Origin of the sequence: Streptomyces sp. NPDC059994, from assembly GCF_042737755.1 — a bacterium.
Classification (GTDB): domain Bacteria; phylum Actinomycetota; class Actinomycetes; order Streptomycetales; family Streptomycetaceae; genus Streptomyces.
Genome location: NZ_JBHWUR010000029.1, coordinates 6,160 through 63,109 on the forward strand (window position 1 = coordinate 6,160; position 56,950 = coordinate 63,109).

A 56,950-nucleotide genomic window follows, 5' to 3' on the forward strand; every position below is an offset into this window, starting at 1 on the left:
GTGGGACGTCAGCACCGGCCGCCCCCTGCACACCCTCACCGGCCACACCGCCAACGTCTCCTCGGTCTCGTTCAGCCCCGACGGCACCACCCTGGCCACCGGGAGCAGGGACGGCACCGCCCGCCTGTGGGACGTCAGCACCGGCCGCCCCCTGCACACCCTCACCGGCCACACCGCCAACGTCTCCTCGGTCTCGTTCAGCCCCGACGGCACCACCCTGGTGACCATCGGCGAGGACAACACGGCGCGACTCTGGGACACCATCCTGCCCGGCCCGGCAGAGGCCACCGCCAGGATCTGCAAGGTTGTGGGTCGGGACCTCACCACGAGCGAGCGGAACGCCTATCTCCCCACAAGAGCGACCGACCGTGTATGTCAAATCTGACCTGCACCGGTGTGTTCTTCCTTGAGTGTGCGCTGATGTCGAACGGATGCTGCGCCGGCGAAAGCAGGAGGCTCAAAACTGGCGAATCAACGCGGCGGCTGCGGCCCTTGGTACGGCTGGCCACGAGGTCCCGATCAAGATCAACGACGACACCCGCCAGGCCTTCACAGTAGATGCTCCTCCTGCCTTCGCACCCCAGCTGGACCCAGGGCAGGGAGCGGGAGCGCAGTCGCCCGGTTCCGGGATGGCGTCCCGCCGGGTGGTGCAGCCGATCAACAGACCGGAACCCACAGGGCACGCCGGGCACTTCGACCGGCTGGGGCACTCCCGGCGTCTGACCGGGCCACCTCGCGTGAGGCGCCGACGGGAAGATCGTCGCGAGCCAGGCACCGGAGGGCGGAACGCATGACACCTTGAACCACCTCGCGGGACGCGACCGCTCCGGCCCGGATCAACGAGGAGGCCAGGTCTGTGCGCTCCGACTCGTTCACTGCCCAGGTGCTCGGCAACCTCGCCCGCACAGCGCCTCCGTTCTCGGCGGGAGAAATGCCCGCTCCTGCACGCTCGTCCAGGTCAGTCGCCCACCCCTTCCGATCCGGGCTGCTGCCCCTCTGCACGAGCAATGCTCAGGACTTGTGGATCAGCCCTGAGGGAAAGGAGGCGTGGATTCCCCTACCACCGGTCAACGGGTCGATCCCCGGCGCCGGGATGGAGTCTTGCGGCACCACGTCCGGCACAGCCCGAGGGCCAAACCGAGACGGGCGACATCCGAACTCCGGGCTGGTGATCACCGCAGCGACCTACAGCATGCTGACACCGGCCACAAGACGCTCGGCGACACCGGTGGTGAAGGCGGTCCCGGCTGCAGGATCGCAGGTTTCGAGTCGGCACAGGGAATGAGTGGGGTGATTCCGCCGGACTACCGGCGGATCAGAGGCGCTGGAGTCCGACTGGATGGGGCCCGAACGGAGAGCTTGTCCGCACAGGAGTTGAGACTCCGGCTGCGGCTCGAACTGGGCCCAACTACGTCGAGTGCCGACGCTCCGCTCCCACGCTCCAGAAGGCAAGACTGTCTTCTGTAGCCCGGGTCTCGGGGTGCTGCGGACCGAGCACACTCAACTGATCGGCGAGCAACTGGGCAAGAGCTGCCGCTGCGCGGGCGGGGTCGCCAGCCCGGCCGGTCCAATGGGCGAGGTGGTGGCGTGCGGAGAAAGTGTGGGGATGCTTGGGCCCCAGCACGCGCAGCCGATCAGCCAGCAGTTCCGACTCGGCGACGACAGCGCCTGCCGCATCCCCTGTCTCAGCCCTCCATTGCGCAAGGTTGTGGCGAGTGGTCAGCGTGTCGAGGTGGTCCGGGCCGAGGACACGGAGCCTGTCGGCCAACAGTTCCGTCGTGGCGACAACAGCACCTGCCGGATCTTCGCCCTTTCCCCGCCAGTACGCAAGATTCGCGCGAGTGGTGAGTGAGTCCGGGTGGTCAGACCCCAGCACGCGCAGACGATCGGCCAACAACTGCTGGGGCCTCCCCCTGAGTGGTGGACACGCTGATACTGGATCTGCTTGATCCGGAGGAAGCGAGAAGACCGCCGATGGCGATGAAGGACTACTCGGACGAGTTCAAGGCCGATGCCGCGGCCCTGTACGAGTCCACACCCGGGGCGACCTACAAGAGCATCGCCGCTGACCTGGGCGTCAACGAGGCGACCCTGCGCGAGTGGGTGCTGCGGGACCGCGAACGCCGTGGCGTCAGCGCCGCGGCGGCGAAGCCGGCCGCCCAACGTCGGGAGGCGGTACCGTCCGCTGATCCGGACGAGCGGGTCCAACAGCTGGAGGCGAGGGTGGCAGAGCTGGAGGCAAGTGAGCGCAAGCTCGCCACCGAGCGGGACATCCTCCGCAAGGCGGCCAAGTATTTCGCCGGGGAGACGAACTGGTGAGGAGCCGCTTCCAGTTCGTTGGCGACCACCGGGACACCTACGAGGTGAAGCGGCTCTGCCACGTCCTGGACGTGAACCGGTCCAGCTACTACAAGTGGCTCGCCGGCGCCGAGGCCCGGGCCGCCCGCCAGCACAAGGACCGGGTCCTGGCCGAGGAGATCCGCGAGGTCCACGGCGAGTCCGGCGGCGCCTACGGCTCCCCGCGAGTGACCGCCGAGCTCCGCGCGAAAGGGCGGCGGATCAACGAAAAGCGGGTCGCCCGGATCATGCGGACGTTCGGGCCCTGACCCCGGGTTTTGGACACCGGAGACACTTGGATCTTGATGGTCCAGGAGGACGGAGTCCCCGTGGGCATGAAGCATTACCCCGCCGAGTTCAAGGCGGACGCGGTCGCGTTGTACCGCTCGAGGCCGGGAGCGACGATCAAGTCGGTCGCTGGTGATCTCGGGGTGAACACCGAGACGCTGCGGAACTGGATCCGGGCCGCCGACGGCCGCCGGCCTGGCGCCCACTCCGAGCCGTTGGCCGCGTCGCGGACCGGCGGTGACGGCGTTCAGGCGGAGCTGGCTGCAGCCCGCAAAAGGATCCGTGAGCTGGAGGAAGAGCGGGACATACTCCGCAAGGCGGCCCGGTATTTCGCGACGGAGACGCGCTGGTGAACCGCTGCCAGTTCGTTGACGATCACCAGCGCCGTCACGGCGTGAAGCGGCTCTGCGACATCCTCGGGCTCTCGCGCTCGAGCTTCTACTACTGGCGTCGCACCGCGGCAGCACGGGCGGCCCGGCAGACCGTCGAAGCCGGCATCGCGGCCAGGATACGCAAGGTCCACCAGGACTCCGACGGCACCTACGGAGCCCCCAGGATCACCGCCGAACTCCGCGACGGGGGCGGCCCGGTGGTCAACCACAAGCGCGTCGCGAGGATCATGCGGACCATCGGGCTCCAGGGAGTCCGTCTGCGCCGCAGGCACCGCACCACGCTCGCGGATCAGGCCGCGACGAAGGCACCGGATCTGATCGGCCGTGACTTCACCGCGGCCGCAGTCAACAGAAAGTACGTCGGCGACATCACCTACCTGCCGGTCAGCGGCGCGAAGCCGCTCTATCTCGCGACCGTCATCGACCTCGCCTCGCGCCGGCTGGCCGGGTGGGCGATCGCCGATCACATGCGCACGGAACTCGTCATCGACGCCCTGGCAGCTGCCGAGCGAACCCGCGGAAACTTGACCGGAGCGATCATGCACACCGACCACGGAGCGCAATACACGAGCAGAGCATTCGCGGAAATCTGCAGGTCAGCAGGGGTCCGGCAGAGCATGGGTGCGGTCGGCTCCAGCGCCGACAACGCCACCGCGGAAAGCTTCAATGCTGCCTTCAAGAGGGAGACGCTCAAAGGCCGGAAGGCCTGGCCGAGCGAGCGCGAGGCCAGACTCGACGCCTTCCGCTGGCTGACCCGGTACAACACCCGCCGCCGGCACTCCCGCCTCGGCCAGCGAACTCCGATCGCCTACGAGAACGACCTCGAACCAGTAGCAACTACCCTGACCCAAGCCGCATAGACGTGTTCAACATCCGGGGTCAAGGCCCACCCGCACATACCCCAAGACCTTGTACGGCTTCGACGCCGAACGCACCTGGCAGCTCGGCCGGAAATACAACACCCTCGTCACCGCCATCGGCGTCTCGGACAGCACGCCCAGCGGCTACAGCGTCGTCTTCACCGTGCAAGTCGACGGCAACACCGTCAAGGAATTCACGATGGGGCCGGGAGACAGGGTGAAGAAGCTCTCGGTCGACGTCCGCGGGGCCTTTCGTATCACGCTCGCCGCACACGAGTCCTACACCAGGCTGGACGGCTACGGAGTGTGGATCGACCCCGCCGTCACGAAATAAAACCCCCACTGGGACAGACGGGCGATCAGCACATGGGACTTCAGTCCCTTCCCCGAGTAAGACGGTGTCCTACATGGTGAGGTTGCAAAAACGTTTGTAGCAGCAGATGGCGGCGGCCAGTCCGAGAAGGGCCAGGTAGTTGGAGGGTTGGCGTTCGTAGCGGGGACTGAGTCTGCGGTAGCCGGTCAGCCAGGACATGGTCCGCTCGATCACCCACCTGCGGCGGCCGAGCCGTTCGCTGGACTCGATGCCCTTACGGGCGATGCGGACGCCGATGCGTTTGCCCCAGAGCCATTTCCGCAGGTGGGGGTGTCGTAGGCTGAGGCGCCGCCCGGTGGTGTGGACGCTCTGACAATGGATCTTGTGGATCCGATGAAGGGTGTCCTGGTGGGACGAAGGTCTCCGTATCCGGCGGAGTTCAGGAATGACGCGGTCGCGCTGTACCGGGCCGCGGGCGGGAAGCGCACGTATGCCGCGGTCGCGGCGGACGTCGGGGTGACCGGCGAGACCCTGCGCAGTTGGGTGCGCCAGGCCGACGAGCAGGCCGGCCGAGCCGACAGCCGCAGCGGGGAGCCGGCGGCGGAGGGCCGGGATGAGGAGCTGGCGAGGCTGCGGGCGGAGAACAGTCGGCTGCGCAAGGCCGAGAAGGAGTGGGAACTCGAGCGGGAGATCCTGCGCCGGGCAGCCCAGTATTTCGCGAAGGAGATGAGGGCATGACCGGCCGCTGGGACTTCATCTGCGCCCACCGCGCCGACTTCGGCGTGCAGCGGATATGCCGGGTCCTTGGAGTCTCGCGCTCGGGCTACTACCGGTGGCTCACCGGAGCGAAGGCCCGCAGCGAGAGGCAGGCCGCGGACGGTGCCCTGGTCGCGGAGATCCGTGAGATCCACACCGAGCACAAGGGCATATACGGAGTTCGCCGCGTCCACGCCGAGCTACGGGGCTTCGGACACACCGTCAACCGCAAGCGCGTCGAACGCCTGATGCGCAAGCACGGGATCGAGGGCCGCCACCTGCGCCGCAAGCGCACCACGGCTCCCGGCCGGCTCGCGCCACCGGCCCCAGACCTCGTCCGCCGTGACTTCTCCGCCCGGCAGTTGAACGAGAAGTGGTGCGGCGACATCACATACGTGCAGGTGGGAGGCACGTGGCTGTATCTGGCCTGTGTCCTGGACATCTGCTCGCGCCGGGTGCTCGGCTACTCGATGGCCACCCACATGCGTGCCGAGCTGGTCATCGACGCCCTGAAGATGGCCGTGGCGAGCCGCGGCGGCAACGTCGACGGGGTGATCTTCCACGCGGACAGGGGCACGCAATACACCTCGGACGCTTTCGCGCAGGTCTGCGACAGTTTCGGGATCCGCAGGAGCATGGGCCGGGTCGGCTCGAGCTACGACAACGCCCTCGCCGAGAGTTTCTGGCAGGGCCTCAAGAGGGAGACGATGCACCAGAGGCTGTTCTCAACGGTGCGTCAGGCGAGGCTGGAGATCTTCCAGTGGCTCACCTACTACAACGCCCGCAGGCGCCACAGTGCCCTCAACTACCTCTCACCAGCCGAGTTCGAACAACAGCACCTACGAGCAGATACACTCACAATCGCAGCATGAGCCCCCGTGTCCACACTCCGGGGGACACCTCAGTCAGCAGAGCTGCGCACCAGCCAACCAAACTGCACAGTCAGCAGATCCACCGGAAAAAACCCTGGCAGAAGGCCCCTGCACGCCGTCGAACTGCGCAGAATCACTGAGCCACCAAGCGGTCACCCCGACCCAACCAACCTGCACAGCCCCAATTCACAGACACAACAACTATGCAGGTCCACTGAACGCCGACAACAGCGCACCGCCCCTGTCCAGGGGCGGTGCGCTGTCCGGCTCGTAGCGCTGTTCAGCCGGGCAGGACCAGGACCGTGTCGGGGCGGCGGATCTGGCACGGCTCGGCGCCCCCCTCGCTCAGCGCGGCCCGCGCCTGCTCCCTGGTGGTCGGCGCGCACCGCTCCGCTCCGACCCGGGCCCAGCACTGCGCCGCGCCCTCGCCGAGGGTGGTGTGGATCATGGGCGGGCCGATACCGATTCCGTGCTGGACGATCCACTCCGCAGGCGGCGGCCGCCGCTCCCGGCCCCGGCGGGCCTCCGCCGCCCGCTGGCGTACTTCGACGAGCCGCCACCCTTCGTGTCGAACGCGCGTTCCGGCGTGGGAGGCTTCAGGGAGTACAAGTCACGGGGGTGCACAAGTGCGCAGAAAGCGCGTGCGGGAACTGATGCGGTCGATGGCGTCCGGGGGGCCGGTCACACTCCGCCTCTCCTCGATCACGTTCAAAGGCATGACCCAACTGGCCCTTGTAGCCGAGCAGTTCGGGTACGTGTACATGGACCTGCACATGAACAGCGAGGAACAGTACTTCACCATGCTGCTCCTGCCGGACCACAGCGAGCGCGCCCGGGCCCGCGCGGCGGCGAACTGGGCCCGCTATCCCCACGCGGCCGACGGGCGCTCACTGCCGCCCGACGAGCCCGAGGTGCGCGAACTCCTCAAGGCCCGGATGCTCACCGACCTCGGCCGCCAGCATTCGACCAGGCACCGGGCGGTGATCGCACTCGTCCCCGCCTTGTTGACCACCTTGGAGCTCTGGAACGAGTTCGGGCCGGAGAACAGGACCGGCGGCATCGTCCTCGCGGGCAGCTCCCTTGTCCTCTTCTCGGCTCTCATTCTCCTGGGGATCGCGTACGCCCGACGCGACTCCACCAAGTACACGAGGAAGCTGGAGGCCGCCGGGTTCACCGCCGTGACCGACCGGAACGGGCGCCGACGCTACTACCCGCCCGGCCGGCACCTCCCTGGACCCGACAGCCTCGCAATCCCCGGAAACGAGCTAAGGGACTAGTAGGGTCGGGGACTGGCGCGGTGGCTGACGCTCCGTTTCCAGTCCCCGCCGCTTCAAACCGTGCATGCAGTTCTCCCGCACACGGCTTTCCGACATCGTTCACCGGCTGGCATGCGCCGTCGCCCTGTGCACATTTCCGGTAAGACGGTAGACCCCGAGCCGAGTGATCCACCCGTATGTAAACCGGGTGGTCCAGTTCCTACCCGCGAGTCTGTGTTTCGTGCTGGCGAAAATGGCCAGCCGCTCGTGGACGTAGCCATCGACCACGTTGAACTTCCTCCCGGAGTTCCCGTTGCGGAAGTACGCTGCCCAGCCCCGCAGTACGGGGTTGAGGTCGGCCACCACGGCGGATACTGGCCGCGCAGTCTTCGAGCGAGCGGTCGCCACGCGGACTTTGTCCCGCAGCACCCGCATCGCCCTGGATGAAGGCCAGCGTTGCAAGTAGTACTTGCCCCGCCATTTCCACGATTCCATCTTCCGGTGGTGGAAGCCGAGGAAATCGAATCCCTGCCCGCCTCGGGTGAGGCAGACGATGCCGGTCTTCTCAGGATGCAATCGCATCCCGAGCTGTTCCAACACCTGCGCCGCCAGCTCGCGGGCCTGTTCGGCCCGCTGTTCGGTCGGCGACAGGACCACGAAATCATCGCAGTACCTCACCAACGTCCCCAGCCGGCGCCCTTCGCTCTGCCACGCCTCATCGAGAACGTCCAGCGCGATATTCGCCAACAACGGGGAAATCGGTGAGCCCTGGGGAGTTCCCGCCCCGGTCGGGGAGGTAACTCCGCCCTCCAGTACGCCCATCCGCAGCCAGGCCCGGATCAGTTTCAGCATCGACCGGTCCACTACGCGCCGTGCCACCTGGGCCATCAGCGCTTCATGGTCGATCGTGCCGAAGCAGTCCCGGATATCGGCCTCGAATACCCACTCCCTCTGCTGGTTCGCTGCGACGCGCACGGCTTCGCACGCATCGATCGCGGACCGCTTCGGCCGAAATCCGTAGCTCGCCTCGGTGAACTGGGCTTCGAATGCTGGTTCCATGACCAGTTTCGCGGCCGTCATCACTACTCGGTCTGCCACGGTGGGGATCGAAAGCGGCCGGAGCTCTCCCGGCCGCCCCGGTTTGGGAATCTGGACCCGCCGCAGCACCGACGGACGATACGTATACGTCCGCAGTCCCTGCGAAAGGTCCTGGAGGAATGCATCCACCCCCGAGGCTTCCACCGCGTCGACGGTAGTTCCGTCCACGCCGGGGGCTCCTCGGTTTGCGCACACACCGGCCCACGCCCGCCGAAGAACGTCCATGCGGTGGACATGGCCATACAGGGCATGGAACCGGCGTTCGGGTTCTTGCTTGGCACAGCGGTAAAGCGTCCGCTGCAAGGCTCGGACCTTGTCCAGAGAACGGCGGCCCCGTCCTGTGGCGCCTTCCTCCCGGCGGATGGAACTAGCCGAAACGGCACTCATCCGGGCCCCTCCTTGTTCGCGAATCGCATCGATGAAGCAGGGGCCCTTCGCTCCCAACGGGTTGTGTTGTCCCGCCGATCGTCACTACTACGGCCCCCTCCGACTGCCTCTCGGCAGCCCGCCATTTCCCGGTTCTTCCGGTTATAGGCAGGCCACGCTTCCCGGGCCGCAAACCCGGGGCCGAGGAGGCTCTCTCCAGTTCCCAGGACAACCGTCCGACCATTCCACGCCCCTTACGCCGGGAGGTTCTTCGGCGACCGCTCCAGGTCCGAGATCGCCTTCCGTGGCCTTCGCCAATCAAGCACAGGCTCGGCTCCTCCTTGGCCCGCCCGCGGGCGGGGGTTAAATAACGACGCTGCAGGCTTCACTTCATGTTGCGGACTGGTCGGTCGCACGCCCCCGGAGGGCGCTTGTCACTCCACTTCGACGCCACCATTTCGAGTGACGCCGGGAGTCAGCTACCGGGGACCCTGGCGTCTCCCCGGACCGGACTTCCACCGGCTGGCTATCCTGAGCTTGACGTCCGGTTACATCACTCCCATCCCTTCTGAGCTGCGATGATGCCCGGACTGCTGGACGTACGCTTGATCTTTAACGTCGGTCATCGAATGGCACGTCGAACTGGGTCACTCGGTTCGGTATCCGGCAGACGCGGAAGCGGCCTTCGGCTGAACATGTGCTCCGACCAAGGAACACACACGTTCAGCACGAAGGCCATGAGAATGAGTCTGCTGCATCGCGATGCCCGGCTGGAGGCATTGACGGAACTGTCATGCTTCCGGGGCGAGTTCTACTCCTGCCTGACAGCTCGTCCGGACGCTTTGTTCGAACTGACAGACGCGGTTCTGTGCGGTGACGGGCCGGTGAGATCACTGCCCGAGCTGTCGCTGGTGGGCGAACACCGCCGCGGCCACGGAGGGCTCTACGCCGCTCTGGCCCGTGGACGCATCGATACCGGCCGACTGCGGCGGGCACTGGCCGAAGTACCACTGCCACGATCCGAACGACGGCCGGCTGGTCCTGGCCATCGATATCACCTGCTGGCTGCGGCCCGACGCACACACCTCACCGGAACGGATCCTGTGCCATACCTACGGCCGGGGCAAAGACCAGCACATCCCGGTCCCCGGCTGGCCCTACTCGATCATCTGCGCGCTCGAACCCGGCCGCAGCTCATGGACCGCACCGCTCGACGCGACCCGCCTGGCGCCCGGCGATGACACTGCCACCGTCACCGCCCTGCAGCTACGCAGTCTGCTCCAGCAGCTGATCGACTCCGGGCAGTGGCAAGAAAACGACCCCGACATTCTCGTCGTCGCGGACGCCGGATACGACGCACCCCGCCTCGCGTCTCTCCTGAAGGATCTACCCGTGCAGGTGCTGGCGCGGATGCGCTCAGACCGCGTCGCGCGCAGGACAGCCCCACGCCGCCAGCCACACACCATGGGCCGGCCACCCCGGCACGGAGGCGAGTTCGTCTTCGGACAGCCCGACACCTGGGGCACCCCGGACACCCAAACGATCACCGACACCCGCCTCTACGGCACGGCCACCGCACGCTCCTGGGACCGGCTCCACCCCCGGCTCACCCACCGCTCCACCTGGGCCGCAGCCGACGGCACCCTCCCCGTCATCGAGGGAACGGTGATCCGCCAGGACATCGACCACCTGCCCAGCGGAGCAACCCCCAAGCCGGTCTGGCTGTGGTGGTCCGCCACCGACGCCACCCCAGCAGACACCGACCGTCTCTGGCAAGCCTACCTACGACGCTTCGACATCGAACACACCTTCCGCCTGTTCAAACAGACCCTCGGCTGGACCACCCCGAAGATCGGACCTACGAGGCCCCCGTCGCCGGCCTCGGTATCTTCTGCCTCGTGGCTGAAGGCAACGCCCCCCTGATCACCCTGGGCGGCATGGTCACCCGGCCGGTGCGCGGAATAGGCCCGGGCAGATACGTCCTGGCCTGGCGCGAGGAGGACGGGGGGCTGCCGCTGGTGCAGGGGGGGCGCGGAGGCCTGCCGGTCGGGCGCGGGGGTTTGACAGGGCATCGGCTCCTGATCCCGGGCGCCGCCGTGCGGGACGGCGCCGTTCACCGACCGGCCCGCCGCGCCCAGTGGGCGGCGGTGAGCGCGACGAACCGGGCGTTGCCCACGGCGTAGCGCAGGAACATCCGGCGCGGCTCCTGGACCATCCGGTGGAACCATTCCAGACCGGCCCTTCGCATCCACCGCGGTGCCCTGCTGCGCAGCCCCGCCACCACGTCGAAGGAGCCGCCGACGCCGACCACCAGGGCGCAGCCCAGCTCCTTCTGCCGACGTGCGAGGAAGTACTCCTTGCGCGGACTCGGCACGGCGAGGAACAGGATGTCCGGGCTGGTCGCACGGACGGCCGCGACCACCTCCTTCTCCGCCGTCTCGTCCCAGTAGCCGTCCCGGTGCCCGACGACCTCGACCCCCCGCGCGGCGGCGATGCGCGCGGTCTGCGCGACCACCTCCGGCTCGGCGCCCAGCAGGTAGACGCGGTACCCGTGGCGCGCGGCGCTGCGCCACAGCGCCAGCATGAAGTCGATGCCCGCCACCCGCTCCGGCAGCGGACTTCCGAGAAGGCGCCCGGCCCACACGACCGACTGCCCGTCCGCGTTGACCAGCGAGCACGACCGGATGATCCGTGCCAGCTCCGGGTCGTCGTGCGCCTTGACGACCTTGGCCGCGTTCAGCACGACGTGCTGGTGGGGGCCGCCGGTCGTGATCAGCGCCTCGGCCGCCGCCACCGACGCCTGAAGGGTGAGCGGGTGGACGGGCAGCCCGCACACCGTGACCGGCCGGCCCGGGCCCTCAGCCATGCCGTCCCAGACCCAGGTTCTGCCAGAACCGCACGAACTCCTCCTCGATGCGCCCGGACTCGTACCTCGGCCGCAGCTCATGCCATGCCTTCTGCTGGCGCCGCCGGATCCCCTGCAGGTCGTCCCCGCATGCCGTGAGGAACCGGGTCACGGACTCCACCGATGCCTCGACGGGCTCCACGCATCCCCGGTCGAAGAGCTCGGCGCTTCCCGGCGACGGGGTCGCGGCCACGGCGCAGCCCGCCTGGAGTCCTTCGAGCAGGACGAAGGGAAGGCCCTCGACCCAGCGGGCCGGAAGGACGAACGCGTCGACCTCGGTCCAGAACGACAGGGCGTCCGACAGATCCAGGACCCCCAGGTCCTCGTCGACGCAGGCCATTTCCGCGACGGGTACGTCACGGCGCATACCGGCGATGCGGAACTCGACCTCCAGCCCCTGCGCTCGCGCTTTCTCCACCGCACGGCAGACCAGGTCGAAACCCTTGGAGCGGGTCATCGTGCCGAGCCAGCCGACGCGCAGTACGCGGGACGGACGGCCTTCCCCCCTCGGCGGCGCCGGTGCCGGGGCGGGATTGCGCAGCACCGTGACGGACGCCACGGGGCAGCCGCTCGCCAGCAGTCGGGCCGCGACCGCCTCACTCAGGACGAGCCAGTGGGACCCGCCCAGTAGCGCCCGCAGCGGCTGGTTCGCGGCGAGCCGCGCGGGCAGTTGCGCGCCGTGCAGATGCAGCACCACGGTGCAGCGGGCCGCCCTGGCCAGACCGACCAGGAAGGCGTCACGGAGCAGGGGCGGGCCCCACTGCGAGACAGGCAGGTAGACGGCTGTCGGGGTGCGCCGGATCAGCAGGTACGCGCCCTTTCCGACGGCCGCCGCGGTGGCGCGGGCCTGGGCGGGCCAGGAAGCCGCGAACCTCGGCGATCCGTCCCGATGTGCCGAGAGCGAGATGACCGCCGACACGTGGCACCGGCTCGTCAGCAGGGGCGTGAAGAACTCGGCTGCCCGGCCCATGCCGCCCAGGCGTGCACTGTGCCGGAAGGCCAGGACGGCCGGCCGGGCGGGTCGCCGCAGGAATCTTGGGCGGATGAGAAACATTTCCCATTCCTCGGAGTATGTGGTGCGGGATTCTGGAGTCCGGGTGGAATTATGGGAAGGCAACCGAATCACTCGGGCGGTATGGAAGGCCACTGCAACACGTCTCAGCCTGTGCTATTCATACGATATTTACGGCCACGTCACAGGGTATTTCCGGGCTCAGAATCCGTCACGAAAGGAAGCGCCGTCGGCGTGACTGCTGATATTCCACTGCTCGTTTCCGTCTGTGCGGCGGTATGTGTCGCTTCAGGCGTCCTGCTCGCCCTTTGTATTCGCGGAGCGGGCTGGCTGCTCTGGGCGTCCTGCCTCGCGCCGCTCTTTCTACTGGGCAGGGAATACGCGACGGTGGGCGTTTCCTCGGTCTATCTCATGGACGTCCTCGCCGTCTTCGCGCTGCTCGTGACCGTCCACATGTGGGGGCCCCGGGCGTTCTCCGAGCCCCGGCTGCGCTGGTTCCGAGCGGTCGCCGTGGCCCTCGCGGCGACGTCTGCCCAGGCGGTGTACCGCGGGATCGAAGCGGGGTATCCCGATCCCCTCAAGGGCGCGATCCTGGGCCTCTACCCGCTGTTCGGGTGGTTCGCCGCCACCTGGTTCCTCACCCGGCCCGTCCACGAACCCCTCCGCTGGCGGTGGGTGCTGTACGTGCCGACCTGCGGTGTCCTTGTGGGGTGGGCCCTGCACACGCCGGTGGTCGCCGCGGCCTCGGGCCTCTACCTGGCGATCGCCGCCGCGTTCGGCGTTCAGTTGCGGTACAGGGGAAACAGCCGACTGCTCCTGTGGACACTGACCGGGGCCGCCCTGCTGACCGCCCTCACGAGCAAGCGGGGCCCCCTCCTGGCCGTTGTCGCGGCCCTTTCCGCGACCGCCCTCGCCGGCAGACCCAGCGGTCGACGTGTCATCCGCTGGCCGGTCATCTCGTGGACTGTCGCGACTGTCGGGGTGATGGCCCTGCTGGCTTTCTCCCTCTCCGGCCGGCACCTGTCCGACATGCCCGTGGCCGGGGGCCTCATGACGCGGCTGTCGAGTTCGGCGGATGTGCACACCGAAGCCGGCGCGAATGTGGGACTGCGTCTGGAGATGTGGCGGGAGGCCCTTCGCATGGCGGGGCACGAGCCGCTTCTCGGTGCCGGGGCGGGGCACCCCATCGAGTTGACCGCATTCCGCCCGCGTGCGAACTCCGGGAGTTCTGGGCCGCACAACTCCTTCGTCGGATACATCTACTATCTCGGCTGGCCGGCCGGACTCGGCTTCATCCTGCTCGTTGCCGCGACCCTGCGCCGGACCTGGCGGGCCCGGCACCATCCGGGCGCCGCCTCCTGGTTCGGGGCGACCGTCGGAGTCTGCGTCACCGCCCTCACCAATGTCGCGTTCGAGACCACGTTCATCGGGCTTCCGTCCTGGCTGGTCCTCGCCTGTGCGTACGCCCTCGTGGGAGTGGACCGGGACGACGGGGGCGAGAACCGCACCGACACCGAGGCCACCGGGAGGCGTAAGCGCCTCATCGCCCAGAGGGCTGCCGTTCGCGTCGGCACGACCGGCCGGAGCGTGGCCCGCAGCCCCGGTGCGCCGGCACCCGGCCCTTACGTGTGACCTCCTGCCCTGCCCGCCCCTTTGCGAGGACCTGGAGAATCCGTTGCAGCAGTCAGAGATCGAGGAGTTCTGGTCCGCGCACCCGTGCGGCGACAACGTCTTCGGCGCGCCGGACGGCGACCGGCGAGAGGACCACGAGAGGTTCTACACGCGGTACGACACGGCCAAATACCGCCTGGAATCCCATATTCCGCAGTGTCTCGACCGGCTGGACGTCGACGGCAAGCGGGTGTTGGAGATCGGTCTCGGCCAGGGCTCCGAGGCCGAGCGACTGATCCGCAAGGGCGCCCTGTGGACAGGGGTCGACCTCACCGAGACCGCCGTCCGGCGCACGAAGACCCGACTCGCACTGCGCGGGCTGCCCCACGACGGCCCGCATCGGGCGAGCGTGCTGGACCTGCCGTTCCCGGAGGATTCCTTCGACCTGGTCTTCAGCCACGGCGTACTGCACCACGTACCGGACGTCCTGCGGGCTCAGCGGGAGATCCACCGTGTTCTCAGGCCGGGCGGGAGGCTGGTGGTGATGCTCTACGCACGCTGGTCACTGAACTACCTGGTGTCGATCGCCCTGCTGCGGCGTGCGGCCCTGCTGGCCGCCTACCCACTGGTCCGGGCCGGGCTGCTCGGCGGGTCCCACCCGCTTCTCGACGCCCACGTGGCCGGCGCCCGTCGGGGCGGTCTCCTGCGGTACCTGAGGCTGGCCGACTTCACCCACCGCAACACCGACGGGCCCGACAACCCGTACTCCCAGGTCTACGACGTCCGCCGGGTCCGCCGGGACTTCCCCCACTTCGAGGTGGACCACACGGAGAAGCGGTTCATGCACGCGCCCCCGCTGCCCGTGCACGGCATGATCGGTGAACGGCTCCTGGGCTGGCACCTGTGGGTGCATCTGAGCCCGAGGGGCGATCAGCCGAAGGTCCGGCCCGGCACATGACGTCACGTCAGGACCTGCGGCCCGGTCAACCGTCGCAGCAGGCCCCTGAGGTGAGGAGCCGGTGGTCCGTCATGACACGCGAGCGCAACCGGTGCCTGAGCAACGGGTAGGACAGACGGTGCAGTCGTACGGAACGCGCGAAGGCCCCGGGGCGGAAGTCCCGCTTCGTCAGCAGATGCAGCGTGCCGGCCGCGTGGTAGGTCATGCCCAGGCGCTCGGCGAGGACGCGCATCGTGCGCGGGGCGTAGAAGGAGATGTGCTGGCCGGCTTCGGGTGCCAGGTACCACCATGACGGGTCGGCGCTGAGATCGTGCAGGTGCTGCGTGAAGACGAACGAGTGCGCGCCGGTCTCCCGCAGGCAGCTGTCGACGAAGGCGAGCGGATCGGTCACGTGCTCCATCACCTCCACGGCGGTGACCGCGGCGGCTGCTCCCCGCAGGCTGCCGTCCCACTCGAACCCCCGGGCGAACAGGTTCTCGCAGTGGGCGTCCTGCCAGTAGACGTCCAGACCGACGTCGCGCAGCAACCGGACGAGGAGTCCGTATCCGGCGCCGTAGTCGACGTACACACCGCCGGCGCCGAACATGCGGACCAGCACCGAGGCCAGCCGCGGGTACAGGTACAGGTTCCGCTGTACGACGCCGGTGTCGATGGCCGCCACGGCCTGCGAGTAGGCCTCGTCCAGCCAGTGCGGCTCGTCGACGAACCAGTGGGCGCATGCGTCGCACATGCGGTACGTGGCCTCGTGCCGTCCGAGCACCGTGCCACGGTGGGTGACCCGCGTGGTGCCGCGGCAGATCCCGCACGAGGCGGTCATGTGGTCACCTTGCCGCCGACGGCCACCGATGTCCGGTGCTGCGTCCCGGGGATGGAGGGACGCAGGATCGCGTCGAGTTCGGCGTCGACCATGAGGCGGGCCAGTTCGGGAACGTGGGTGGCGGGTTTCCAGCCCAGGACCTGCTCGGCCTTGGAGGCGTCTCCGACTAGGTCGTCGACCTCGGAGGGGCGCAGGTAGCGTTCGTCGAAGCGGATGTGGTCTTGGTAGTCGAGGCCGAGGTGGGCGAAGCAGTGTTCAACGAAGTCGCGGACGCTGTGGCTGGTGCCGGTGGCGATGACGTAGTCGTCGGGTTGGTCCTGTTGGAGCATGAGCCACATGGCGTGGACGTATTCGGCGGCGTAGCCCCAGTCGCGGCGGGCGTCGAGGTTGCCGAGGTGGACGGTGTCCTGGAGGCCGGCTTTGATGCGGGCGGCTGCGGTGGCGATCTTGCGGGTGACGAAGGTGGGACCGCGGCGTGGGGATTCGTGGTTGAAGAGGATGCCGTTGACGGCGTACATGCCGTAGGCCTCGCGGTAGTTACGGGTGGCCCAGTAGGCGTAGACCTTGGCGACGCCGTAGGGGGAGCGGGGGTGGAAGGGGGTGTTCTCGTGCTGGGGCGGGGGCGCGGCGCCGAACATCTCGGAGCTGGAGGCCTGGTAGAAGCGGCAGGTCAGGCCAATGTTGCGGATGGCTTCGAGGAGGCGGATGGTGCCCAGTCCGGTGGTGTTGCCGGTGAACTCCGGCTCATCGAAGGAGACCCGTACATGCGACTGCGCCGCCAGGTGGTAGATCTCGTCGGGCCGCACCTGCTCCAGCAGACCCACCAAACGCGTGCCGTCGGTGAGATCGCCGTAATGCAGGAACAATCGCACCCCATCTGCATGCGGGTCCTGGTAGAGGTGGTCGATCCGGCGGGTGTTGAAAGTCGACGCCCGCCGGACCAGACCGTGGACCTCATACCCCTTCTCCAGCAGCAACTCAGCGAGATAGGAGCCGTCCTGGCCGGTGATACCGGTGATGAACGCCTTCTTGACTGTCACCAGACACTCCCTACTGGGCGTAGACCTCGAAGTCGGTGCCGCCGAGGGCTCGTCTTGTGAGACGGTGCGGTTCTCAGGGGCATCGCCAGCGTAGGGAAGTAAACTCGAATTTCCCGGTATTGTGGCGATGTGTCCGTTTAGCTGTCGGATGCTTCGCGGAACTGCGGCCTGTTCACCGGCGGTTCCGCGCGAGGAGCCCGAACGTGGTGGGAGGAGCGAAGCGTTCCCCCAGGGCCTGCAGCACTCCCGACTGCGTCGACCAGTAGCGCTGCGTATGCACTTTCTGGAAGGCCGGCACCAGGATCTCCTGAAGGGCCGCCTCGTCCACTCCCTGACGCACGACGTGGTACTCCGACATGTCCGCCTCGTTCGACTCGTCGTAGCGACCGCGCAGCCGGCGCACCCTGGTGGCCAGCCCGCGGCGCAGCTCTCCCTGACCGAGCCGCCACAGGAGATAGGCTCCGCGGTCCGCGTTCATGGACAGGTGCGACCGGCGCGGATACCACAGGGGATCCTGCATGCTGAGGAAGGCGCCACCGGGAGCGGTGCGTTTGACGAGATGGTCCACGGCACCCAGGTAGTCCGGGATGTGGTGCAGTACGGAGATGCACACGACGGCGTCGACCGGCTCCGAGCGGAAGATCTCCTTGCCCTCGGGGTCATGGGTGACGGTGACATGCGGGGAGCCGCGGAAACGGCGCCGGAGGACGGCCACGCTGGGGGCGCTCATCTCCGTCACCTCGACCCGCGCCCCGGCCGCCACCAGATGGTCGGTAAAGGTTCCGTGCCCGGCGCCGATCTCCAGCACCCGGCACTGACCGGTGCGTTCGACGATCTCGCCCACCAGCGTGTGCACAGCGGAGATCACCCGCTCGCGGAGGCTGTAGTGCCGGATGTGCGGAGAGCCTTTCGCGTAATCGTGCCCATCGTCGTGTGCGCGTTCCTGCAGTTCCCCGATGGTCGGCCGGCTCAGCGTTTGTGTCATGCGGGGATGCTATTGCGGTGGTCGTCCGCACGGCCCCGGCTCCGGTGTGCGGGTGTGTGATTCACGCATCCGGCCGTAGAAAGCGTGGCAGTTCATCACAGAAGCGAGCGGTAGACGTCAGCCGTCTGCCGTGCGGTGCTTTCCCAGGAGAACATGCGCGCCCGTTCCGGCCCGCGTCGTTCCAACTGTTCCCGGACGGAGGCGTCGAGCAGCCGGCACAGTGCGTGAACGAGGTCGTCGACTTCGTGCGGGTCGAAAAGCAGGGCGGCATCACCCACGACCTCCGGAATGGAGGCGGCCCGCGCGGCCACCACCGGAACCCCTTCGGCCATCGCCTCCAGCGGCGGAAGTCCGAAACCCTCGTAGAGCGACGGATAGACGAGGCCCAGGGCGCCCCGGTAATAGCGGGAGAGGGTGACGTCGTCCGCAGCGACGAACGTGACGCGGCTCGCCATACGACGGCTTTCCAGAAGGTCCTGTTCCTCGCGGGTCACGGGTCCTCCTCCGGAGCACACCAGTCGCAGGTCTTTCAGCCGCGGATCCCGGAGGGCCTCCACGACGATCCGCCAGTTCTTGTAGCCGCCTCGGTTGCCGACGTACAACACGTAGGCACCCGCCTGCCGTTGCGTCCGGGGCCGGGGAACGCGCACGCCGAGGTGGATGACCGAGATCTTCTCCTCCGGCACACCGAGCATGCCCACCAGATCCTGTGCCGTCGCGTGGGAGATCGCGATGATCCGGTCGGCTCGCCGGGCCCACAGGCGCTGGCGCTCGGCCGTCGTGTCGTTCGGGAACTGGCCGGGGTACTTGTGATGGATCAGGTCGTAGAACGTGCAGACGTGGGGCCGCCGGCCGAATGCCTCGGCCGAATAGTACGTGGGGTGCACGATGTGCGCGGCGCGCTGGGCCGCCGCGTAGAGCCGGAACGTCCGCCCGCTCAGGAACAGCCGCGGCCTCAGCGGCAGATTACCCAGTGCCGGGTGCCCGCCGCGGATGTGGCCATTGTCGTGCAGGCCGGAGAACAGGCGTGCGTCGACGCCCAGTTTGACGAGTTCGGTGTGGAGTTCCGCGAAATACCGGCTGACGCCGCCGAACCGCTGGGTGACGAATACATCCGGAGAGAACAGGACGCGCATCTGACGTGATTCCTCCCGGGCTGCTGCGGCCTCCGACGTCCGGTCACTGTATGCGCGACACGACGGGAGAACAGCGGCGACACAGCGCTCGGATGCCGACACTGAAGTGAATGGCCGCCGGCACCGTGGCTGCCGTGTCCTGACCGTCCTACCTCGGGATGTGCCGTGAACCAGTTTTCCGGTCGCTGGCGGGGAATTCTCGCTGTCGGCGCCACGACGGTGGGCGCTCGGGGTATTTCCCTCCTCGCCAACCTGCTGGTGCTGCCGGTTGTCGGCCGTTGCCTCGAAAAGGAGGAGTTCGGGCTCTGGCTGAACCTCACCAGCACCTTCGCCATACTCTCCGTACTCGACTTCGGAGTCGGACTGGCGGTGATGGGACAGGTGTCCGACGCCCGTGGATCCGATGACGCGGCCTCGACCCGCCGAGTGGTGACCACGGCCCTCGTCCTGCTGACCGGTGCGGCGGGGCTGCTGCTCGCGCTCTGCGGCCTGTTCGCGTTCACCCTCGACTGGAACGGCCTCCTGGGAGCGGGCCAGGTGTCCCCCGCTATCGTCGACCAGCTGGTCTTCGCGGTAGGTGTCACGGCCGCACTCAGCCTGCCCCTGACGGTGGCGGGCCGGGTGTACTACGCCCTTGGGCGGGGCCATGTGACGGCACTGTCCACGTCCGTCGGTGTCCTGGCACAGACCGGGGGTCTCCTGGCCGTGGCGGCCCTTGCGCCGGACCTCCGCTGGTTCACGGCCGTGTATCTCGCCACGTCCCTGCTCGCCGGTCTCGTCCCGACCCTCCTGCTGGCCGGGCGGGTCCGCGATGCCCGGCCCCGGCGGCGTCACGTGGACCGGGGCACCTGCGGCCGGCTGGGCCGCGAGGGCGCGCAGCTCTTCTCGCTGACGCTGATGGGGGTCGTGTCCTTCAGGTCGGACTCCTTTGTCATCGGGCACTACCTCGGCGCGGACCAGGTCGCCGCGTACGTGCTCCCGTTCACCGTGTACGCCACGGTGCCCACGGTCGTCGGAGCGTTTCTCACCCCCTTGTGGGCGAGCTATCGGGAGGCCTGGGCCCGCGGCGACCTGGCCTGGGTGCGCGGCGCGTACCTGCGGTCGGTGGGGCTGTCGACGGCCGCCGGTGCCGTGGCGGCGAGTGTCCTCGTCCCGGCCACCCCGTGGCTGCTGCGTCTGTGGGTCGGTGACGAGGCGGCCGTTGCGCCCACTGGGCTGCCGGCGGCGCTGGGCGGTTACGTCGTCATCATGTGCGCCACCACCGCGGTCGCCGTGTTCCTCAACGGCGCCGGGGAGTTGAGGCCGCAGATCGTCGTCGGGGCCGTCATGACCGTGGCGAACGTGGTGGCGTCGGTCTGGTCCGTGCAGCGGTTCGGCCTGTCCGGGCCGCTGTGGTCCACGGTCGTCACGCAGACGCTGATCGTCCTCGTGCCGTCCATGCTGGTCGCGCACCGACGGCTGGCGCGTCCTCGTGCCGTGGTCCCCGATGTGCTGCGGACCGCCGGCTGAGCTGCCGCCGTCCGCACAGGTCAGCTCGGGACGGGAGAACCCGCCCCCGTCCGCAGGGCGGCGCCCGGCACGGCGTTCAGCGCCGCGAGTTCGGCGTCGACCATGAGGCGGGCCAGTTCGGGGGCGTGGGTGGCGGGTTTCCAGCCCAGGACGCGGTACGCCTTGGAGGCGTCCCCAACGACATGTTCGACGTCTGACGGGCGGAGCTGACGTTCGTCGAAGCGGATGTGGTCTTGGTAGTCGAGGCCGAGGTGGGCGAAGCAGTGTTCGGCGAAGTCGCGGACGCTGTGGCTGGTGCCGGTGGCGATGACGTAGTCGTCGGGTTGGTCCTGTTGGAGCATGAGCCACATGGCGTGGACGTATTCGGCGGCGTAGCCCCAGTCGCGGCGGGCGTCGAGGTTGCCGAGGTGGACGGTGTCCTGGAGGCCGGCTTTGATGCGGGCGGCTGCGGTGGCGATCTTGCGGGTGACGAAGGTGGGACCGCGGCGTGGGGATTCGTGGTTGAAGAGGATGCCGTTGACGGCGTACATGCCGTAGGCCTCGCGGTAGTTGCGGGTGGCCCAGTAGGCGTAGACCTTGGCGACGCCGTAGGGGGAGCGGGGGTGGAAGGGGGTGTTCTCGTGCTGGGGCGGGGGCGCGGCGCCGAACATCTCGGAGCTGGAGGCCTGGTAGAAGCGGCAGGTCAGGCCAATGTTGCGGATGGCTTCGAGGAGGCGGATGGTGCCCAGTCCGGTGGTGTTGCCGGTGAACTCCGGCTCATCGAAGGAGACCCGTACGTGCGACTGCGCCGCCAGGTGGTAGATCTCGTCGGGCCGCACCTGCTCCAGCAGACCCACCAAACGCGTGCCGTTGGTGAGATCGCCGTAATGCACGAACAATCGGTCCGTCCCCTGCCGGCTGTTCCGTCGGTGCACGAAGTCCGGTACCCGACGGGCGGTGCCGTGGACCTCGTATCCCTTCTCCATCAGCAGTTCGGCGAGATAGAACCCGTCCTGGCCGCCGATGCCGGTGATGAGCGCCTTCTTGACTGTCACCACGCACTCCCTACTGGGCGTAGACCTCGAAATCCGGTGCCGCCGAGTGCGCCTTCCGGCGAAGGGCCCCTGACGGCATGCCAGATTAGGGTAGATCAACGGTCGTTCAGGGGGAATGTTGCATTGTGTCCCCTTCGTGGAAATGTGTACTGGGTTGAGGGGACGTGACCCGCCACCCGACACGACCCTTGGACCCGCCCGAACGGTTACCAGGAGCGCCTGTTCATGAACACGACCATCACCGGGGCACCGACCGCCGCACCCCACCGTCCGCTGGAGCGCTCGGACCGGATCTTCGTCGCCGGACGCCGCGGGCTCGTGGGCTCCGCGGTCTGGAGACGACTGAGCGCAGCGGGATTCGGCGCGCTCCTCGGACCCGACTCGACGGAGCTGGACCTGAGGGACCGCCCGGCGGTCTTCGACTGGTTCTCGCGGCACCGGCCGCACGCGGTCGTCCTGGCCGCCGCACGGGTCGGAGGGATCAGAGCCAACGCGACCCGGCCCACCGAGTTCGTATCGGACAACCTGCGGATCCAGGTCAACGTCATGGACGCGGCGTTGCGGCACGGCGTCGAGCGGTTGCTCTTCCTGGGCTCAAGTTGCATCTACCCGAGACAGGCCGCCCAGCCCATCCGGGAGGAGGCCCTGCTGACCGGGCCCCTGGAAGAGACCAACGAGGCCTACGCGATCGCCAAGATCGCGGGCATCATGCAGGTGAGGGCCGTGCGCAGGCAGCACGGCCTGCCGTGGATCTGCGCCATGCCGACGAACCTGTACGGCCCCGGTGACAATTTCCACCCCGAGCGTTCGCACGTACTGCCGTCACTGATCAGGCGGTTCCACGAGGCGTACGTCGACGGAGCGCCGAAGGTCGTCAACTGGGGCACCGGCGCCCCGCGCCGGGAATTCCTCCACGTCGACGACCTGGCCCGGGCCTGCCTGATCCTCCTCGAACGGTACGACGGGGACGCGCCCGTGAACGTGGGCACCGGAGAGGACCTCACCATCCGGGAACTCGCCGAGATGGTGGCGTCCGTCGTCGGTTACGAAGGCGCCGTCGAATGGGATCCGCTTCAGCCCGACGGGACGCCGCGCAAGGTCCTGGACATCTCCCGGATCACCGCGCTGGGGTGGAAGCCCGAGATCCGTCTGCGGGACGGGATCGGCAGCACCTACGAGTGGTACGTCCGACTGCTTCAAACGGGCGAAGCTCGGGTGCGGTGAAATGCCGCGGTACGCACTGAAGCGTGCATCGCCCATTCTCCTTGATACGGTCCCCGGGTGCTGAAAAAGGCTGTCATGAGTCTGGCTCAAAGGGCCGTCGACCGAGGAGTTCAGGCCAGGATCGACGAACTGCGCTTCTCGGTGGGAGCAATGGAGAGCCGGCTGGCGAGCCTGCTGCCAAAACCGCGGCGTCTTCGGGACACGGAGTTCAAGGTGTTCTCCCAGTGGGGCGAGGACGGCATTCTGCAGTTCCTCGTGTCCCGGCTCTCCCCGCCCGATGTCTTCGTCGAGATCGGAGTCGGTGACTACTCCGAGGCGAACACCCGCTTCCTGGCCATGAAGGACAACTGGCGCGGTGCGATCTTCAACGGCGGATCCGCGCACGTCGACTTCCTGAGACACAGCGGAATGGCATGGCGGTGGAGCATCGAACCGGTCTCGGCGTTCGTCACGGCGGAAAACGTCGACGAGCTGATCCTGGGAACCGGGATCAAGGGTGACGTCGGTGTTCTCTCGATCGACATCGACGGGGTCGACTACTGGGTGTGGCGGGAGATCTCCGCGGTGTCCCCGTGGATCGTCGTCGTCGAGTACAACAGTGTCTTCGGCGCCGAAAAAGCGGCAACCGTTCCCTATCGCCGCGATTTTCTCGCGTCAGCGGCGCACCGCACCGGCTCGTACTTCGGTGCGTCTCTGGCGGCCTTTCATCATCTCGGAACCGAACTGGGCTACCGCCTCGTGGGTGTCGGCAGCAATGGCGTCAACGCGTTCTTCGTGCGCGAGGACGTCGCCGGGGACCTGTGGAACCTGACCCCCCGAGCCGCCTTCGTACGGTCTCGTGTCCGGACCGCTCGCGGTCCGGACGGTGAGCTGACGTACACGGGCGATGACCACGAGCGGTTGCTGCGATCGATGCGTGATCTCACGGTGCATCTGGTGGACGAGCGGGCAGATGTGTCGATCGCCGAGGCTTTCGGGGTCTGACAGTCGGGGCACAGGCCGTCCTGGTGGCGCCCGTGCCGGCGGACCTGCGGCGCTCGCCCTGTGACGCGGCTCAGGCGGATGCGGCGGCCACGCCTTCGAAGAACGTCCGCTCTGCCGCACCGGCCTGCTCGAAGAGGTCCGCGTGGTCGGCGTGGAAGGCCGCGATGTCGTAGTAGGAACCGTTCCCGTGGGCCAGTGTGTAGCGACCGAGGTCGTTCCACACCTGCGGCTCGGTGACCCGGGTGACGAGCAGGAGTTCACCGGTGTTGGCGTAGACGAGTGCTCCCCGGTACCCGGCCTCGGCGAGCGCCGTGACGGCCCGGTAGGGGTTCTCGTCCCCCGTTCGGGCGGCCCACAGGGGAGCGAACTCGAAGAAGACGACAGGACGCGCCCGAGCGAGGAGTTCCCTGTTCGCCGCGATGATGCGCGGATCCGCCCCGTCCGTGTCGATCTTCACCAGCCCCGGCGACGCAAAGCGCGTGTGTGAACCGAGGATGTCCGGCAGAGACCGGAAGGGGCGTGCGGGCTTCGGACCCGACGTCGGAGGCACCAGCGCGGCGGTACCCGCCTGCCGTACGACGGTGTGAGCGCGGTCGGCGTCGTCGGCGGTGGCCACGTACGCCTCCTCGATCTCGACGTCACGCAGACCCTGTACGTTCCGGCGAAGGAGGTCCAGATACAGCTCGTCGCCCTCGACGCACAGGATCGGCGCCGTCGCCGCTGCCCGCATGAGAACAGCGGTGTCGCCGATGTTCGCACCGATGTCCACAATCGTGAAATCCGGCCGGGCCGCCGCCGACATGGCTGTCAGGCGGGCCAGGTTCTGCGAATAGTGCGGCGATGCGGAGAGAATGACCGGCAGGTCGTGCGACAGCGGCATCACGATGTCCCGTCCCGCGAATCGACAGGTCACGAGCGGGTCGCCGTGCTCCGACCAGAAGCGGCGAGTCAACCGGGCCGAGGATCTGATAATTCGACGACCAATGGAGCCGTTGTGTGCCACGGTCGCGTACTTCAGCAACGCCTGGGCAACGCTGTTCGGCGCCGTTTTTCCGGGCATTGTTGCAGAATTGGTCATGCGGGAAACGTAGCAGAGACCATAGACCATATTCCGGTGACTTTTACTGCCGGCTTCCGATTTTCGTGAAAGTGGCCCATCCCCGGCTGACGCAGCGTGCGACCGGCCACCAACAGTCCTCCGAGCGGCGGGCCTTCGGGCCGAGGTAACGGCGCATGACACGCCGTCCCTCGTCCTGCGGGTCCGGATTGCTCGCCGTCAGCGACGTGGGGTGCACGCGGAAGCACCCGAGCTGCCGCGGCAGGTAGGCCATCCGTCCGCTGCGCCGCAGACGCAGATGGAGGTCGAAGTCCATCGCGTACCTGAGGGTGGGATCGAGCGGGCCGACCTGCCGCACCGCCTCGCGGCGGTAGAGGGCTCCTGGCTGGCCCACCCAGTTCTGGCCGTACTGGAAGAACCAGGAGGCGAACGTGCCCGGACGCACCGTGTAGAGGGCGCGGCCTGTCGAGTCGATCACTCTGACCTGGCCGTACACCATGCTGGCGGCAGGGGTTCGGTCGAGTTCCCGCAGGGCCGCGGCCAGACTCCCCTCGATGAGCAGGTCGTCGTCGCCGAGCCAGGCAAGGAACTCCGTGGTGGCCCCTTGCCACCCCTGGTTGATCGCGTTGCTGAGCCCCCGCCGCTCCTCGACGAGGAAGCGGCAGCCGTGCCGATCGGCCGCCGGACGCAGGAGGGGAGCGGCTTCCGCGGGCCCGACGATCACCACGTCGACGGATTCTTCCTGCTGCCTGATCGAGGCCAGGCATTCTTCGAGATAACCGGGGCGTTCACCGTTGGTCGGCACCACCATCCGCACACGCGGAAAGGCAGGGAAGCCCACTGCACCGCCTCCGATTTCGTCATCGAGGTGTGTGTCCCTGCCGTAGTGCTACACCGAGCACGGCCATGCGCCGACGGCGACACGGCACGTGGCCGGGAAATTCCCCCACCGTGCACCGGAGGGGATGCCGGCCGCCGTGCAGAGGAGTCGGCGAGTTTTCCGTCCGCGCGGCGCGCTTGTCGGGCGTTGCGTTCCCCACCGGTCCAATCTGTGCATGCCGTCTGCTTTCCGTCACGCCATCGGCCGGTTCATCATCGGTACCCCGGAAAGGAATTCGCCCGGTGTTCTCCACCGTCTGCGTCATCGGCCTCGGCTACATCGGCTTGCCCACCGCCGCCGCCCTCGCCACCAACGGGATCGACGTCATCGGTGTCGACGTCAACCCCGTCACCGTCGACCTCATCAACGCCGGCCGTGCTCCCTTCGTCGAGCCCGACCTGGCCGTGGCGGTGAGCGGAGCCGTCGCCATGGGGCGGTTGCGGGCGACCACGGCACCCGAGCCCGCCGACGCCTTCGTCATCGCCGTGCCCACCCCGCTCCAGGACGACCGCACGGCGGACCTGTCGTACGTGCGCGCCGCCGCCGCCTCGGTGGGCCAGGTGCTCAAGGCGGGTGACCTCGTCATCCTGGAATCCACCTCGCCGCCCGGGACCACCGTCGAGCTGTCCCGGTGGCTCGGCAAGCACCGGCCCGACCTCACGTTTCCGCACGAGAGCGCGGACGCGCCCGACGTGCGGATCGCGCACTGTCCCGAACGCGTACTGCCGGGCCGGACGATGATCGAGATCGTGACGAACGACCGCGTCGTCGGCGGGGTCGGCGAGGGCTGCGCCGACCGGGCACGCGCCCTGTACCAGCTGTTCACCAAGGGGGAGTGCCTGCTCACCGACGCCACGACCGCGGAGATGGCCAAGCTCGGCGAGAACGCCTTCCGGGACGTCAACATCGCCTTCGCCAACGAGCTCTCGATGGTCTGCGACCAGCTCGGCATCGACGCGGGGGACGTCATCGACCTGGCCAACCGGCACCCCCGCGTCGACATCCTGCGCCCCGGGCCGGGCGTCGGCGGGCACTGCATCGCCGTGGACCCCTGGTTCATCGTCTCCGCCGCGCCCCGGCAGGCGCGGCTCGTCCGGCTCGCCCGCGAAGTCAACGACGGGCGGCCCGACTACGTGCTCGGCGAGGTGACCGACACGGCCGGACGGTTCAAGGACCCGGTGATCGCCTGCCTCGGCCTGGCCTTCAAGGCGAACATCGACGACCTGCGGGAAAGCCCCGCCCTGCAGATCGTCACCCGACTCGCCGAGCGGCAGATCGGCCGGCTGCTGGTGGCGGAGCCCCACATCCGGGAACTGCCTCAGTCACTGGTGGATACGGGCGTGGCCGAACTCGTCGACGTCGCCACCGCCGTGCGTGACGCGGACGTCGTCGTCCTGCTCGTGGACCACGACGCCTTCCGCGGCGTGAAACGCACCGCGCTGCGGGGCAAGGCCGTGTTCGACACCCGCGGGTTCTGGCACTGACCCGGCCCCGCCGAACTCCGCGGGGCGCTCGCACAGTCCCAGCCAGTGGCCGATCGCGCGCACGGTACGGTCCGCCGCGCGCCCGTCGCCGAACGGGTTGACAGCCGTGGCCATCGCGGCGTACGCCGTCCGGTCGTGCAGCAGCCGCCGCACCTCCTTCACGACGCGCTCCCGGTCGGTGCCCACCAGCCGGGAGGTGCCCGCCCGCAGCCCCTCGGGCCGTTCCGTGGTGTCCCGCATGACCAGCACCGGCTTGCCCAGGCCCGGCGCCTCCTCCTGGACGCCGCCGCTGTCGGTGAGGATCAGGTGCGCACGGTCCATCAGCCGGGCGAAGACACCGTAGCCGAGCGGCTGGGTCAGCCGTACGTTCTCCAGGTGCTCCACATGCGGTGTGATCGCCGCGCGCACCACGGGGTTGGGGTGCAGCGGCAGCACGATGAGCAGGTCGGGCTCGCTGCGGGCCAGGTCGGCGAGGGCGCCGCCGATGGCCTCCATCCCGCGCCCCCACGACTCCCGGCGGTGGGCCGTCACCAGCAGGACCCGGCGGGCGGTGTCCTCAAGGTCGGCCAGCGCCGGGTCGCCGAAAGGTGTCCCGCGCCCGACGGCCCCGCGCAGGGCGTCGATGACCGTGTTCCCGGTGACCACGACGGACGACGGGGCGACGCCCTCCCGCAGCAGGTTGCTCCGCGCGTGCGGAGTGGGTGCGAGGTGCAGGGACGCCAACTGGGTGGTGATCCTGCGGTTGATCTCCTCGGGGAAGGGCGCGTACCGGTCGTCGGTCCTCAGCCCCGCCTCCAGATGGGCCACCGGGACGCGGTTGTAGAAGGCGGCGAGGGCCCCGGCGAACGCGGTCGTGGTGTCGCCCTGGACCAGCACCGCGTCCGGGCGCTCCTCCCGCAGCAGCGGACACAGCCCGTCCAGGACGCGGTGGGTGATGTCGGCCAGGGACTGGCCCGGGGCGAGGATGTCCAGGTCGTGATCGGCGTGGATGCCGAACAACGCGTGCACCTGGTCGAGCAGTCCGCGGTGCTGGGCGGTCACCGTCACCGTCGGCCGGAACATCGCGGAGCGCTCCAGCGCCTCGATGACGGGAGCCATCTTGATGGCCTCCGGTCTCGTTCCGTAGACGACCATCAGTCGTTTCACCCGAGTCTCCTTAACCGAGGGCACCGGACGTCGGCCGCTCCAGCGAATCGGTAGAGCGGGACCCCGCCCGCAAATCCGGAGGCGTGTTCATCCGGCTGTATGGGGATATTGCTCCAATTGGCCTGTTTCGCTGATGAATTCATGACCTTGCGCCTTATGTTCCGCCATGGCCGAAACTCCCTCCCCGTAAAGGCAGGAAAGTGAAGACAGTGCTCCTGTCCCCGCGCACCGGTTCCATCACGGTGGCGGATGTTCCCGCCCCCGAGGCGGTCGCCGGGACGGTGGTCATCCGCAATGACTGGTCGCTCATCAGCGCGGGTACGGAGCGGGCGACCGTCTCCACCGGCGCCAAGGGTCTGATCGGCAAGGCGCGGCAGCGGCCCGACCAGGTCGCCCAGGTGATCGACAGCGTGAAACGGACCGGACTCGCGGACACCTACCGGACCGTCAGGGACCGTCTGGACCAGCCGGTGCAGCTCGGCTACTCCTGCGCGGGGACGGTGCTGCGGACGGGGGAGGGCGTCGACGATCTCCGTCCGGGCATGCGGGTGGCCGCCGCCGGGGCCCGTTACGCGTCGCACGCGGAGATCGTCGCGGTCCCCCGCAACCTCGTGGTGCCGGTGCCGGACGGGGTGGACACCCGGTGGGCCGCCTTCGCCACGGTCGGCGCCATCGCGCTCCAGGGCATCCACCAGGCCGAGGTGGCGCCCGGTTCCCGGATCGCCGTCATCGGGCTCGGCCTGCTCGGCCAGATCACCCTCCGGCTGCTGCGGGCCTACGGCTACGACGCGGTGGGCATCGACCCCGACCCGGCCATGGTGGCGCTCGCCGAATCCGCCGGGCTGCCCGCCTTCCCACGGGACGCCGACGGCCTGCCGCGCCTCCTGCGGCGCTGGGCGGGCGCCGGCGCGGACGCCGTGCTCATCACCGCGTCCACGGCCAGCCCCGACCCCGTCGAGTTCGCGGGCCGGCTCGCCCGTGACCGGGCCACCGTGGTGGTCGTCGGCGACGTGGGCGTCGTGCCGCCCCGGTCGTCGTACTACCACAAGGAACTGACGATCCGCTACTCACGGTCCTACGGCCCCGGCCGCTACGACCCCCGCTTCGAAGAGGGCGGCCATCCCTACCCCGAGGGCTATGTGCCGTGGACCGAACGGCGCAACCTCGCCGAGGTGCTGCGGCTCCTCCGGACGGGCGCCATGGACTTCGCCGACCTGAAGCCGCGGGTCTTCGCCGTGGAGGACGCGGCCGAGGCGTACGCTGCGCTCAAGCCGTCTCCCGGTGAACGCAGCGTCGCCCTGCTGCTGCGCTACCCCGGCACCGCGCAGCTGCCGTCGCCGCCGGCCCCGCGGACCGCGCCCCGCACCTGGACCGCCCCGCGCGGCACGCTGCGGATCGCGGCCATCGGCTCGGGCAACTTCGCGACCAGGACGCTCTTTCCCGAGCTGAAGCGCGAAGCAGGCGTCGCCTTCTCCTGGGTCGCCGGCGGACGCGGGCTGTCCGCCGCGCACCAGGGGCGGCGGTGGGGGTTCGAGCAGGTCGCTCAGAGCGTCGACGCCGGCCTGGCGTCGGGCGAGGCGGACTGCGTGATGGTGCTCAGCCGCCACGACAGCCACGGCCGGTACGCGGCCCGGGTGCTGCGCGGCGGCAGGGCCTTGTACTGCGAGAAGCCGGTGGCCCTCACGGAGACGGAACTGGAGGACGTCGCCCAGGCGTGGTCGGCCTCCGGCGCCCCGGCGATGGCCGGGTTCAACCGGCGGTTCGCGCCCGCGGTCGCGGACCTGCGGGCCGTGCTGCCCGCGGGAGCGCCGCTCCAGGTCGTCTACCGGGTGTTCGCGGGCCGGCTCCCGGCCGACCACTGGTACTTCCAGCCCGAACAGGGCGGCCGGCTGCTCGGCGAGGTCTGCCACTTCATCGACACCGCCGGCTTCCTGGTGTCCGGGCGGCCGGTCCGGGTGCGGGCCGTCGGCGTGGACGCCGCGGACCCCGCCACCGCGCAGAGCGTCACCCTCCAGATCGCGTACGACGACGGCTCGTCCGCGTCCGTCGTGTACGGAGGGCGCACACCGCCCGGCGCTCCCAAGGAACTCCTGGAGGTGGCCGGCGACGGGGTGGCGGCCAGGATCGACGACTTCCGCACGCTCACCGTGTGGAGGGGAGGCCGGGCGGAGACGACCACGTACCGGGGCGCACCCAAGGGGCATGCGGCGGAGATGCGCACGCTCGTCCGCCTCGTCGGCGGCCAGTCGCTCGACACCGGGGCCGCTGCCGCCGCCGGTTTCGCCTCGGCGCTGGAGAGTTCCCTCGTCACCTGCCGGGCGGCCCGCTCGCTCACGGAGGACCGGCCGGTCGACTGCGCCCCCGCCACACCGGCCCTGGCCAAGGCCCTTGGGCGTCCGCAGCTCCCTGCCGCCGCCGACACCGTGCCCGACCCGGGCGGGCCGGCGGACGGCTTCCCGTCGACCACGGAGGTGCTGTGATGTGCGGCTTCCTCGTCCTGTTGAACGGCGCCGCGCGCAACCGGCCGCAGTCGCCGGCGGACCCGTGCACGGCGCTCGCCCACCGCGGCCCCGACGCGAACGGTCACCTCACCGTCGTCGGCCCCGGCTGGCGGGCGGCGCTGCACTTCCGCCGACTGGCCGTCATGGACCTCGACCCAAGGAGCGGCCAGCCCTTCGGCTCGCCCGAGCGGGGCGTGCTGGTCTACAACGGCGAGGTGTACAACGCGCCGTACCTGCGCGAGCTGCTGCGCGCGCGGCATGTGAGGTTCACGACCGAGGGCGACACCGAGGTCCTCTACGAACTGCTGCTGCAACCGGACGCGCCGCGGCTGCTCGACCAGGTGGACGGCATGTTCGCCTTCGCCCTCGTCCTGCCCGACGGCGAGGTGCGCTACGGACGTGACCGGCTGGGCGTCAAGCCGCTGTACGCGGCGGCGGACGCGGCGGGGCACATGGTCGCCCTCGCCAGCGAGATCGAACCGTTGCGAGTCGCGGGGCTGACCGGAGACGCCGACCCGGTCGCGGTGGCGCAGGGCGCCATGTTCCTGTGGACGCCGCCGCCGCGGACCGGCTGGCAGCGCGTGCGTGCCGTACCGGCCGGGACGGTGCTGTCCCGGCGCGGGCCCGCGTACGACGAGGCGTCGACGTGGTGGCACGCTCCCGCCCTCACGCCCGCCGCGGACATCGCCGCCGCCGTCCGTGAGTCGGTCGCCCGTCAGGTGCGGGCCGATGTGAAGGTGGGGCTGCTGCTCAGCGGGGGCCTGGACAGCACCTGGCTGGGCGTGGAACTCCTCGGGGAGGGCTTCACCGGGCCCGTCCTCACCGCGAGGTCGCGCACCGCGGTGGCCGGCACGGAGCCGTTCGAGGAGGACGCCCCCTACGCCGCCCGGGTCGCCGACCAGTTGGGCCTGCCGCTGACCTGGGTCGACCTCGACGTCGACGTGCTGCGCCGGATCCCCGAGCTGGTGACCACCATGGAGCTGCCGTTCGGGGATCCCGCCGCGGTCGCCCTCATGCAGTTGTCCCGCGCCGCCCGCGGCGAGGCGACCGTGCTGTTGTCGGGGCTGGGCGTCGAGGAGCTGTTCCTGGGCTACGAGCGCTACCAGGCCGTACTGCTGCTGCAACAGCTCCCCGCCTGGACGCGCCCGACCCTCGGCGCGGCCACGCTGGTTCCCGCGCCCCGGCGCTACCGGGGCCGCGCGGACAAGTTCGGGCGGCTGCTCCAGCTCGGTGCCCGCGACTGGTCGTGGGCAACGCAGTCGTACTACTCCGGGAGGGAGTGGGCGGCGCTGTCACCCCTCGTGGGGCTGGACGCGGTCACCGAGCGGCACCGTGAGGTGGCGGGCGCCGTGCTGGACGCGGGCGGGACGCCCCTCGCGGCACTCGCGGAGTGCGACCGGCGGCTGTTCCTGCCGGGACTGAACCTGCTGTACGGCGACCGCGCGTCGATGCGCGCGAGCGTCGAACTGCGGGTCCCGTTCCTGGCGGAGCCGGTGGTGGCCGCCGCTCTCGGCGCCCCCGCGGAGGAGCAGCTGCGGATGGGGGACGGCAAGGCGCGCTTCCGCGCAGCCGCGGTGGCCTCCGGCGTGCCGGAGTTCGTCGCCCGGCGCCCCAAGACGGGATTCGGGGCGCCGGTACGGTCGTTGCTGCGCGAGCACGGCGACCGGCTGTGGACCGAGGTACGGCGCTCCCCGGTGTTCGACGACCTCTTCGACCGGCGCACGGCGGACCGATTCGTCGCCGAGCACGTACACGGCCGGCGCGACCGGGGGCTCGCCGTGTTCGGGTTGCTGTGTGCGGCCGTGTGGTGGGAGCGGTACGCGGCGGGCGGCGCGGGACGGACGGCGGATGTCCTGGCGGGTTACGAGAGTGCCGGGGCCGGCTGACGGGTCCGGGGCCGGGGCCGGGGGGTGTCCGTTCGGCGGGCGGCGTACCGGGGTGTCGGAGCGGGTTCGGCTGGGGCGGGCGGCGGGGGGTCTGGCGGGTTGTGAGACGGCCGGGGTCGGCTGAAAGCCGGAGTCGGGACCGGGCCAGGGCCAGGGCCAGGGCCAGGGGAAGTCGACTCGCCCTGCGGGACGGCGAGCGAGGCGTCAAAGTGGGATCGCGGGAGCGGTCGTCCGGACCTCGTCGGCCGGAACGGCAGGGGGCCGCACATGCGCCGTCCGGTCGTCGTGCGCGGAGCGCGGTGGCGGCCCGCGGACGTCTCTGCGCGCTGTGAGGGCCGCCGTCGACCGGCCGGGCAAGGGGTGACGCGGTCACCCCGGCAGCACGGCGTGCAGGGCGGTCAGTGCATCCAGGAAGGGGGCGGCGCTCCAGCGGGGTGACTCCCACAGAGCCCTGTTCCTCCCGGAGGTCCCGGTCCGGGTGCCGTTGCCGGTGCCTGTGCCTGTGCCTGTGCCTGTGCCGAGGCCGGGATAGCGGTCCGCGACCGCCGCCAGCACGTCGCGGGCGAAGTCGGTGCCGGTGAAGCCGCGTTCGGCCGCCCACGCCGCCATCCGTACCGCCGTGGCGTCGTTGTTCGGGTCGCGTCGGGTCCGGGCGTCCGCGAAGTAGCGGGGCAGCGGGCCGTCGAAGAGGTGCCGCAGATAGTGGTCCACCCCGCGTTCGAGCCGGGCCAGCACGTCCATGCCGAGCAGCGTCGCGGCCTGGTCGAGGCGCAGCAGCACGTACCCGGTGTGGAAGCCGTCCACCCAGTCCAGGCGCGGCCCTGAGCCGTACGGCCAGGAACCGTCGGGGCGCTGGCCCGCCAGGCTCACCTCGACCGCTCGACGGGCCGCGTCGGCCAGCCGGCCCGCAAGGGCGGCGGGCAGGGGCGTGGTGCGGGCCAGACGGGCGGCGAGTGCGGCACCCATGAGGTTGGCGTTGTGGACCAGGACGCCACTGGTCGGGGTGTAGGTGAAGAACTCGCCGTTGTGCAGGTGTGCCAGCAGGCCGCGGGCGAGCGTCCGCGCGGCCTCGTCGCCGAGGGTCCCGGCGTCCAGGCAGCCGTCCGCGCAGAAGGTGGTGGCCACCAGGTTGGGGACCGAGGCCGGGTAGTGCGACCAGCGGGTCTGCACGTCGAACTCGTAGCGCCACAGCCCGGCGTAGCGCCCGGACAACTGCTCGGCCGCCGTCCACCGGCCCAGGCGCAGGGCACGTTCGCGCCACACCGGGGACGCGGAGAGCCGGGCGCAGGCACCGGCGGCGCAGCCGGTGGCCGTGGCGGTGCGCAGTGGGCGGATGCCGAGGGCCGGTCGCAGGTCGGCCGGGCTGCGTTTGACGGCTTGCAGGAGCGCCTGGCGCAGCACACGGTGCACGGCCAGCCGCCCCAGCGGTCCGGTGAGCCCGTCGTACGGATCGGGCCCCGCCCAGGTGCGGGCGTCGGCCCACTGGAAGAGCCGGTCGGCCAGGACGAGCACATCGGCAGCCGACCGGACGGGCTGGTCCGGCGCTACAGGGGCGGCGGGGGCGGTTCTCGACAGCATCGGCTCTCTTCCTCAGTACGCTCCGGTGCCCGCGATGACGGCCCGCACCGTCCGCAGCAGCACTCCGAGGTCCACCGACGGCGACCAGTTGTCCACGTATCCGAGGTCCAGGGCGATCGTCTCGTCCCACGACAGGTTCGAACGCCCACTGACCTGCCACAGGCCGGTGAGGCCCGGCTTGACGGCGAGCCTGCGCAGTTCGACCTCGTTGTAGCGGGCGACCTCGTCGGGCAGCGGCGGACGCGGGCCGACCAGGGACATGTCCCCGCGCACCACGTTGAACAGCTGCGGCAGTTCGTCCAGGGAGCAGCGGCGCAGCAGGCGGCCGACGCGGGTGATGCGCGGATCACGGCGGATCTTGAACATCCGGCCGTCCTGCTCGTTGGTGCCGGCCAACTGCTGCCGCAGCCGTTCGGCGTCGGCGACCATGGTGCGGAACTTCATCATGGTGAACGGCGCCCCGCCGCGTCCGACCCGGGTCTGCCGGTGCACGACGGGTCCCGGGGAGTCCAGGCGCACGACCAGGGCGACCGTCGCGAACACCGGGGCGAGCAGCACGATGAGCAGCGCAGCGCCCAGCCGGTCGGTCACCGACTTCACCACCGCGGCGAGCCCCCGCCGCAGCGGCGGGGTGACGTTCAGCATGGTGAGTCCGGCCACCGAGAAGACACCCACCCGGCGCCCGGACACCTCGGTCAGGCCCGGTACGACCACGAGCCGGCGGCCTGCGCCGTGCAGGGCCCAGGACAGCCGGCGCAGGCGCGTTCCGCTCAGGTGCGGTCCCGGTACGACGAGGACCGCGTCCACGCCCAGCTGCCGGGCCGCCTCCAGCACCGCGGCCGAGTCGGCCGTCATGCGCGGGGGTTCGCATCTGTCCAGGCGGGCGGCGACGGGGGCCAGCGACTGCGGGTCCTGCTCGCCGATCGGACACACGCCGACGACGACGAACTCGTGCTCGGTCCGCCGCGCGAGGTGGCCGACCAGGCCGTCGACGGCGTCCGCCTCACCGATCACCAGGGCCCGGCGCACGGCCCGGCCGTCGCGACGCCGGGCGACCAGATGCCGGCAGATCAGCGTGTGCACGACCACGCTCGTCGGCGCGCAGGGCATCAGGGCGGTGAGCGCGAGGAGAAACGGGGAGTCCTCGCCCGTCGCCGCCCGTACCACCGCGAGCATGCCGACCATGACCAGCCAGTCGTGCAGCGCGGGGCCCAGGACGGCGCCCTCACCGAGACGGCCCTCGGCGTAACGGTCCCGCGCGGCGCGCACGAACAGCCAGGCCACCGCCGCCACCACCGCGAGGGTCACGGCCTTCGCACTGTCGGTCGGCGCGAAGGCCAGGTACGCCGGCACGAGGGCGCCGACCGCGTCACCGAGGACGGCGGCCGGCGCGTACCAGAGGGGTTTGCAGGTGCGGCGGCCGGCGGCCGGTGGCTGTTTGTCGACGCCCCGGGTCCACGGCTGCCGTGGACCCGGTAGCTGGGGCAGGGTGTCCCCGAACAGCCACATGCGCCCTCCAAGTGCGATTAAAGGGTCTGATCGAGTCTGTACGGCGTTCCGGGCCGAGCCGGGTGTGACGCTGCGCCGGGGGGGACTGTCACCCGATAGGACGCTGTGCGGTGCCGCTCGTTCGGGTGCCGCATGCGCTGCCCGGTTTCAGCGTGGCCCGCAGAGGTGTCACCAGGGGCTGGCGCAGCAGGACCGGCCTGCCGTCCGCGTGCGGTTCCCACAGGTGCAGGACCAGCGTGCGGCGGGCGCCCGCGGGCAGTTCCAGATCGAGCGTGTACACGGAGTGGCCGCGTTCGGTGCCGGATGCCACGAGAGCGGTGCGGTCGTCCACGGTGGCGCCGACGAGGTCGGCGCCGACCCCGGCGTAGTACGACACCAGCAGCCGGTTGTCGCCCGGCCGGGTGCGGTAGGGCGGGTGGTCCTCACGCAGGGTGACGTAGCCGGGCAGGCCGGCGGACAGGGCCCGGTTAGTGAGGGTCGCCGTCACGGTGACCGCGCGCCCGCCGCCGGCGCAGCCGTTCGCCTCCCAGACCAGGCTCCGGTCCAGGTAGTAGTCCAGCTTCGAGCCCGCCGCGTTGTTCACCACCAGTCCCGCGAAGGGTCCGGGGGCGCTGGGGAGTGTGCCCGAGTATGGGCGCGTCTCCAGGAGCCGCTGTTCTGGCGGGTGGGCGCTCCACAGCTTCAGCCGGCCGTCGCGCTGGGCCTCGTGGACGGCGGCGAACAGGGCGGGCAGTCGGCGGGTGTCGGCGTACGCGGCGAGCAGGGGCGCGGCGACGGCGCGTGCCGTGTCGACGAAGAAGGCCTTGCGCCGGGTGACGTCGTCGTAGCGTGCGTAGCTGGCCCGCTCGGTGAGGTCCAGGATGTTGTCGGCGGTGAGTTCGGTGCCGTCGGCCATGCGGGCGGGGCCGGTGACCCGCAGGAAACGGGCCAGTGCGGTCGGGTCGAGGGCGATCGCTCCGTCCACGCGGTCGCCGGTGTGGTTGCGCCACGCCGCAGCCCAGATACGGGCCGCGTCGGGGAAGTGCGGGCTGAGGTTGGAATTGGCCCACACGCGGGTGGGAGCGCTGCCGGCGTAGCGGTCCGCGAACTCGGCGCCCAGATCGATGTCCGCCTGGGCCGCCGCCATCTCGGTGTTGTTGCCGAACCGCTCGAACGACATATGGCCCCGGTCGGTCCGCAGCACCGCGAAGGCCCCGGCGACCCCTCCGGTGCCGCGCGCCTCGGCGGTGTTCTGGAACGCGAGGAAGTAGCGGCGTTCCCCCTGGTCGCCCAGCAGGGACGGCAGGACCCGGGCCGCCACGGAGGCGTCGGCCATCGCCGGGGTGAGACGGTCGAGCTGCCGCACGAGGTCGGCCCGGGCCCGGTCGGCCGCCGGCAGCCAGGTGGACGGGGGCAGCCCGTGCACGTCGGCCTGTACCCGGGTGGCGACGGCTGCCGCCCGGACGACGTCCGGCGCGTGTTTGCGCAAGGACAGCAGCGCCCTCGACATCCCGTCGCCGCCGCCCGGTGCCGGCAGGGCGCGCATCAGGGGGGACAGGACGCCGGCGGACAGGCGGTCCGCCGCGGACGCGGCGCCGCGCACGGTCCGCAGCGGGCCGCCGACGAAGGGCAGCCGGGCGGCGCAGTACCAGGCCGGGCCCGTGGTGAGCCGGTGGGCCCGCGCGGCGTGGGCCGCCGCGGACCCCACCGCACGCTGCTGTTCCCCGGCCGTGCCGGGTGCCGGCGCGGTGGTCACGGTCCGCCGCAGCGCATCGAGGTCCCGCTGGGCAGCGAGCAGTTCCGTGCGGGCGAACAGTCCGGTGACCGCGATCCAGGCGGCGCCGGCCAGTGCGAGCGCCGCGACGGCGGGCAGGGCGTACCTGAGCGCACGGCGAAGGACGGGCGCCCGGTCGAGGCGGCGGCCCGTCCCCGGCAAGCGGGCGGCGCCCCGGCCGAAGCCGGGACGCCCGGGTGCCGTACCGGTGTCCCGGTCCGTCATGAACTGCGGCGGCGGCGCACGGCGAGCAGCGTGCCACCGCCCGCCGCGATCAGCCCCGCCGGAGCCCCGCCCAGTGCCAGAGCCTTCCCACCGCCCGTGTTCGTGAGGCCCGCATGCTCGGGCTGCTTGTTGACGGACGACGTGTTGACGGGTCCGGCCAGGGCTGCCCGGCTGTTCGCGGGCAGCACCTTGATGCCGACGGCCAACTTCCGATGGGGATACCGGGCGATCAGTTCGAAGGTGTGGGACCCCGGTTGGGTGCGCCGCGGGATGGTCACCGTGCCGGTGACGTCTCCGCGGTTGTCCGCTCTGAAGGTGCCCAGCACGACGGCGAACGACTTCAGGTCCGCCTCGACACGCTGCCGGGGAGTGAAGCCCGTGCCGCGGAAACGCAGTCGGTCTCCGGCGTGCACGGTGGTGGCGCTGAGCGTCAGGCAATGGGGCGGCGGCGGGTACGGCGGCGGGTACGGCCCCCCGGACTGCGCGTGGGCGGTCTGCGCCCCTGCCAGTGAGGCGGCGACGAGCACGGCAGCCGATGCCAGCGCGCCTCGCCATCCGGGCGATCTCGTCATGTTCACTCTCCTCCACTCGGTTCGGGCCAGGCGGTCGGCCGTCATCGAGATCTGGATACAAGGAAAAAGTTGGATATACGCATTCCCTCACCGCGACGCGGCCAGGAAGTCCCCGGATGGGGTAGCGGTTGTCCTCAACGATGGCCCCGCATGAGGGTGGCTCCCCCGCTCGGTGCGCGCGAGTCCCTATGGTCGGCTGCGTCCACAGGGAACAGAACATCCCAATCCGGGCGGTTCCCTCGGTTCGATGAGGGGTGCAGCTTGGATCTCCACAGCTTCCTGAAGGCTCTCGCGCGTCGCTGGCCGACCGTCGCCGTCTGCCTGGCTCTCGCGGTCGGGACGGCGCTCGCCGTGACGAGTTTGAGTACCTCCGTCTACGAGGCCAGAACCCAGCTCTTCGTCGCGACCCGTACCGGGCAGGACACCGCCCAGCTGAGCCTGGGTCAGAGCTTTTCGCAGGCGCGGGTGCATTCGTACGCCGAGATCGTGACGACCCGGCAGGTGACCGTGCCCGTGGTGAAGGAGCTGGGACTGCGCACCACGCCGGAGGAGCTGGCATCCCGGATCACCGCCCAGGCCCCCCTCAACACTGTGCTCATCGACATCACCGTCCGGGACACCTCGTCCCGGCGTGCGGCGCGGATCGCCAATGTCGTGGCGGAGCGGTTCAGTGCGGTCGTCGAGCGGCTGGAGACGCCCAAGCACGTGCCCGGCTCCGAAGGCAAGAGCGGGACCGACGAGCAGACCTCCCCCGTCTCCCTGCGTGTCACGCAGGAAGCCGTCGCCCCCGTCGGGCCGGTCTCGCCCCGGCCGCTGCTGAACCTGGCCGCGGGTGTGCTCGCCGGCCTGCTGCTCGGCGCCGGCGTCGTCGCGTTGCGCGAGACGCTGGACACCACGCTCAAGACGGTGGAGGCGCTGAGCGAGTTCACCGAACTGCCGGGGCTGGCCGCCATCCCGTACGACAAGAACGCCCCCAAGCAGCCGCTCGTCGCCGCCAACGGGCACTCCCGGCGTGCCGAGGCCTTCCGCAAGCTGCGCACCAACCTGCAGTTCTCGCAGGTCGACGACCCGCCGCGGATCATCGTGGTGACGAGTTCGGTGCCGGGTGAGGGCAAGACCAACACCGCGGTGAACCTCGCCCTCTCGCTGGCCGAGGCGGGTGTCTCCACCTGCCTGGTGGACGCCGACCTGCGCCGGCCGTGCGTGGCCCCGGCCTTCGGTCTGGTCCGGGACGCCGGCCTGACCACCGTGCTCATCGGGCAGGCCCGGATCGCCGACGTGATGCAGGAGGTCGCGGGCGGGCTGTCGGTGCTGGCCAGCGGCGCGGTACCGCCGAACCCCACCGAGCTGCTCGCCTCGGCGCGCATGGCCGAGGTGCTGAAGGAGCTGGCGGACCTGCACGAGGTGGTGATCGTGGACACCGCGCCGCTGCTGCCGGTCGCCGACACCGTGGGACTCGCCTCGCTCGCCCAGGGCGCGCTGCTCGTCGTCCGTGCCGCCAGGACCAGGCGGGACCAGGTGCGCGCCGCCACGGAGTCGCTGGAGCGGGTGGGCGTGCGCGTCCTCGGCACCGTCTTCAACATGGCGCCGGTCTCCAAGGGCGGCCGGTACGGCTACCGGAGCTACGGTGAGCTGCCCGCTCCCCGGACATCGGTTCCCCGTGGCGAGGCGGCCTCGCCAGCCGGGACGGGTGGAGTCGGCGGGGTCCACGAGGGGTGATCCGGGTCCTGTTCGTCTGCACCGGCAACGTGCACCGTTCGGCGCTCGCCGAGCGGCTGCTGGCCGCCCGGTTGCCGCGTGGCTCGGCCGTACAGCCGGAGAGCGCCGGTACGCAGGCGTGGCCCCGTCCGGGCATGGAGCACTCCACCCGGGCGGTGTTGGAGCGGCTGGGGGGCGACGGCTCCGGCTTCGTCTCGCGCCCGCTCACCGCCGAGCTCGTCCTGGGATCGGCGCTGGTGCTCGGGCTCGCCGGTGAGCACCGCGAGGCTGCCGTACGGCTCGCGCCGTCGGCGATGCGACGCTGCTTCACCCTGAAGGAGTTCGTGCGGCTCGCCGGCGGGGACGGGCGGCGGCCGGACAGCGTCGGCGACTTCGCCGCCGTGGTCGCATCCGCCGCCGCCCGCCGGGGGCACGCGGTGCCGGTCCCGCCGGAGGCGGATGACGTCGCGGACCCCTTGGGGAGGCCCTCCGCAGCGCTGGACGGGTGCGGTCGCGAGATCGACGAGGCCGTACGAAGTCTCGTACGATTGCACGAAGCCTCAGTAACGACGCAGGCCAGAGCACCCCTACGCTTAAAGATGGATAGGACTTGAGCCGGTTGCCCACTGAGCTGCTCGTCCGTCCAGAACGAGTCCCATATGGCCCCTGCGCGTTCCGTTCGAAGCCCCTGACGAGCCAAGACGCAGACAAACCGATCCGTACTGCAGCGGCAGCGCAGGGCGTTTCGAACGCCGTGTCGGGCCGAGCCGACCGGGTCAGGCTCGCTCGGTGATCAACAGCGGCGTCCACGTCGTCAGCGCACGGCCGGACTGCGTGAAGGTCGCTCCGCTGTCGTCTATGCAGAGTCGGATCACCCACGCACTGCTCGCGGGTATCCGCACCAACGGCCGCAAGCGAGGCTCTCCTCTCGCCGGAAGCCGCCCATCGGCGAGATCGCCGAAGAACTCGTCCTCAGCGTCCTAACCGTACGCACCCGCAACCAGCGCGCAATAGCCGAACTCGGCGCCCGCGACCGCGCCCAACTCGTCGTCATCGCCTGCCAGAACGGCCTGGTAGGGCTTGAATGACGGTGCGCCAGACGTCTGGGGCAAGACCGGCCCAAGAACCCCCTGGACCACTCCCGACCGCAGAAATCAGACCGCCACGAGCCGGACCCGATCGCCGCAGAGCTTGACCATGTCGTCGATATCGGAGGTCAACATGACCACCGGGCGGTGCTGTCGCAGCGCGGCCTCGGCGACCGCCGCATCGAGCACGGTGAGGGCATCCCCGCAGCCCGGGCCGCGGGGCGCCTGCTGCCCGGCCTGGTCCTGGACCTCGACGCCACGCTGATCACATGCCACTCCGAGAAAGCGCAGGCCGCACCCACCTATAAGGGCGGTTTCGGCTTCCACCCGCTGCTGTGCTTCCTGGCCAACACCGGCGAGGCACTGTCCGGCCGGCTGCGGCCCGGCAACGCCGGCGCCAACACCGCCATCGACCACATCACCGTGCTCGACCAGGCACTCGCCCAGATCCCCGACGCCCACCGACACGGCACCGACATCCTCGTCCGCACCGACAGCGCCGGATCCGCAAAAGCCTTCCTCGCCCACATTCGCGACCTGCGCAAACGAGGCATCCTCACCTGCTTCTCGGTCGGATACGCCATCACCGAGCCGCTCCGCCGCGCCATTCGGGCCATGCCCGACCGGCTCTGGCATCCCGCCCTGAACCAGGACGGAACGCTGCGTGATGGCGCCGAGGTCGCCGAGCTGACAGGCATGATCGACCTGACCGGCTATCCTAACGGCACCCGCGTCATCGTGCGCCGGGAGCGGCCGCACCCCGGAGCCCAGCTGTCCCTGTTCGACCAGGACGAGGGCCGGCGTCATCAGGTGTTCCTCACCGACACCCCCTACTCCGGTGGCGGCTCCGCCCAGTTCCTGGAAGTCCGCCACCGCGGCCATGCATGCGTCGAGGACCACACCCGGTGCGGCAAGACCACCGGCTTCGGCCGCTTCCCCTCCCGCGACTTCCACATCAACGCCGCCCGGCTCGAACTCAGCCTCACGGCGATCGACCTGCTGGCCTGGACGCGCGTCCTGCTGCTGGACGGCGAACTCGCGGCTGCCGAGCCGAAGAAGCTCCGCTACCGGCTGCTGCACGTCGCCGCACGCCTCACCCGCGGCGGCCGCCGTCTGCGCTTGCGGATATCAGCCACCTGGCCCTGGAGAAACGAACTCGCCGCGGCCTTCCACCGCCTCGCCGCGCTGCCCCGCCCGGCCGGCTGACCGGCAATATCACCTGACCGCCCGCGACTCGAAGGACCTTGAGAACCCGACCACCGCGCCGGGACTCCACCATGCCCGAGCACCGAAAACGCCTCGCCCACCCGACAGCAGACGATCAGCGACGTCTCATCACACCAACCGAAACGGGGAGGCTAGAGGCTCGAGCGCCGAACCCGGACCGGGGAAGGCAGTCTCTTCGTAACGTGGATGCCGGCACGCTGATGCCGCACGTGAGGGCCGGGGAGAGCACGGACACGGGAGTGAAGGCATGGCGGACGAAACTGGCGTCGGTGTCTATCCGGGGCTGGATGTCGGCAAGGGCGAACACCACGCCACCGCCGTCAACCTCGCGGGGAAGAAGGTGTTCGACAAGCCGCTGCCCAACAACGAGCCGAAGCTGCGGGAGCTCTTCGACAAACTCCGGGCCAAGCACGGAACGGTGCTGGTCGTCGTTGACCAGCCGGCTTCCATCGGGGCTCTGCCGCTGGCAGTCGCCCGGGATGCGGGCTGCCAGGTCGCTTATCTGCCCGGACTGACGATGCGGCGGATCGCCGATCTCTACCCTGGTGAGGCCAAGACCGACGCTCGTGACGCTTTCGTCATCCTGTTCGCAGACCGCGACCCCGGCCCGCCGGCCACGGCAGTCGTCAACAAGCTCGTCACAGCGGTCATCGCCGACGCCGTGCAACGACGACCGGCCTAGGAGAGGCACTACGCCGACCAGGCAGCGGCCGAACCAGTGAACCTGAAACCACGTCAACCCGCCCTGACCAGCTAGTCAGCCGCTCCCGCGCAGCGGGGGAACCTGACATCACAACAGATGTCCTGGCCTGCGCCAACGGCCACACGGGCTCCGCCCCGAATGTCGGGGCGGAGCCTCTGCGTGTGGGAAGGGGAATCCGCTCCGGGCGAGCTCGGGCGGCAGGAGAGCCGATCGGCCCGATCGTCGTCGACTACAACAGCTCACTGGCGGAGCGCGCCGTGCCGGAATGGCAGGCAACCCTGGACGCCCTCCAGGCTCTGCCCGAGATCGGCACCGAAGCGCCGGTCGGCTACGGCGGCTTGACGTTCACCGCTGCCGCCTTCGGCGGGGGCTTCGTGTACGAGGCCCTGGCCGGGGCGGCCGGCCGGATCACCATTCGGATCGAGTCCCTGCTCCTGTGGGACGACGAGGAAAACAACCGCCAATCCGGTCTCACATTGGTCGACGCCTGCGCCTCGAAGGAAAAGGTGTTGTACGCCTATCCGGGCAGGCATAACCAGGTTCCCCGATTCGAGGTCGACAACTCGGCCCGGTTCTTCGTCCGCATCTCGGCAGGGTCGGCACGTCACAGGCCTGACCTGACGGCGGTTCGGAGTCCGGCTTCGGTCCGGTCGCCGATACCGCTGCCACATCTCGACAGAGCGTCCGAGCACAAGGAACCGGGCCATTCCGCGCCGCGCCTGTCAGGGACACGGACTGTCCTCTCGGCCAAGGACATAGGGGCGCCCCCCGCCTTCCGCTCTTTCCTCCTTCCCGCACCGGGCGGCCCATGTGATTCACTCCCGCGCCCGGTGGCGACCGAAATTCCAGACCCCCCACGGAAACCATGCGGTTTCCGTGACGCAGCGAAAGCGGAAAGTAGTGAATAAGGTTAACGTGGCGTCAACCGTTGAGTGATCGTCGGTCCGATCCGCGCTGGCCGTTGCCGCGGAGAGGGCTGCCATGGCCGAAAAGAGAATGCTCATGCACTTCGTTTCCCGCCGTACTCGCCTCAGCAGGGCCGTCGTAGCGGCGTGCGGGCTTTCGGCGTTGCTCGCCGCCTCCGTGACGGCCGGCTCCGGTGCTGCTGCCGCCGAGCCGCGTCCCTCTGGGGACAACCCCTCCGACGGGGGCGCGGTCATCACACTCAAGACCGTCAAGGTCGGCGCGCCCGGTAATCCTTCGGTGGGCATTGTCCCGTTCAAGGACGCCCTGTACCGCTCGTGCGCCGAAGCTCCCACCCCGAGCAAGTGCCTGAGAGTCGGCGGCGTGCGCTATCGCTACGAGATCGGGCAGCTCGAAGTCACCGTGAAGCAGTGGGTGGCGTTCCTGAATACGGCCGATCCCGAGGGACGCAACCGCCTCGGTCTCTATGACGAGACCGAGAGCTCGTCGGCATGGCCGAGGTACGGCCAAATCAACTTCTCCGGCAGCGCCGACAGGGGCAGCCACTACTCGGTGGCCTTTCCGGAGTGGGCGGACAAGCCGTACGGCTTCGCAAACTTCCTGAGGGCGGCACGCTTCGTCAACTCGCTCTACAACGGCCGACTGATCTCCAAGAAGTCCAGTAGCAACGGCCGCTTCAACTATGTCACCTATCAGGTCGAACTGTCGACGCGGACCGAGCGCGGAATGTACGACTTGGCCCGGCCGAATACGACCCGAGCCCACAGCTCGGGCTTCGTCCTGCCGAGTCAGGATGAATGGATCAAGGCGGCCTACTACGACCCGCGCGGCGGAGGCACCTACTCCTATTGGAAGTACCCGACCAACCCGGGAGTCTTCGGCGACGGAGACGCGACCGCCCCCAACCCCACCACCCTCAACCCGGCCACCGGCGACGTCACCAACGCGGCGACCCAGCCACTGGCCTCGTACCACGCGAGCGGAAAGCCGGCTCCGAGCTGGTGCCCGGGACAACTGCAGCCCGAAGCCTGCTCCACCGTCAACCCATTGGGACTTGACCCCAGCACCTACGCCAAGGTCTACCAGGGCAGCCTCAGCACGGTCGGCGGGGCGAGGACCACCTCGCCGTGGGGCACTCTCGACCAGGGTGGCAATGCGGTCGAGTGGACCGACACGATCACGGCGCCCCCCTCCGGACAGAGCTCCCTGCGGGTGTGGCGGCGGCTCCACGGCGGAATCTCCAATGCACCGGCCTTCCAGATGTGGCCCTCCGCCGTCGGGCTGCAGCCGCAGGACAACGTGTTCTACAACCACACCTATCCGTGGCTGGGCATCCGGATCGGGAGTGTTCAATGATCGGCGGATCCGATGATCAAGGAGACGCCTGATGATGAGCGACACCACCATCGAGCAGATACCGGCCGGTGAGTCGGCAACGAAGGCTGCGACGGCTGCCAGTGACGAGCAGTCGGTCGCGATGCTCGTGGACCGGGCCCGTAGCGAGGGTCTGCAGCTGACCGGCGAGGGCGGACTGCTGCAACAGCTGACCAAGCGGGTCAGGGAGTCCGCCCTAGAGGGCGAGATCACCGATCACCTCGGATACGAGAAGTACGACGCCGAGGGCCGGGGCAGCGGCAACTCCCGCAACGGCACCAGGGCGAAGACGGTGCTGACGGACGTCGGGCCGGTGGACGTGAAGGTGCCCCGGGGACGTGGCGGGCACCTTCGAGCCGGTCATTGACAAGAAGCGTCAGCGGCGCCTGGCCGGCGTGGACGAAATGGTGTTGTCGTTGTCCGCGAAGGGGCTCACGCACGGGGAGATCTCCGCACACCTGGCTGAGGTCTATGGCGCGAGTGTGTCCAAAGCGACCATCTCCACGATCACGGACAAGGTGGTGGACGGGATGGCGGAGTGGTCCAACCGCCCGCTGGACCGCGTCGAGGACGCGTTCGGTCAGCTGGCCGGTGCGGCTGTGCTTGATCGGTGACGGCGGCCTCGGTGAGCCAGTCCGCCGCAGTCCGCCGCAGTCCGTCGCAGTCAGCTGGTCGACGAGGTGCTGGAGCTCGTGCCGGTCACCGGCTTGCCCTCGCTCGTATACGGAAGGAAGCACCCACCGCCGCGAGACCCCGAACACCCCAGCCGCCTGCCCGTACGCGCGCACCGTCCCAGACTCCAACGCGGCCACCACCCGCAGCCCCACCCCAGCCGGCCTCAGCCGACGCACATCCTCGACCGCGGTCACACCTCACCAGCGACCGGACAACCCGACAGTCCCGGCTCGATACTTCAGCAGTCCGTGACGACCGATCTCCTTTTCACACTACACACCAGTATCGTGAAATGACATATGGAGACTGAATGGATGAACCCTGCCGCCACGGCTACTGTAAATTGGTTGTCTTGGTTTGGCGGCTGCTATAAATGCAATCTCCAGGCGGGAGCAATCCGCCTGCAGCGCATGAGGAAAGGAAATCGCATGTCTGCCGTTAACTTTGAGGAGATCAACAACCTCGCGGGCGAACTGCTGCCCGAGCGGGCCGTGCTCTCCGCCTTTGGCGGTGGCGGCTACGGCGGCGGCGACGGCGACGTGACCGTCGTGTCGACCTGCACGACCCAGAGCACCTCTCCGGCGCTCGTCGCCGGCCTGCCGGTCGGCTCGCAGCAGATCACCCAGATCTGCACCCCGTCGACGGTGACCCACTGAGGTAACCCCTTGGTGACAGGCGTTCACCATCGGTCGGGGAAGGGCTGACGCTTTCGTCAGCGCTTCCCCGACCTTCGTATGGAGCCCAGCGACGTGTGCTTCTGCCGAACCTTGCACATCGTTCCGAGGGCGCGACCACCACTGTTGTCACGGGTCTCCGTCCTGGGAACAACAGGAGGCCAGTCACGTGTTGCGAGCACGACTGAGGTGAGGGCTCCACTCCCGATTCCAAAGGAGTGTGACCAATGTGAGCCTGCCACGCTGCCCGCTCGGCGGGAAGGTGAAGTTCCCAAGCGAGGATGTAGCTCGCAAATGGCTAGCGAAACAGCCATTGCTCGAAAATACGCCCCCAGCCGATCGCATCTATCTATGCCCCCACTGCCGATATTGGCACGTCACGGGATCGCACCGTTGGACGAGTCGGGCCATTCTGGAGCGACGCAATTATGGGCGGCGAGCGATCAATCCCGTGCGAAAGAAACAAAGGTCCGGCTGAGTATGCGGCAGCCGTTCTCCACTCGCCCGGGCACTTCTGGGAGACGACCCTGAGGATGGGCATCGCCAGGAGAGTTTCGCCGGACAACGGCCACCGACGCCTTCCTTCGCAGGCGATCGTCTCCCACAAGACCATGCTCCGGACAACGGTGGGTGCACCGAAGGCGGTAGATCAGCCCATGGACCCGGAGACCTCAGTCGGCTTCGCGGACCCCTCCACCTCCGGCCGCCGACGCCCCGGTCCGACCTCCGCGTTCTTCCTGCGCAGTGGACGGGACTTTCCCCCAGGCCAGGTCGTTGACGCTCTCGGCGCTCCGGCAAGGGAGTTCGTCGCGTGGTGTGGCGGTGAAAATCGGCTACTCCCTCTTGCGGAGCAAGTCGGCCTGGGGCCGTCGGACGAGTTGTCTGTGCATGGTGCCGAGGTCGATCTCGCCGAGATGGCGGACGACCTCTCCGCGGTGACGGTCGGGTTGTGCCATGCGTCGTGACCAGCGGTAGGCCCCGGTGGACACCCTGCCGTCCGCGCGGGTAACGGTGATCCGCGCGTCGATGACCCGTACCTTGACCGTGCCGATCGCCCCGGTACGAGCGGTCGGCGAGCCGGAGGAGCACGGGTGCGCCGGTTGTTCCGAAGCCGCCGCCCCAGGACCCTGCCGTCCGTGCGGTGACCGCGCTGAGGAAGTCGTTGCCGTCGAAACCTCGTCCCACAGCACCACCATGTCCGGCGTCACGAGGTGCAAGCAGGTGCCGGGCATAGCCGGTCTCGGCTTTGGCTGTGAGGCCGAACACCGCTCCGAGCACGGCCCGGGTCCCGCTCTCAGAGGGCAGAGGACAGGGCAAGTTGTCTTGGTCGACTGCCCGTACCAACGGGACCCCGTTGCCTCCCTCTCCCCCTGTTGAAGACCCGCCGCCCGCCCCTTGCAGGAACGCCCGAGAACGTCGTGGACCCGGACGGGGTTGTGGTCGTCGCGCACGGACAAGCAGGACGCGGCCCCAACTTGGAAGAAGAGCTACGGCCACCACCCGCTCATGGGGTTCGTCGACCACGGCCGGGAACAGGAGAACCCGTCGCCACTTTCCTCCGCCCCGGCAACGCGGGCTCGAACACGGCCGCCGACCACATCAGCGCCGCCCGCCTCGCCCTCGCTCAACTGCCCAGGACGTACCGGCGGGGACGGCAGACGCTGATCCGCTGCGACTCCGGCGGAGGCACCCCTGAGTTCGTGGCCTGGCTCTCCCAGCGCGGACGCTGGCTGTCCTACTCGGTTGGCCGGCCGTCGAGTCGAACGGCGAGGTTCGTGACGGCGCATGGGCCGCCAACTCACCGGCGATGTCTTGGAGGGATGGCCGGATGGGATGCGGTTGATCGCCCGCTGGGAACGGCTGCATCCCGGCACCCAGTTGAGGATCACGGACGCGGACGGCATGCGGATCACCAGCTTCGCCACCAACACCCTCGGCCGGCCGATCGCCGAACTCGATCTTTGTCACTGGCTGCTACCCGCGCGGAGGACCGCATCCGGGCCGCGCGTTCGACCGGCCTGCGGAACCTTCCCCTGCACGACACCGCGCAGAACAGGGTCTGGCTGGAGATCGTCCAGATCGCCCTCGACCTGCTGGCCGGGATGCCCATGATCGGCCGGACCCGGCTCCGGGAACCGCGCCGCCTGCGGTTCCGCCTGTTCTCCGCGGCCGGCCAGCTCGTCGCCACCGGCCGACGCCGCATCCTCCGCCTCGCCCACCACTGGCCCTGGACCCCTGAGATCACCACTGCCCTGGAACGGCTCGCACTCCTGCCGAACCCCGGCTGAGCAGCAATTCACCGGCCCCTACAAGAAGAGCACCCAGTCCGGAGCAGTGGAACCCGGCGTTCACCCGAGACGACACCCGGGCCCTCGGCCATGCCCGCCCTTGGCCACCGATCCCGTCGGCGGCCCACCACGAAAGATCGAGGTAGCGACAAATGATTCATCTGACAAATAGCCCATTCGGCTCAATACTCCGAGAAGGGATGATGCGAATAGCCGCAGAGCCGAATAAGTGAATTCGGCCGCTGAATTGATTGCGGTGCATTACTGCTGGTATAACCACAAATGACCAAGCGAGGCAGTCAGCTGCAGCGCATGATGAAAGGAAGCAAAATGTCTGCCATTAACTTTGAGGAGCTCAACAAGCTCGCTGGCGAGCTCCTGCCCGAGCGGGCCGTGCTCTCCGCCTTCGGCGGAGGTTACGGCGGCGGCCACGACGGCGGTTACGGCGGCCACGATGGCGGCCACGACGGCGGCCACGATGGCGGCCACGACCGAGGCCACGGCGGCGGCCACGGCGGCGTCACTGTCGTGTCGAGCTGCGCGGTCCAGAGCACCTCCCCGGCGCTCGTCCTGGGCCTGCCGGTTGGCACGCAGCAGATCACGCAGATCTGCACCCCGTCGACGGTGACCCACTGAGGTAATCCTTTGGTGACAAGGTCACCATAGGTCGGGGAAGGGCTGACGATCTCGTCGGCGCTTCCCCGACTTTCGTGCGGGGCTTGGTGAGGCGCGTTTCCGATACGCCGTGAACGGACTCTGCGGGCCGGCCCGCTCAAGGATATGCCGTTCCCCCGGTTCGGCCGGACCTTGTGTGTAACCAGGAGAACCCACGCTCGTTCGTCCGGATGAAGGCTCTGTGCCCTCGCACCGGCCGCATCACTCCTCTCACCTCCTGGAGAGCGCCATCAGCCCGCGAGCGTTGTCAGTTGCGACAGAAGATCCCCCTCCCTCCGCCCTGGCGGTCCCCACCTTGACCGAAGGGTCGGAACTGGTCGGCGAGTTCGAAGGCTCCGGGTACCGCGTGCAGCCCCACCTGGTGCGCCGCTTCGACGGACAGGTAGTACGCCTGCCCGAATTGCTGTACCTGCTGGCCAAACTCGTCCACATCCAGCAGCAGTCGGCCTCGGCTCCGCGGAACGCTCAGCAGTACCTCTCCCGCCTGGCGGAAGCGTTGAGCCACGAAACCGACCGCGAATTCGGGCCGGACCACGTTGTCTTCCTCATCGACAACAAACTGGCGCCGTTGGGAGTCACCACCTACAGCGACGGCTCACCCCCGGAAATCCCGAAGGCCAGCCCCTTTCTGTCGCTGCGGTGCCGGGTAGCCGTTTTCTCCGAGGCATCCTCCTGGAGCATCAGCGGCTTCTTCATGTGGCTGTACCAGCCCTTCGTGATGCTCCTGGCCGTCAGCGTCTTCGTATTCTTCGAATCCCTGCTGTTCAGCGGCAATTACGTGGCCAGCGCCATGCAACAGGCTCTGGTAACCCCCACCAGCATCCTGCTGGTCGTCCTTCTGGCCCTGGTCTCCTCGGCCTTTCACGAGATCGGCCACGCCTCGGCGTGCCGCTACAGCGGAGCACGCCCCGGTGCCATGGGGTGCGGCATCTACCTGGTGTGGCCCGCTTTCTACACCGACGTCACCGACTCGTACCGGCTAGGTCGCACAGGCCGCCTGCGGGTCGACCTCGGAGGCGTCTACTTCAACGCGCTGTTCGTCATCGGTCTCGCCCTGACATACCTCGGAACCGGATGGCACGTCCTGCTGGTCGCGATTTTGGCCATCAACCTGGAAATCGTGCAACAGCTCATCCCGTCACTCCGGTTCGACGGGTACTACATCATTTCCGACCTGGTCGGCATCCCCGACCTGTTCAAGTACATCAGGCCGATCCTGAAACGGGCTCTCCTGCGACAGCCGGCCGACGAACTGCTTCAAGCTCTCAAGCGCTGGCCCCAGATCGTGGTCACCGCCTGGGTACTGGTGGTCATCCCCGCACTGGCAGTCCAGCTGAGCATCCTGATCATCCGGCTCCCCGAACTCCTCGAGACGGGATGGAACACGGCCAAAACTTTGGTCGAAAACGCCACCGCATCCGGCAATCCAATGGTGGGAATCATTTCCGCCGCCGTCCAGATCCTGTTGCTGCTCCTCCCGTTGGCCGGAGCCGTCCTCATCCTTGTACAACTGGCTCGGGCGTTCATCCGCTTCCTCTACCGGCGCCTGGTCGCCGTCACCGAACACAAACAGGACCGCCGCACGCCGTACCGCAGATGGGGCGGCTCAGCCCTGCTCATCCTCTCACTCACCGGCCTGGGAACCGACTCCAGCACACCGGCGGGCGCATGCCGCAAGTGCGCCGCCGCCTCACGCCACAGCCGGATCCGATTCGCCGTCTGCGACCCACTCTGTCCCGCCGCCGGCATCAGACCGGCCTTCCACCGGCGCACCTGCTTCCCCGCCTACGACAGGGTCGGTCAAATGAACGGTGTAACTGGGAATGTCTAGGTTACTGGCGGGCTGCTGAGAGGCGGCCGTCGAAGGTGATGTCGAAGGCGTTCAGGGCGGTCTTCCAGGCGGCGTACGCGTCGCATACGTGGCGCGCGGTCTGGCTGGTGTAGGGGGTGGTCGTGAACGCGGCCGCCACCTGGGCGCGGGGCAGGCGGCACACGGCGCAGTGCCTCGACCGCTTCGGCGTTCTGCCGCACCGGCTGGCGGGCCTCCTGCTTCCACTGCGCCCATTCCGCCTTGGTGGTCCGGGCCAGCCTGCGCACCTGGGTCCTCGCCCCGCGTACGACATGGCAGGCGCGGTGCCTGGCCGCCGACTTCGGCGAGGGGATGGACGCGAAGACTGCGTGGGGGATGGCCCGCCTCGCCCGCCATCCCGACGGGCACGGCTACGCCATGGCCCACCTGGACGACGAACGCCGCGCTGCCGACTGAAGGGCAGAGCGGCGTTGAGACGCCGGCCTGCGGCTCGCTCGGCTCCGGCCGCCCACCGTGCTCTGCGGCCGAGGCCGTGCCGGTGTCGTGTGCGGCGCGGTCGCGCTCGTTCAACCAGAGGGCGTTCCCGAGGTAGTACATGGCGACCACGCCGGCGCCGACTGAACGCGCCCCTTGCGCGCGGTAAAGGAAACCGGCCGAGGGGCGTACTCCGTATATTCACTCTCTTGGCAGCCGCCCTACCCGTACCGGCTTCGTACAAAGAAATGAGGCTGCCGACACCTCGGAAAAGGGAGATGCCGACAGCCGTCACTCAGACGAACTCACGGGCGCGGTTCAGCTGCCGGTGGCGCCGTTGCCCGACCGCGGGAAAAGGGGCCGTGCCACCGTCACCGGTGGTACGGCCCCTTTCGCGTGCTCCCCGTACTCCTCCCATACGTACGGTCAGGGCCAGGGTCAGACGGGCCAGCAGGGGCGGGCCATCACAGCCTTCCACTCGCGGTCGGGGCCGCCCGGCAGGGTGCGGCCCTGAGCGGCCCAGGCGGCGGCGAGCTCCCGGTAGATGGGCGGCTCGGCGGCGGGCGCGGGCGGCGGGACGCTCTCGCTGCGGCTGGCGGGGATGAACGCCTGTCGGTGCCAGGTGCGTTCGGGCTCCGGCATGTCTCTCACCTCGGATTCGCGGGAGGGGTCCTTGACACCCATACCGTGCGGCGCGCCCGTTCACGGCCCCGATGGGCCATTCGGGCCATTCGGGCCATCAATCATCACGGGCAGCAATCGCTGCCGTTTTCGTCTGTTGATGATCCTGCTGGCTTATTCCGTGCCGGGCGGGGCTGGCGGCGTCAGCAGCAGGTCGAGCGCCTTCTCCTCTATCCCGTGCTTGAGAGGAGATGGCTCTGGTCTACGGCCGGGACGGGTTCACGCTGCTGGAGGCGGTGCACGCCTCTGATGCCCCGGCGTGGCTGCGCGAACTCCCAGCGGCGCAGGTCCTGCGCACGATGTGGGTGCAGAACTACCACCGCACCGTGACCGAGGCCGGAGCGGCGGTGAAGCGGCGGGAGAGCAGAGACCTCCCGCCCGGCAGACTGCGGCTGGCTTCTCCGTACGACACCGACGCGCGCTACGGTCTGAAGCAGGGCTCTTGGTGGACCGGCTACAAGATCCACATCAGTGAGTCCTGCGACGACGCCGATGACCAGGACACGGCTACCGACGGCCAGGCTCTGATCCCCGGAGCAGACGGACCGCCGCACTTGATCACCAGCATCGCGACCACCGACGCCACGGTGACCGACGCGGAAATGACCGAAGCGGTCCATCACATGCTCGCTGCCCGCGATCTCCTGCCCGCCGAGCACTTCCTCGATTCCGGTTACGCCTCCGCCGAGTTGATCGTAGGCATGAAGAAGAACTTCGGGGTCACCCTGGTCACCCCGGTCCTGATGAACAGCTCACCCCAGGCACGCGCCGGCGCCGGTTTCGACCGCACCGCGTTCACCATCGACTGGGACAAGCGGCAGGCCACCTGCCCACGCGGGGACACCAGCACCTGGTGGAGCCCAGCCACCCTGCGCGGCACCAGGGCCATCGTCATCAAGTTCGACAAGGAGACATGCCGCCCCTGCCCGGTGCGCGACCAGTGCACCCGCTCGAAGACCGGCGGCCGGACCCTCTCCCTGCAACCCCGCGAGCTGCGAGAAGTCCTCGACCACGCCCGCCTCCAGCAGAGCGACGAGCAGTGGCGAGCCAAGTACGGAACCCGCGCGGGCATCGAGGACACCATCCACCAGGCCGTCGCGGTCACCGGGATGAGACGTGCCCGCTACCTCGGTCTCCAGAAGACCCACCTGGAACACGTCTTCTCCGCCGCCGCACTCAACCTCATTCGCCTCGATGCCTGGTGGAACGGCCACCCGCTCGACCGCACCCGCGTCAGCCACCTGGCCCGCCTCGACCTCTCACTCACCGCGTGACCGTGACAGCCCTCGCGGGCGATATTCCGAGAGGGAATCGACCTGGGTGTTCGCCGCTACTCGATGACTGCCGTCGCCCTCCCGGTCTTCTCGGGGTGGCGCTTTGGGGCGAATGTCCCTGTGTACTTCTGGCCCTTCTCGACTTGCACGTCCCGCTTGTTGTAGCCGTAGTGCAGCAATGCGAACCGGTAGGTGCCCTCGGACGTACACGGCACCAAGGACAGAAAACCGTGCAGGGCATTACCCGAGACGTCCACGTCCAAGTAGTCGTTGGGTACAGGGCACGTACCGCTCCAGTGGCTGTACGCGTCGGCCGGGCTGGGAGTGCCGCTCATCCCGTCGAAGTGGAGCGTCCACTCCGCTGCCTCCGCCTTGCCGCTGACGGGCGCTGCCTGCGCTGTCGCCGGAATGCCAGCGAGGACAGCAACAGCCGCCATACCGGCCAGAGCGCGTGCCGTGCGCTTCATGAGGAAACCGCCTTCCAGCCCCGGACCACCCGAGGCACTTGGACAAAGATCCCCACATAGCGCGTTCCCGGATCCCGAAGCGGTTGCAGTTCACCCACGACGGGCCGCCCATTCGGCCCGGCTCCCCGCTCGGCAAGGGGCTACCCACCGGTCTGGCGGCTGGTGACGATCCTGCTGGCTCATTCGGTCACGCGGTGAGTGGCCGCTGCCAGTGCACCGAGGGCTCGACCCAGGCCAAGAAGGACGAGCCGCTCTCGCACGTCCTCAGCAACATCCCGGTCCTGTCCGGCAACGGCGCGACCGACAGCTGAGCCACTCCCCCGGCTCCGCCCTCGCGGAACCGGCTCCGGGCGCATCGGGCTGCCGGCGCCTCCCCCACGGGGCGGCGCCGGCAGCCCGGTTTTTTACGCTCTTCCGCGCGGTTTCCCCGCACCGGAGTCGTCCCGTTTGCCGTACTGGCTCGTTGGTCTTCGTGAGATGAGCACAAGGAGGCACTCATGACCGCGACCGCCCCGACGACGCCCCCGTCCCGGATGCGCAACCCCGCCGTGGTGCTGCCCGAGGCGATGCGGCCGCTGCTCGCCGTGTTCGAGGCCGCGAAGAGCGGCGGGGTGCCCCAGGCGACGCTGGAGCTGGTGCATCTGCGGGCGAGCCAGATCAACGGGTGCTCGTACTGCGTCCACGGCGGCGTGCTCAGCGCCAAGAAGGCCGGGGAGAGCGACGAGCGGCTGCACGCGGTGGCCGCCTGGCGCGAGGCGCGCTGTTTCACCGGTGCCGAACGCTCGGCCCTGGCGCTGGCCGAGGCGGCGACCCGGCTGAACGACCGCGCCGACCCGGTGCCGGACGCCATCTGGGACGAGGCCGCGCGCCACTACGACGAGCGTCAGCTCGCCTCCCTGACCCTGATGATCGCCCTGACGAACCTCTTCAACCGGCTCAACGCGACGACGCGGCAGCCGGCCGGGGCGAGCTGGTGAGCGTCGTACCCACGTAGGACCGGGACCTGTGGGAGCGCTGTCTCAGAGCGGCAGCGTTATCCCGAGTTCGCGCATCGCCGAGGACGGCGGCCCGCCCTCCGAGCGCTCCGTCTTGCGGCCCTTGCTGCCCGGGGCGAGCGTGCGCGGGTCGATGGCCTCGGCGGGGGCGCCCGTCGCGTACAGCCCGTCGGGCTCGCTGTCGCGGTCGTGCGGCAGCACCCAGAAGACGCGGCGGCGCCAGGTGCCCGAGGATGGCGACGCCTTGGCCTTGGGGCCCAGCAGCGCGTAGCCGACCATGCGCCCGTCGCGGTGGTAGGCGGGCTTGCTGCGGCGCGTCGGCAGCCGGTCCAGGCTCTGGCGTACGTAGTCGAGACCGGAGATGTCCTCCAGCCAGACCAGCTCGGTCTCGTGGCTGATCTCGTCGTCGGTGATCAGGGAACTCATGCCCTCTCCTCGTCGGCGAGCAGTCCGATGCCCGGGTAGTACTTCCGCGAATTGGACAAGATCATCTCCTTGGGCGAGGCCAGCCCGACCAGTTCGCGTGCGCGCGCGGCGAACGCGCGGGAGGTGATGACGGGTGCCCCCTCATTCTGACACCAGGCCCGGTACGCGGCGTAGAGGCGGGTCTGCTCCGCCCGGTGATCGGGGTGCAGGGCGCAGGTCTCCTCGAAGAAGCGTCCGGTGTGGTCCTCGGTCTCCGCGTACACGGTCGTGGCGATCCGTACCCGCTCGGGGCCTGTGAGGTCCTTGTCGCCGCCCAGATAGCGGCGGGCGCCCTCGATCAGCCAGTTCAGGATGCCCGGGCCCTCCTCGGTGACCAGGACGTCCGCCAGGTTGTCGATCTTGCGTTCGTCGGAGACGACGCGTTCGAAGGGAATCAGCCGCATACGGCGCCAGAACGCGAAGCCGCCGGTGCCGACCTCGGGGCGGTGGTTGCCCAGCAGCCAGAGCTTGTGGGTGGGCTGGAAGCTGAAGAAGTCCTGGCGCATCCGGCGGGCCTTGATGCGGTCGCCGCCGGTGAGCAGCTTGACGCGGGCCTCGTCGAACTTGTCGCCGGGCTTGACCTCGGAGCAGACGATGACGCGCCGCCCGTGCAGCTCGGCGAGGTCGGTGGGGTGGCCCTCGAAGGGCCGGGCCATCAGGAACCCGGGGGGGCCCGCGTCCGCGTAGTCGCCGAGCAGTTTCATCACCACATCCAGCAGGACCGATTTGCCGTTCTTGCCCGATCCGAAGAGGAACGGCATGATCTGCCCGCCGACGTCCCCGGTGATCGAGTAGCCGAGCAGCAGATGCAGGAAGCCGATCATCTCGGCGGACTCCGGGTCCTCGCCGAACGTGTCCGTCAGGAACCGGTTCCAGCGGGGCGTGGGCATCTGCCGGGGCCCGGTCGAGGTCGAGCGGGAGTGGAAGTCCTTGTTCGGGTCCGGGGTGCGCAGCAGGCCGGTGCGCAGGTCGACGATCCCGGCGGGCGTGCACAGGGCGTACGGGTCGGCGTCGAGCAGCGCCGCGTTGAGCACCATGCCGGGCGCCGAACGGGCCTGCGCGAGCATCGCGTTCATCCCGGCCGTCGACAGGGCCCGGCGGCGGTGCTGCTGGA

46 protein-coding genes and 11 pseudogenes (1 of these 57 cut by a window edge) are annotated in these 56,950 nt (G+C 69.3%); 33 read left to right on the forward strand and 24 right to left on the reverse strand.

All coding sequences use genetic code 11. The annotated features are described in order from the left end of the window. Positions 1-385 (forward strand): WD40 repeat domain-containing protein (locus ACFWA7_RS16980; RefSeq protein ID WP_385823621.1); only part of this gene is annotated, 385 nt, incomplete at its 5' end. 1,023 nt (positions 386-1,408) lie between these two features. On the opposite strand, the gene ACFWA7_RS16985 is transcribed toward ACFWA7_RS16980, so the two are convergent. Continuing rightward, entirely contained in the window at positions 1,409-1,876 is a 468-nt protein-coding gene (locus ACFWA7_RS16985; protein ID WP_385823692.1) for a tetratricopeptide repeat protein, read from the reverse strand. A 98-nt stretch (positions 1,877-1,974) separates the two neighbouring features. On the opposite strand from ACFWA7_RS16985, the gene ACFWA7_RS16990 reads away from it, so the two are divergent. The 4 genes from ACFWA7_RS16990 to ACFWA7_RS17005 all read left to right on the forward strand — a co-directional run bounded on the left by ACFWA7_RS16990 (position 1,975) and on the right by ACFWA7_RS17005 (position 4,211). Continuing rightward, positions 1,975-2,319 carry a transposase gene (locus tag ACFWA7_RS16990; RefSeq protein WP_385823623.1) on the forward strand — a complete coding sequence of 115 codons (345 nt, stop codon included), beginning with the start codon at positions 1,975-1,977 and terminating at the stop codon, positions 2,317-2,319. Beyond that, positions 2,316-2,606 (forward strand): IS3 family transposase, encoded by a 291-nt coding sequence (locus ACFWA7_RS16995; protein ID WP_385823625.1) that lies wholly within the window; start codon positions 2,316-2,318, stop codon positions 2,604-2,606. The genes ACFWA7_RS16990 and ACFWA7_RS16995 overlap by 4 nt, the downstream gene beginning before the upstream one ends. A gap of 60 nt (positions 2,607-2,666) precedes the next feature. Next, positions 2,667-3,877 (forward strand): IS3 family transposase gene (locus ACFWA7_RS17000; protein WP_385823627.1). Its coding sequence is split into 2 segments (ribosomal slippage): positions 2,667-2,961 and positions 2,961-3,877, totalling 1,212 coding nucleotides; the frame shifts between segments, so codons are not numbered across the junction. Positions 3,878-3,926: 49 nt separating this feature from the next. Then, positions 3,927-4,211: an NPCBM/NEW2 domain-containing protein gene (locus tag ACFWA7_RS17005; protein WP_385823630.1), complete on the forward strand. Its 285-nt coding sequence runs from the start codon at positions 3,927-3,929 to the stop codon at positions 4,209-4,211. Between the two features lie 69 nt (positions 4,212-4,280). Here the strand turns inward: ACFWA7_RS17005 and ACFWA7_RS17010 are convergent. Beyond that, positions 4,281-4,493, reverse strand: a pseudogene (locus tag ACFWA7_RS17010) (transposase); the annotation flags it as partial. A 105-nt stretch (positions 4,494-4,598) separates the two neighbouring features. Here ACFWA7_RS17010 and ACFWA7_RS17015 point away from each other — a divergent pair. Then, a protein-coding gene (locus ACFWA7_RS17015; RefSeq protein WP_385823694.1) for an IS3 family transposase occupies positions 4,599-5,818 on the forward strand; the annotation gives its coding sequence in 2 pieces (ribosomal slippage) (positions 4,599-4,857 and positions 4,857-5,818; 1,221 coding nt in all). A gap of 280 nt (positions 5,819-6,098) precedes the next feature. On the opposite strand, the gene ACFWA7_RS17020 is transcribed toward ACFWA7_RS17015, so the two are convergent. After that, positions 6,099-6,299 (reverse strand): DUF6233 domain-containing protein, encoded by a 201-nt coding sequence (locus ACFWA7_RS17020; RefSeq protein ID WP_385823696.1) that lies wholly within the window; start codon positions 6,297-6,299, stop codon positions 6,099-6,101. A gap of 235 nt (positions 6,300-6,534) precedes the next feature. Here ACFWA7_RS17020 and ACFWA7_RS17025 point away from each other — a divergent pair, with 235 nt between their 5' ends. Further along, positions 6,535-7,095: a hypothetical protein gene (locus ACFWA7_RS17025; protein ID WP_385823632.1), complete on the forward strand. Its 561-nt coding sequence runs from the start codon at positions 6,535-6,537 to the stop codon at positions 7,093-7,095. A 99-nt stretch (positions 7,096-7,194) separates the two neighbouring features. Here ACFWA7_RS17025 and ltrA read toward each other — a convergent pair whose 3' ends face one another. Then, a complete protein-coding gene (ltrA, locus tag ACFWA7_RS17030) occupies positions 7,195-8,559 on the reverse strand; it encodes a group II intron reverse transcriptase/maturase (RefSeq protein WP_385823634.1) in 1,365 nt (454 codons plus the stop codon). Positions 8,560-9,281: 722 nt separating this feature from the next. Between ltrA and ACFWA7_RS17035 the strand changes: the two are divergent. Beyond that, positions 9,282-10,443: pseudogene (locus tag ACFWA7_RS17035) on the forward strand (transposase); the annotation flags it as partial. After that, positions 10,389-10,602, forward strand: a pseudogene (locus tag ACFWA7_RS17040) (LysR family transcriptional regulator); the annotation flags it as partial. The pseudogenes ACFWA7_RS17035 and ACFWA7_RS17040, both read left to right, overlap by 55 nt. 49 nt (positions 10,603-10,651) lie before the next feature. Here the strand turns inward: ACFWA7_RS17040 and ACFWA7_RS17045 are convergent. Both ACFWA7_RS17045 and ACFWA7_RS17050 read right to left on the reverse strand, forming a co-directional pair. After that, complete coding sequence (locus ACFWA7_RS17045; protein ID WP_385823636.1) at positions 10,652-11,404, reverse strand: WecB/TagA/CpsF family glycosyltransferase; 753 nt, start codon at positions 11,402-11,404, stop codon at positions 10,652-10,654. Further along, positions 11,397-12,497 (reverse strand): glycosyltransferase family 4 protein, encoded by a 1,101-nt coding sequence (locus ACFWA7_RS17050; RefSeq protein ID WP_385823638.1) that lies wholly within the window; start codon positions 12,495-12,497, stop codon positions 11,397-11,399. Before ACFWA7_RS17050 ends, ACFWA7_RS17045 begins: the two co-directional genes overlap by 8 nt. Positions 12,498-12,842: 345 nt before the next feature. On the opposite strand from ACFWA7_RS17050, the gene ACFWA7_RS17055 reads away from it, so the two are divergent. Both ACFWA7_RS17055 and ACFWA7_RS17060 read left to right on the forward strand, forming a co-directional pair. Then, a complete protein-coding gene (locus ACFWA7_RS17055) occupies positions 12,843-14,087 on the forward strand; it encodes an O-antigen ligase family protein (protein ID WP_385823640.1) in 1,245 nt (414 codons plus the stop codon). Positions 14,088-14,130: 43 nt separating this feature from the next. Next, the gene (locus ACFWA7_RS17060) at positions 14,131-15,024 is read left to right on the forward strand and encodes a class I SAM-dependent methyltransferase (protein ID WP_385534492.1); all 894 of its coding nucleotides are present in this window, start codon (positions 14,131-14,133) and stop codon (positions 15,022-15,024) included. Positions 15,025-15,049: 25 nt separating this feature from the next. Here the strand turns inward: ACFWA7_RS17060 and ACFWA7_RS17065 are convergent, their stop codons facing one another. The 4 genes from ACFWA7_RS17065 to ACFWA7_RS17080 form a co-directional block, all read right to left on the reverse strand. Next, positions 15,050-15,841: a methyltransferase domain-containing protein gene (locus tag ACFWA7_RS17065; protein ID WP_385823642.1), complete on the reverse strand. Its 792-nt coding sequence runs from the start codon at positions 15,839-15,841 to the stop codon at positions 15,050-15,052. Then, positions 15,838-16,881 carry a GDP-mannose 4,6-dehydratase gene (gene gmd, locus ACFWA7_RS17070; RefSeq protein WP_385823644.1) on the reverse strand — a complete coding sequence of 348 codons (1,044 nt, stop codon included), beginning with the start codon at positions 16,879-16,881 and terminating at the stop codon, positions 15,838-15,840. The genes ACFWA7_RS17065 and gmd (ACFWA7_RS17070) overlap by 4 nt, the downstream gene beginning before the upstream one ends. A 172-nt stretch (positions 16,882-17,053) precedes the next feature. Then, positions 17,054-17,866: a class I SAM-dependent methyltransferase gene (locus ACFWA7_RS17075; protein WP_385534498.1), complete on the reverse strand. Its 813-nt coding sequence runs from the start codon at positions 17,864-17,866 to the stop codon at positions 17,054-17,056. 95 nt (positions 17,867-17,961) lie between these two features. Beyond that, positions 17,962-19,002 (reverse strand): glycosyltransferase family 4 protein, encoded by a 1,041-nt coding sequence (locus tag ACFWA7_RS17080; protein WP_385823646.1) that lies wholly within the window; start codon positions 19,000-19,002, stop codon positions 17,962-17,964. A 165-nt stretch (positions 19,003-19,167) separates the two neighbouring features. On the opposite strand from ACFWA7_RS17080, the gene ACFWA7_RS17085 reads away from it, so the two are divergent. Continuing rightward, positions 19,168-20,511: a lipopolysaccharide biosynthesis protein gene (locus tag ACFWA7_RS17085; RefSeq protein WP_385823648.1), complete on the forward strand. Its 1,344-nt coding sequence runs from the start codon at positions 19,168-19,170 to the stop codon at positions 20,509-20,511. Between the two features lie 20 nt (positions 20,512-20,531). Here the strand turns inward: ACFWA7_RS17085 and gmd (ACFWA7_RS17090) are convergent, their stop codons facing one another. Then, entirely contained in the window at positions 20,532-21,545 is a 1,014-nt protein-coding gene (gene gmd, locus ACFWA7_RS17090) for a GDP-mannose 4,6-dehydratase (protein ID WP_385823650.1), read from the reverse strand. A 225-nt stretch (positions 21,546-21,770) separates the two neighbouring features. Between gmd (ACFWA7_RS17090) and ACFWA7_RS17095 the strand changes: the two genes are divergently transcribed. Beyond that, entirely contained in the window at positions 21,771-22,769 is a 999-nt protein-coding gene (locus tag ACFWA7_RS17095; RefSeq protein ID WP_385534506.1) for a GDP-L-fucose synthase family protein, read from the forward strand. 57 nt (positions 22,770-22,826) lie between these two features. Continuing rightward, a complete protein-coding gene (locus tag ACFWA7_RS17100; RefSeq protein ID WP_385534508.1) occupies positions 22,827-23,753 on the forward strand; it encodes a hypothetical protein in 927 nt (308 codons plus the stop codon). 70 nt (positions 23,754-23,823) lie between these two features. Here ACFWA7_RS17100 and ACFWA7_RS17105 read toward each other — a convergent pair whose 3' ends face one another. Together ACFWA7_RS17105 and ACFWA7_RS17110 are read right to left on the reverse strand one after the other, a co-directional pair. Then, on the reverse strand, positions 23,824-24,831 hold the full coding sequence (locus tag ACFWA7_RS17105; protein ID WP_385534510.1) for an FkbM family methyltransferase: 1,008 nt from the start codon (positions 24,829-24,831) through the stop codon (positions 23,824-23,826). Between the two features lie 43 nt (positions 24,832-24,874). Continuing rightward, positions 24,875-25,621: a glycosyltransferase gene (locus tag ACFWA7_RS17110; protein WP_385534512.1), complete on the reverse strand. Its 747-nt coding sequence runs from the start codon at positions 25,619-25,621 to the stop codon at positions 24,875-24,877. A gap of 95 nt (positions 25,622-25,716) precedes the next feature. Between ACFWA7_RS17110 and wecC the strand changes: the two are divergent. Next, positions 25,717-27,108: pseudogene (wecC, locus tag ACFWA7_RS17115) on the forward strand (UDP-N-acetyl-D-mannosamine dehydrogenase); the annotation flags it as partial. Here wecC and wecB read toward each other — a convergent pair. Further along, entirely contained in the window at positions 27,013-28,320 is a 1,308-nt protein-coding gene (wecB, locus tag ACFWA7_RS17120) for a non-hydrolyzing UDP-N-acetylglucosamine 2-epimerase (RefSeq protein ID WP_385823652.1), read from the reverse strand. The pseudogene wecC and the gene wecB sit on opposite strands and share 96 nt — an antisense overlap. A gap of 200 nt (positions 28,321-28,520) precedes the next feature. Between wecB and ACFWA7_RS17125 the strand changes: the two genes are divergently transcribed. Both ACFWA7_RS17125 and asnB read left to right on the forward strand, forming a co-directional pair. Continuing rightward, a complete protein-coding gene (locus ACFWA7_RS17125) occupies positions 28,521-30,800 on the forward strand; it encodes a bi-domain-containing oxidoreductase (protein ID WP_385823654.1) in 2,280 nt (759 codons plus the stop codon). Next, entirely contained in the window at positions 30,800-32,707 is a 1,908-nt protein-coding gene (gene asnB, locus ACFWA7_RS17130) for an asparagine synthase (glutamine-hydrolyzing) (RefSeq protein ID WP_385534518.1), read from the forward strand. Before ACFWA7_RS17125 ends, asnB begins: the two co-directional genes overlap by 1 nt. Before the next feature lie 369 nt (positions 32,708-33,076). Here the strand turns inward: asnB and ACFWA7_RS17135 are convergent, their stop codons facing one another. The 4 genes from ACFWA7_RS17135 to ACFWA7_RS17150 form a co-directional block, all read right to left on the reverse strand. Further along, a complete protein-coding gene (locus tag ACFWA7_RS17135) occupies positions 33,077-34,285 on the reverse strand; it encodes a hypothetical protein (protein ID WP_385823656.1) in 1,209 nt (402 codons plus the stop codon). Positions 34,286-34,297: 12 nt separating this feature from the next. Further along, positions 34,298-35,794 (reverse strand): sugar transferase, encoded by a 1,497-nt coding sequence (locus ACFWA7_RS17140; protein WP_385534521.1) that lies wholly within the window; start codon positions 35,792-35,794, stop codon positions 34,298-34,300. A gap of 88 nt (positions 35,795-35,882) precedes the next feature. Beyond that, complete coding sequence (locus tag ACFWA7_RS17145; protein WP_385534523.1) at positions 35,883-37,772, reverse strand: DUF4012 domain-containing protein; 1,890 nt, start codon at positions 37,770-37,772, stop codon at positions 35,883-35,885. Beyond that, positions 37,769-38,344, reverse strand: a complete 576-nt coding sequence (locus ACFWA7_RS17150) for a hypothetical protein (RefSeq protein ID WP_385823658.1) — start codon at positions 38,342-38,344, stop codon at positions 37,769-37,771. The genes ACFWA7_RS17145 and ACFWA7_RS17150 overlap by 4 nt, the downstream gene beginning before the upstream one ends. Before the next feature lie 261 nt (positions 38,345-38,605). Here ACFWA7_RS17150 and ACFWA7_RS17155 point away from each other — a divergent pair, with 261 nt between their 5' ends. The 3 genes and pseudogenes from ACFWA7_RS17155 to ACFWA7_RS17165 all read left to right on the forward strand — a co-directional run. Beyond that, the gene (locus ACFWA7_RS17155) at positions 38,606-40,063 is read left to right on the forward strand and encodes a polysaccharide biosynthesis tyrosine autokinase (RefSeq protein WP_385534527.1); all 1,458 of its coding nucleotides are present in this window, start codon (positions 38,606-38,608) and stop codon (positions 40,061-40,063) included. Beyond that, positions 40,060-40,656 (forward strand): low molecular weight phosphatase family protein, encoded by a 597-nt coding sequence (locus ACFWA7_RS17160; RefSeq protein WP_385534529.1) that lies wholly within the window; start codon positions 40,060-40,062, stop codon positions 40,654-40,656. The genes ACFWA7_RS17155 and ACFWA7_RS17160 overlap by 4 nt, the downstream gene beginning before the upstream one ends. Positions 40,657-40,992: 336 nt before the next feature. Next, positions 40,993-41,130: pseudogene (locus ACFWA7_RS17165) on the forward strand (DNA-binding response regulator); the annotation flags it as partial. 66 nt (positions 41,131-41,196) lie between these two features. Here ACFWA7_RS17165 and ACFWA7_RS17170 read toward each other — a convergent pair. After that, positions 41,197-41,316: pseudogene (locus ACFWA7_RS17170) on the reverse strand (DNA-binding protein); the annotation flags it as partial. On the opposite strand from ACFWA7_RS17170, the pseudogene ACFWA7_RS17175 reads away from it, so the two are divergent. The 9 genes and pseudogenes from ACFWA7_RS17175 to ACFWA7_RS17215 all read left to right on the forward strand — a co-directional run. Further along, positions 41,317-42,336, forward strand: a pseudogene (locus ACFWA7_RS17175) (IS1380 family transposase); the annotation flags it as partial. It abuts the pseudogene before it with no gap. Between the two features lie 268 nt (positions 42,337-42,604). Continuing rightward, positions 42,605-42,955: pseudogene (locus tag ACFWA7_RS17180) on the forward strand (IS110 family transposase); the annotation flags it as partial. 266 nt (positions 42,956-43,221) lie between these two features. Further along, positions 43,222-43,968, forward strand: a complete 747-nt coding sequence (locus tag ACFWA7_RS17185; RefSeq protein ID WP_385823660.1) for a hypothetical protein — start codon at positions 43,222-43,224, stop codon at positions 43,966-43,968. Between the two features lie 94 nt (positions 43,969-44,062). Further along, entirely contained in the window at positions 44,063-45,340 is a 1,278-nt protein-coding gene (locus tag ACFWA7_RS17190) for a hypothetical protein (RefSeq protein ID WP_385823662.1), read from the forward strand. Positions 45,341-45,374: 34 nt separating this feature from the next. Beyond that, positions 45,375-45,924: pseudogene (locus ACFWA7_RS17195) on the forward strand (transposase); the annotation flags it as partial. 537 nt (positions 45,925-46,461) lie between these two features. After that, on the forward strand, positions 46,462-46,689 hold the full coding sequence (locus ACFWA7_RS17200) for a hypothetical protein (protein ID WP_385823663.1): 228 nt from the start codon (positions 46,462-46,464) through the stop codon (positions 46,687-46,689). 1,433 nt (positions 46,690-48,122) lie between these two features. Next, a pseudogene (locus tag ACFWA7_RS17205) lies at positions 48,123-48,995 on the forward strand (transposase); the annotation flags it as partial. 330 nt (positions 48,996-49,325) lie between these two features. Beyond that, positions 49,326-49,631, forward strand: coding sequence for a hypothetical protein (locus ACFWA7_RS17210; protein WP_385549427.1), 306 nt, complete (start codon positions 49,326-49,328; stop codon positions 49,629-49,631). 334 nt (positions 49,632-49,965) lie between these two features. Beyond that, complete coding sequence (locus ACFWA7_RS17215; RefSeq protein ID WP_385549424.1) at positions 49,966-51,501, forward strand: hypothetical protein; 1,536 nt, start codon at positions 49,966-49,968, stop codon at positions 51,499-51,501. A 1-nt stretch (position 51,502) separates the two neighbouring features. Here the strand turns inward: ACFWA7_RS17215 and ACFWA7_RS17220 are convergent, their stop codons facing one another. Next, positions 51,503-51,664, reverse strand: coding sequence for a hypothetical protein (locus ACFWA7_RS17220; RefSeq protein WP_385549421.1), 162 nt, complete (start codon positions 51,662-51,664; stop codon positions 51,503-51,505). Between the two features lie 77 nt (positions 51,665-51,741). Here ACFWA7_RS17220 and ACFWA7_RS17225 point away from each other — a divergent pair, with 77 nt between their 5' ends. After that, positions 51,742-51,936, forward strand: coding sequence for a hypothetical protein (locus ACFWA7_RS17225; RefSeq protein ID WP_385823665.1), 195 nt, complete (start codon positions 51,742-51,744; stop codon positions 51,934-51,936). A 456-nt stretch (positions 51,937-52,392) separates the two neighbouring features. On the opposite strand, the gene ACFWA7_RS17230 is transcribed toward ACFWA7_RS17225, so the two are convergent. Continuing rightward, a complete protein-coding gene (locus ACFWA7_RS17230; RefSeq protein ID WP_385549415.1) occupies positions 52,393-52,596 on the reverse strand; it encodes a hypothetical protein in 204 nt (67 codons plus the stop codon). Positions 52,597-52,826: 230 nt separating this feature from the next. On the opposite strand from ACFWA7_RS17230, the gene ACFWA7_RS17235 reads away from it, so the two are divergent. Beyond that, a complete protein-coding gene (locus tag ACFWA7_RS17235) occupies positions 52,827-53,909 on the forward strand; it encodes a transposase (protein WP_385823667.1) in 1,083 nt (360 codons plus the stop codon). A gap of 56 nt (positions 53,910-53,965) precedes the next feature. On the opposite strand, the gene ACFWA7_RS17240 is transcribed toward ACFWA7_RS17235, so the two are convergent. Further along, entirely contained in the window at positions 53,966-54,376 is a 411-nt protein-coding gene (locus ACFWA7_RS17240; RefSeq protein WP_385823669.1) for a hypothetical protein, read from the reverse strand. A 209-nt stretch (positions 54,377-54,585) separates the two neighbouring features. Between ACFWA7_RS17240 and ACFWA7_RS17245 the strand changes: the two are divergent. Together ACFWA7_RS17245 and ACFWA7_RS17250 are read left to right on the forward strand one after the other, a co-directional pair. Further along, a pseudogene (locus tag ACFWA7_RS17245) lies at positions 54,586-54,687 on the forward strand (RdlA protein); the annotation flags it as partial. A 186-nt stretch (positions 54,688-54,873) separates the two neighbouring features. After that, positions 54,874-55,353 (forward strand): carboxymuconolactone decarboxylase family protein, encoded by a 480-nt coding sequence (locus ACFWA7_RS17250; RefSeq protein ID WP_385543563.1) that lies wholly within the window; start codon positions 54,874-54,876, stop codon positions 55,351-55,353. 42 nt (positions 55,354-55,395) lie between these two features. On the opposite strand, the gene ACFWA7_RS17255 is transcribed toward ACFWA7_RS17250, so the two are convergent. Then, the gene (locus ACFWA7_RS17255; protein WP_101392907.1) at positions 55,396-55,797 is read right to left on the reverse strand and encodes a DUF6009 family protein; all 402 of its coding nucleotides are present in this window, start codon (positions 55,795-55,797) and stop codon (positions 55,396-55,398) included. Next, on the reverse strand, positions 55,794-56,950 hold the 3' portion of the coding sequence (locus ACFWA7_RS17260) for a phage/plasmid primase, P4 family (RefSeq protein ID WP_385543560.1). Its footprint extends 388 nt past the window's final position; only the last 1,157 of its 1,545 coding nucleotides appear in the window; its start codon lies off the right edge, out of view — the gene reads right to left on this strand; it ends in the stop codon at positions 55,794-55,796. The genes ACFWA7_RS17255 and ACFWA7_RS17260 overlap by 4 nt, the downstream gene beginning before the upstream one ends.

Bases quoted from the DNA above. Each gene is read 5' to 3' on its own strand.
- ACFWA7_RS17145 (WP_385534523.1), bottom strand. From the start codon at position 37,772: ATGACGGACCGGGACACCGGTACGGCACCCGGGCGTCCCGGCTTCGGC.
- ACFWA7_RS17095 (WP_385534506.1), top strand. From the start codon at position 21,771: ATGAACACGACCATCACCGGGGCACCGACCGCCGCACCCCACCGTCCG.
- ACFWA7_RS17200 (WP_385823663.1), top strand. From the start codon at position 46,462: ATGTCTGCCGTTAACTTTGAGGAGATCAACAACCTCGCGGGCGAACTG.
- ACFWA7_RS17110 (WP_385534512.1), bottom strand. From the start codon at position 25,621: ATGGTGGTGCCGACCAACGGTGAACGCCCCGGTTATCTCGAAGAATGC.
- ACFWA7_RS16990 (WP_385823623.1), top strand. From the start codon at position 1,975: ATGGCGATGAAGGACTACTCGGACGAGTTCAAGGCCGATGCCGCGGCC.
- ACFWA7_RS17105 (WP_385534510.1), bottom strand. From the start codon at position 24,831: ATGACCAATTCTGCAACAATGCCCGGAAAAACGGCGCCGAACAGCGTT.
- ACFWA7_RS17235 (WP_385823667.1), top strand. From the start codon at position 52,827: ATGGCTCTGGTCTACGGCCGGGACGGGTTCACGCTGCTGGAGGCGGTG.
- ACFWA7_RS17240 (WP_385823669.1), bottom strand. From the start codon at position 54,376: ATGAAGCGCACGGCACGCGCTCTGGCCGGTATGGCGGCTGTTGCTGTC.
- ACFWA7_RS17190 (WP_385823662.1), top strand. From the start codon at position 44,063: ATGCACTTCGTTTCCCGCCGTACTCGCCTCAGCAGGGCCGTCGTAGCG.
- ACFWA7_RS17080 (WP_385823646.1), bottom strand. From the start codon at position 19,002: ATGCGCGTCCTGTTCTCTCCGGATGTATTCGTCACCCAGCGGTTCGGC.
- ACFWA7_RS17025 (WP_385823632.1), top strand. From the start codon at position 6,535: ATGACCCAACTGGCCCTTGTAGCCGAGCAGTTCGGGTACGTGTACATG.
- ACFWA7_RS17050 (WP_385823638.1), bottom strand. From the start codon at position 12,497: ATGTTTCTCATCCGCCCAAGATTCCTGCGGCGACCCGCCCGGCCGGCC.
- ACFWA7_RS17210 (WP_385549427.1), top strand. From the start codon at position 49,326: ATGTCTGCCATTAACTTTGAGGAGCTCAACAAGCTCGCTGGCGAGCTC.
- ACFWA7_RS17140 (WP_385534521.1), bottom strand. From the start codon at position 35,794: ATGTGGCTGTTCGGGGACACCCTGCCCCAGCTACCGGGTCCACGGCAG.
- ltrA (WP_385823634.1), bottom strand. From the start codon at position 8,559: ATGAGTGCCGTTTCGGCTAGTTCCATCCGCCGGGAGGAAGGCGCCACA.
- ACFWA7_RS17255 (WP_101392907.1), bottom strand. From the start codon at position 55,797: ATGAGTTCCCTGATCACCGACGACGAGATCAGCCACGAGACCGAGCTG.
- ACFWA7_RS17230 (WP_385549415.1), bottom strand. From the start codon at position 52,596: ATGCCGGAGCCCGAACGCACCTGGCACCGACAGGCGTTCATCCCCGCC.
- ACFWA7_RS17075 (WP_385534498.1), bottom strand. From the start codon at position 17,866: ATGACACAAACGCTGAGCCGGCCGACCATCGGGGAACTGCAGGAACGC.
- ACFWA7_RS17045 (WP_385823636.1), bottom strand. From the start codon at position 11,404: ATGGCTGAGGGCCCGGGCCGGCCGGTCACGGTGTGCGGGCTGCCCGTC.
- ACFWA7_RS17065 (WP_385823642.1), bottom strand. From the start codon at position 15,841: ATGACCGCCTCGTGCGGGATCTGCCGCGGCACCACGCGGGTCACCCAC.
- ACFWA7_RS17250 (WP_385543563.1), top strand. From the start codon at position 54,874: ATGACCGCGACCGCCCCGACGACGCCCCCGTCCCGGATGCGCAACCCC.
- ACFWA7_RS17150 (WP_385823658.1), bottom strand. From the start codon at position 38,344: ATGACGAGATCGCCCGGATGGCGAGGCGCGCTGGCATCGGCTGCCGTG.
- ACFWA7_RS17135 (WP_385823656.1), bottom strand. From the start codon at position 34,285: ATGCTGTCGAGAACCGCCCCCGCCGCCCCTGTAGCGCCGGACCAGCCC.
- asnB (WP_385534518.1), top strand. From the start codon at position 30,800: ATGTGCGGCTTCCTCGTCCTGTTGAACGGCGCCGCGCGCAACCGGCCG.